This is a genomic window from Streptomyces sp. WM6372 (assembly GCF_001279655.1).
Lineage (GTDB): Bacteria > Actinomycetota > Actinomycetes > Streptomycetales > Streptomycetaceae > Streptomyces.
In genome coordinates, this window is sequence record NZ_LGDB01000178.1 from 113,722 (window position 1) to 161,212 (window position 47,491).

Annotated in this window: 45 protein-coding genes and 1 tRNA gene (1 of these 46 cut by a window edge); 26 read left to right on the top strand and 20 right to left on the bottom strand. The window is 72.4% G+C overall.

Translation table 11 applies throughout. The features are described 5' to 3' along the window. Together ADK52_RS15745 and ADK52_RS15750 are read right to left on the bottom strand one after the other, a co-directional pair. Nucleotides 1-775 carry the 5' portion of a DUF4253 domain-containing protein gene (locus ADK52_RS15745; RefSeq protein ID WP_324615917.1) on the bottom strand. It extends 140 nt beyond the left edge of the window, so 775 of the gene's 915 nt are visible here — the first part of the coding sequence; its start codon is at nt 773-775; the stop codon falls past the left edge of the window. 67 nt (nt 776-842) lie between these two features. Next, nucleotides 843-1,304: a MarR family winged helix-turn-helix transcriptional regulator gene (locus ADK52_RS15750; protein WP_053690420.1), complete on the bottom strand. Its 462-nt coding sequence runs from the start codon at nt 1,302-1,304 to the stop codon at nt 843-845. Nucleotides 1,305-1,385: 81 nt separating this feature from the next. On the opposite strand from ADK52_RS15750, the gene ADK52_RS15755 reads away from it, so the two are divergent. Then, complete coding sequence (locus ADK52_RS15755) at nt 1,386-2,258, top strand: SDR family oxidoreductase (protein ID WP_234343831.1); 873 nt, start codon at nt 1,386-1,388, stop codon at nt 2,256-2,258. Nucleotides 2,259-2,320: 62 nt separating this feature from the next. Here ADK52_RS15755 and ADK52_RS15760 read toward each other — a convergent pair whose 3' ends face one another. Both ADK52_RS15760 and ADK52_RS15765 read right to left on the bottom strand, forming a co-directional pair. Next, the gene (locus ADK52_RS15760) at nt 2,321-3,127 is read right to left on the bottom strand and encodes a phosphatase (RefSeq protein ID WP_053690422.1); all 807 of its coding nucleotides are present in this window, start codon (nt 3,125-3,127) and stop codon (nt 2,321-2,323) included. Nucleotides 3,128-3,194: 67 nt separating this feature from the next. Continuing rightward, a complete protein-coding gene (locus ADK52_RS15765) occupies nt 3,195-3,773 on the bottom strand; it encodes a TetR/AcrR family transcriptional regulator (RefSeq protein ID WP_053690423.1) in 579 nt (192 codons plus the stop codon). A 99-nt stretch (nt 3,774-3,872) separates the two neighbouring features. Between ADK52_RS15765 and ADK52_RS15770 the strand changes: the two genes are divergently transcribed. The 4 genes from ADK52_RS15770 to ADK52_RS15785 are packed head-to-tail and all read left to right on the top strand — an operon-like array spanning nt 3,873 to nt 9,709. Beyond that, nucleotides 3,873-5,489: a carboxyl transferase domain-containing protein gene (locus tag ADK52_RS15770; RefSeq protein WP_053690424.1), complete on the top strand. Its 1,617-nt coding sequence runs from the start codon at nt 3,873-3,875 to the stop codon at nt 5,487-5,489. A gap of 16 nt (nt 5,490-5,505) precedes the next feature. After that, on the top strand, nt 5,506-7,608 hold the full coding sequence (locus ADK52_RS15775; RefSeq protein ID WP_053690425.1) for an acetyl/propionyl/methylcrotonyl-CoA carboxylase subunit alpha: 2,103 nt from the start codon (nt 5,506-5,508) through the stop codon (nt 7,606-7,608). Nucleotides 7,609-7,619: 11 nt separating this feature from the next. Then, nucleotides 7,620-8,540: a hydroxymethylglutaryl-CoA lyase gene (locus tag ADK52_RS15780; RefSeq protein ID WP_053690474.1), complete on the top strand. Its 921-nt coding sequence runs from the start codon at nt 7,620-7,622 to the stop codon at nt 8,538-8,540. 8 nt (nt 8,541-8,548) lie between these two features. Beyond that, complete coding sequence (locus tag ADK52_RS15785) at nt 8,549-9,709, top strand: acyl-CoA dehydrogenase family protein (RefSeq protein ID WP_053690426.1); 1,161 nt, start codon at nt 8,549-8,551, stop codon at nt 9,707-9,709. A 60-nt stretch (nt 9,710-9,769) separates the two neighbouring features. Here the strand turns inward: ADK52_RS15785 and ADK52_RS15790 are convergent, their stop codons facing one another. Then, on the bottom strand, nt 9,770-11,842 hold the full coding sequence (locus tag ADK52_RS15790; RefSeq protein WP_078988353.1) for a dynamin family protein: 2,073 nt from the start codon (nt 11,840-11,842) through the stop codon (nt 9,770-9,772). Continuing rightward, entirely contained in the window at nt 11,842-13,593 is a 1,752-nt protein-coding gene (locus ADK52_RS15795; RefSeq protein ID WP_053690428.1) for a GTPase, read from the bottom strand. Before ADK52_RS15795 ends, ADK52_RS15790 begins: the two co-directional genes overlap by 1 nt. Before the next feature lie 244 nt (nt 13,594-13,837). On the opposite strand from ADK52_RS15795, the gene ADK52_RS15800 reads away from it, so the two are divergent. From ADK52_RS15800 to ADK52_RS15825, 6 genes are all read left to right on the top strand, one after another. Continuing rightward, complete coding sequence (locus ADK52_RS15800) at nt 13,838-14,878, top strand: ABC transporter substrate-binding protein (protein WP_053690429.1); 1,041 nt, start codon at nt 13,838-13,840, stop codon at nt 14,876-14,878. 71 nt (nt 14,879-14,949) lie between these two features. Next, a complete protein-coding gene (locus tag ADK52_RS15805) occupies nt 14,950-15,870 on the top strand; it encodes a siderophore-interacting protein (protein ID WP_053690430.1) in 921 nt (306 codons plus the stop codon). A 144-nt stretch (nt 15,871-16,014) separates the two neighbouring features. Beyond that, on the top strand, nt 16,015-17,496 hold the full coding sequence (locus ADK52_RS15810; protein WP_053690431.1) for a pyridoxal phosphate-dependent decarboxylase family protein: 1,482 nt from the start codon (nt 16,015-16,017) through the stop codon (nt 17,494-17,496). Then, the gene (locus ADK52_RS15815) at nt 17,480-18,781 is read left to right on the top strand and encodes a lysine N(6)-hydroxylase/L-ornithine N(5)-oxygenase family protein (RefSeq protein WP_053690432.1); all 1,302 of its coding nucleotides are present in this window, start codon (nt 17,480-17,482) and stop codon (nt 18,779-18,781) included. Before ADK52_RS15810 ends, ADK52_RS15815 begins: the two co-directional genes overlap by 17 nt. Next, on the top strand, nt 18,778-19,365 hold the full coding sequence (locus tag ADK52_RS15820; protein ID WP_053690433.1) for a GNAT family N-acetyltransferase: 588 nt from the start codon (nt 18,778-18,780) through the stop codon (nt 19,363-19,365). Before ADK52_RS15815 ends, ADK52_RS15820 begins: the two co-directional genes overlap by 4 nt. Beyond that, complete coding sequence (locus ADK52_RS15825) at nt 19,362-21,146, top strand: IucA/IucC family protein (protein ID WP_053690434.1); 1,785 nt, start codon at nt 19,362-19,364, stop codon at nt 21,144-21,146. The genes ADK52_RS15820 and ADK52_RS15825 overlap by 4 nt, the downstream gene beginning before the upstream one ends. Before the next feature lie 129 nt (nt 21,147-21,275). Here ADK52_RS15825 and ADK52_RS15830 read toward each other — a convergent pair whose 3' ends face one another. Then, nucleotides 21,276-22,859, bottom strand: coding sequence for a beta-N-acetylhexosaminidase (locus ADK52_RS15830; RefSeq protein WP_053690435.1), 1,584 nt, complete (start codon nt 22,857-22,859; stop codon nt 21,276-21,278). Between the two features lie 51 nt (nt 22,860-22,910). Here ADK52_RS15830 and ADK52_RS15835 point away from each other — a divergent pair, with 51 nt between their 5' ends. The 3 genes from ADK52_RS15835 (at nt 22,911) to glmS (ending at nt 26,107) form a co-directional block, all read left to right on the top strand. Next, nucleotides 22,911-23,816, top strand: a complete 906-nt coding sequence (locus ADK52_RS15835; RefSeq protein WP_053690436.1) for a DUF4429 domain-containing protein — start codon at nt 22,911-22,913, stop codon at nt 23,814-23,816. Nucleotides 23,817-23,936: 120 nt separating this feature from the next. Next, complete coding sequence (locus ADK52_RS15840; protein WP_030008735.1) at nt 23,937-24,212, top strand: hypothetical protein; 276 nt, start codon at nt 23,937-23,939, stop codon at nt 24,210-24,212. A gap of 77 nt (nt 24,213-24,289) precedes the next feature. Continuing rightward, nucleotides 24,290-26,107 carry a glutamine--fructose-6-phosphate transaminase (isomerizing) gene (gene glmS, locus ADK52_RS15845; RefSeq protein ID WP_053690437.1) on the top strand — a complete coding sequence of 606 codons (1,818 nt, stop codon included), beginning with the start codon at nt 24,290-24,292 and terminating at the stop codon, nt 26,105-26,107. A 96-nt stretch (nt 26,108-26,203) separates the two neighbouring features. Here glmS and ADK52_RS15850 read toward each other — a convergent pair whose 3' ends face one another. Both ADK52_RS15850 and ADK52_RS15855 read right to left on the bottom strand, forming a co-directional pair. Beyond that, the gene (locus ADK52_RS15850) at nt 26,204-26,773 is read right to left on the bottom strand and encodes a GPR1/FUN34/YaaH family transporter (protein WP_053690438.1); all 570 of its coding nucleotides are present in this window, start codon (nt 26,771-26,773) and stop codon (nt 26,204-26,206) included. 99 nt (nt 26,774-26,872) lie between these two features. Continuing rightward, a complete protein-coding gene (locus tag ADK52_RS15855; protein ID WP_053690439.1) occupies nt 26,873-27,403 on the bottom strand; it encodes a universal stress protein in 531 nt (176 codons plus the stop codon). Nucleotides 27,404-27,769: 366 nt separating this feature from the next. On the opposite strand from ADK52_RS15855, the gene ADK52_RS15860 reads away from it, so the two are divergent. From ADK52_RS15860 to ADK52_RS15880, 5 genes are all read left to right on the top strand, one after another. Next, on the top strand, nt 27,770-28,222 hold the full coding sequence (locus tag ADK52_RS15860) for a hypothetical protein (RefSeq protein WP_324615918.1): 453 nt from the start codon (nt 27,770-27,772) through the stop codon (nt 28,220-28,222). A 374-nt stretch (nt 28,223-28,596) separates the two neighbouring features. Beyond that, nucleotides 28,597-29,769 carry a helix-turn-helix domain-containing protein gene (locus ADK52_RS15865; RefSeq protein WP_053690440.1) on the top strand — a complete coding sequence of 391 codons (1,173 nt, stop codon included), beginning with the start codon at nt 28,597-28,599 and terminating at the stop codon, nt 29,767-29,769. A gap of 92 nt (nt 29,770-29,861) precedes the next feature. Then, on the top strand, nt 29,862-30,464 hold the full coding sequence (gene orn / locus ADK52_RS15870) for an oligoribonuclease (protein ID WP_053690441.1): 603 nt from the start codon (nt 29,862-29,864) through the stop codon (nt 30,462-30,464). Between the two features lie 106 nt (nt 30,465-30,570). Next, nucleotides 30,571-30,643 (top strand) — tRNA-His (locus ADK52_RS15875). A 131-nt stretch (nt 30,644-30,774) separates the two neighbouring features. Next, nucleotides 30,775-31,761, top strand: a complete 987-nt coding sequence (locus ADK52_RS15880; RefSeq protein ID WP_053690442.1) for a helix-turn-helix transcriptional regulator — start codon at nt 30,775-30,777, stop codon at nt 31,759-31,761. A 217-nt stretch (nt 31,762-31,978) separates the two neighbouring features. Here ADK52_RS15880 and ADK52_RS15885 read toward each other — a convergent pair whose 3' ends face one another. Continuing rightward, nucleotides 31,979-32,557, bottom strand: a complete 579-nt coding sequence (locus tag ADK52_RS15885; protein WP_053690443.1) for a hypothetical protein — start codon at nt 32,555-32,557, stop codon at nt 31,979-31,981. Nucleotides 32,558-32,602: 45 nt separating this feature from the next. Next, complete coding sequence (locus ADK52_RS15890; protein WP_053690444.1) at nt 32,603-33,427, bottom strand: NAD(P)H-binding protein; 825 nt, start codon at nt 33,425-33,427, stop codon at nt 32,603-32,605. Between the two features lie 149 nt (nt 33,428-33,576). On the opposite strand from ADK52_RS15890, the gene ADK52_RS15895 reads away from it, so the two are divergent. Further along, complete coding sequence (locus ADK52_RS15895; RefSeq protein WP_053690476.1) at nt 33,577-34,083, top strand: MarR family winged helix-turn-helix transcriptional regulator; 507 nt, start codon at nt 33,577-33,579, stop codon at nt 34,081-34,083. 81 nt (nt 34,084-34,164) lie between these two features. Here the strand turns inward: ADK52_RS15895 and ADK52_RS15900 are convergent, their stop codons facing one another. The 4 genes from ADK52_RS15900 to ADK52_RS15915 all read right to left on the bottom strand — a co-directional run bounded on the left by ADK52_RS15900 (nt 34,165) and on the right by ADK52_RS15915 (nt 37,394). Next, entirely contained in the window at nt 34,165-34,467 is a 303-nt protein-coding gene (locus ADK52_RS15900) for a DUF3303 family protein (RefSeq protein ID WP_053690445.1), read from the bottom strand. A 116-nt stretch (nt 34,468-34,583) separates the two neighbouring features. Further along, entirely contained in the window at nt 34,584-35,258 is a 675-nt protein-coding gene (locus ADK52_RS15905; RefSeq protein WP_053690446.1) for an NADPH-dependent F420 reductase, read from the bottom strand. A 61-nt stretch (nt 35,259-35,319) separates the two neighbouring features. Continuing rightward, nucleotides 35,320-36,708, bottom strand: coding sequence for a sensor histidine kinase (locus ADK52_RS15910; RefSeq protein ID WP_053690447.1), 1,389 nt, complete (start codon nt 36,706-36,708; stop codon nt 35,320-35,322). Further along, the gene (locus tag ADK52_RS15915; RefSeq protein ID WP_078988356.1) at nt 36,705-37,394 is read right to left on the bottom strand and encodes a response regulator transcription factor; all 690 of its coding nucleotides are present in this window, start codon (nt 37,392-37,394) and stop codon (nt 36,705-36,707) included. Before ADK52_RS15915 ends, ADK52_RS15910 begins: the two co-directional genes overlap by 4 nt. Before the next feature lie 79 nt (nt 37,395-37,473). Between ADK52_RS15915 and ADK52_RS15920 the strand changes: the two genes are divergently transcribed. Beyond that, complete coding sequence (locus tag ADK52_RS15920) at nt 37,474-38,019, top strand: hypothetical protein (protein WP_053690449.1); 546 nt, start codon at nt 37,474-37,476, stop codon at nt 38,017-38,019. A 15-nt stretch (nt 38,020-38,034) separates the two neighbouring features. Here the strand turns inward: ADK52_RS15920 and ADK52_RS15925 are convergent, their stop codons facing one another. The 3 genes from ADK52_RS15925 to ADK52_RS15935 all read right to left on the bottom strand — a co-directional run bounded on the left by ADK52_RS15925 (nt 38,035) and on the right by ADK52_RS15935 (nt 39,748). Then, entirely contained in the window at nt 38,035-38,241 is a 207-nt protein-coding gene (locus ADK52_RS15925; protein ID WP_053690450.1) for a cold-shock protein, read from the bottom strand. A gap of 143 nt (nt 38,242-38,384) precedes the next feature. Next, complete coding sequence (locus ADK52_RS15930; protein WP_053690477.1) at nt 38,385-39,194, bottom strand: spermidine synthase; 810 nt, start codon at nt 39,192-39,194, stop codon at nt 38,385-38,387. Between the two features lie 113 nt (nt 39,195-39,307). Further along, nucleotides 39,308-39,748, bottom strand: a complete 441-nt coding sequence (locus tag ADK52_RS15935; RefSeq protein WP_078988363.1) for a hypothetical protein — start codon at nt 39,746-39,748, stop codon at nt 39,308-39,310. Between the two features lie 276 nt (nt 39,749-40,024). Between ADK52_RS15935 and ADK52_RS15940 the strand changes: the two genes are divergently transcribed. Further along, nucleotides 40,025-41,320 (top strand): hypothetical protein, encoded by a 1,296-nt coding sequence (locus ADK52_RS15940; RefSeq protein ID WP_053690452.1) that lies wholly within the window; start codon nt 40,025-40,027, stop codon nt 41,318-41,320. Nucleotides 41,321-41,484: 164 nt separating this feature from the next. Here the strand turns inward: ADK52_RS15940 and ADK52_RS15945 are convergent, their stop codons facing one another. Continuing rightward, nucleotides 41,485-41,826: a VOC family protein gene (locus ADK52_RS15945; RefSeq protein ID WP_053690453.1), complete on the bottom strand. Its 342-nt coding sequence runs from the start codon at nt 41,824-41,826 to the stop codon at nt 41,485-41,487. 78 nt (nt 41,827-41,904) lie between these two features. Continuing rightward, nucleotides 41,905-42,501, bottom strand: coding sequence for a histidine phosphatase family protein (locus tag ADK52_RS15950; RefSeq protein WP_030866362.1), 597 nt, complete (start codon nt 42,499-42,501; stop codon nt 41,905-41,907). Between the two features lie 117 nt (nt 42,502-42,618). On the opposite strand from ADK52_RS15950, the gene ADK52_RS15955 reads away from it, so the two are divergent. The 4 genes from ADK52_RS15955 to ADK52_RS15970 are packed head-to-tail and all read left to right on the top strand — an operon-like array spanning nt 42,619 to nt 47,465. Next, nucleotides 42,619-43,488, top strand: a complete 870-nt coding sequence (locus ADK52_RS15955; protein ID WP_053690478.1) for a phosphatase PAP2 family protein — start codon at nt 42,619-42,621, stop codon at nt 43,486-43,488. Continuing rightward, entirely contained in the window at nt 43,427-44,572 is a 1,146-nt protein-coding gene (locus ADK52_RS15960) for a hypothetical protein (protein ID WP_234343834.1), read from the top strand. Before ADK52_RS15955 ends, ADK52_RS15960 begins: the two co-directional genes overlap by 62 nt. Beyond that, the gene (locus ADK52_RS15965) at nt 44,560-46,122 is read left to right on the top strand and encodes a hypothetical protein (RefSeq protein WP_053690455.1); all 1,563 of its coding nucleotides are present in this window, start codon (nt 44,560-44,562) and stop codon (nt 46,120-46,122) included. Before ADK52_RS15960 ends, ADK52_RS15965 begins: the two co-directional genes overlap by 13 nt. Beyond that, nucleotides 46,119-47,465, top strand: coding sequence for an AAA domain-containing protein (locus ADK52_RS15970; RefSeq protein WP_053690456.1), 1,347 nt, complete (start codon nt 46,119-46,121; stop codon nt 47,463-47,465). Before ADK52_RS15965 ends, ADK52_RS15970 begins: the two co-directional genes overlap by 4 nt. The last annotated feature ends 26 nt before the right edge of the window (nt 47,466-47,491 follow it).

A 47,491-nucleotide genomic window follows, 5' to 3' on the forward strand; every position in this document is an offset into this window, starting at 1 on the left:
TCGGAAGCGGGGCGGCCACGGACAGGTGGAGCTCGTCGAAGCCGAGGGCTATGACGCGGGCGCCGAACCGGTCCTCCCACGAGCGCAGCACGGTGCTGATGAGGGCCGTGTCGTTCTCGTGGTTCACCGGTCCCCGCCAGCCCATCGCCGTGGGTACGTCGGCTCCCCGGCCGGCGGGGACCAGCGCGAGGCGCGGGTTCGGCAGGACCCCGTCCCGGATCAGCCCGTCGGCGAGGGCGAGGGCCACCGCCTCCGGGTCCTCCTGCGGGGTGCGGTGCTCGGCCAGGCCGGGCCAGTCGCGGCCGAAGGGGGCTATGAGCCCGGCGCCGTCGGGGCCCTCGCCCTCCTCCGGGTCGGGGACGACCCCGGCCCAGAACTCGCGCAGGACCGGCTCGACGTGGTGGTCGTCGGGGTCGGACATCGAGGCGGGGCTCAGCTCGTCGCGGACCCACCAGCACTCCAGGCCCGTGCGCTCCTGGAACAGCACCGCCTGAAGGCCCGCGGCGGCCAGGGCGGGGCCGCGGCAGGCGGCGAGCGCACCGATGCCCACGGGCGCGTCGGAGACCCACAGCAGCGGCTCGGGCCGCGCTTTGGTCCGCAGCCGCGACCGCGACCGCCCGCCGGGCCGGTCGATCAGCGCGCCCGGAGGCAACTCCAGCCCCAGGGCTCGGCCTTGCGGGTCGTCGGCCAGTACGGACAGCGGGTTCTGTGTCTTGGAGGGGTTCGACAGGCTCGGCGGATTCGGCAGGCTCGGCGGACTCGGCGGATTCGTCACGCCTTCGACGGTAGTCCCCGGCACTGACAACGCCCCTTCGCCCAAAGGGCGGTGGGCCGGCGGCCGCCTACGCCTCGGGCTTGGCCTTGAGCTTGGCCCAGATCGCCTCCAGCGCGGCTATGTCCGCGTCGTCGAGGCGGTCGTCGAAGACCTCGGCGAGGGCCTCGCGCCGGGTGGCGTCGGCCTCCGCGAAGGCGCGGCGGCCCGCCTCGGTGAGGGCGATGCCCACGGACCGGGCGTCCGTCGGGGACGGAACCCGTTCGATCAGGCCGCGGGCCCGGAGCGAATCGGCGACGCGGGAGACCTGGCTGCGGCTGAGCAGGGTCCTGGTGCCCAGCTCGGAGGGGGCGACCGGCTCCTGCTGGACGTTCAGCCACAGCATGACCTCGAACCACGACAACGGCAGGTCGTGCCGGCGCGTGAGCGCCTGGTCGACCCGTGCGGTGAGGGTGGTTCCGGCCCAGACCAGGCCGTAGAAAGCGTGGTCGCGGGGGGTGAGACCGTCCAGGTTGAGATTCGCGTGCGCCATGGGGGAAGGATACCGGGTTGCGTGCACACGCACACATCGGTAATGTGTGTGTGCACGCACAAATCTAGGGAGACGCTTTCCATGAGCACAGCCATGAGCACCAAGACCACCGCCAAGACCGTCCTCATCACCGGCACCTCCTCCGGCATCGGCCTGGCCGCCGCGGTCGCCTCCGCCCGGGCGGGCTGGCACACCGTCGCCACCATGCGGGACACCACCCGCGCCGACGCCCTGAACAAGGCCGCCGCCGAAGCCGGCGTCGCCGACCTCGTCCAGGTCAAGCGGCTCGACGTGACCGACGCCGAGTCCGTGGCGGCGTGCGTGGCCGAGATCGTCGCCGAGCACGGCCACCTCGACGCCGTCGTGAACAACGCGGGCGCCGGCTTCGTGGGCACGATCGAGCAGCACGGCATGGAGCAGGTGCGGTCCGTGATGGAGGTCAACTTCTTCGGCGTCGTCGAGCTCACCCGCGCCGCACTCCCCCACCTGCGGGCCTCGGGCGGCCGGGTCATCACCGTGACGAGCGTCGGCGGCGTGGTCGGCCAGCCGTTCAACGAGTCCTACTGCGCGGCCAAGTTCGCCGTCGAGGGCTTCATGGAGTCCCTCGCGCCGGTCGCCGCGGCCGCGGGCGTCCAGGTCTCCGTCATCGAACCGGGCGCCGTCTCCAGCGAGTTCGTGAACAACGTCGGGCTCGACATCCCGGCGCTGCTCACCCAGGCGGGTCCGTACGCCCCGCACCTCCAGGGCTACATCAACCACGCCCTGCAGTCCTTCGGCAGCGACACCGCCCAGACCCCGGAGCAGGCGGCCGCTCCGGTCGTCGAGGCGCTGACCGCCGAGAAGATGCCGTTCCGGATCCAGACCTCCGACTGGGCGCGCACCTTCGTGGGCATGAAGCTCGCCGACCTCGACGGCTCCGCCGTCCAGACCGAGATGGGCTCCTGGCTGGCCTAGTCGGGTGGCCGGCAGGTCCGCCGGAACGCCGGCGGGGCCGCTGCGGGGCCCCGCCGGGCGGGCTAGAACAGGCCGGCCGCCGACAGCAGGTACGCCACCATCGGGTCGTAGAAACGCGGGTCGCGGACGTGGTCGTCGAGGGGGACCGCCACCTGGAGGGTGCCCTCCGCCTCGCCGATGAACAGCGCCGGGTCGTTGCAGTCCGCGTACCCCACCGCGTCCAGCCCGCGCTGCGCCGCGCACCCCGCCCAGCCGTGGTCGGCGACGACCAGGTCCGGCTGAGGGCGGTCCGCCGCCGCCAGGCCGTCCAGGATCGCGGCCATCGGCTCCGGGGAGTGGGTGTGCCACAGCGTGGCGCCCCGCTCCAGCACCGCGACGTCCGCGAACTGCCACACCGAGCCCTCGTCCGCCACCAGCCCGGACGGGATCACCACGATCTCGCAGCCCGCCGCGCGCAGCGCCGCCGCCGTCGCCCGGTGGACGTCCAGCAGCCCGCCCGGGTGCCCCGTGGCGAGCAGCACGCTCTGCCGGTCCAGGGCGGCCTTCCGCAGCCGCGCCGCCATCCGGTCCAGGCCGGAGACGGTCAGCTCCGGGTCGATCGTGTCCTGGCCGAAGCGGTACGCGGCGTCGTCGACGACCCCGACCCGCTCCGCCATCACGGCGAGCACGTCCTGCTCGTCCGTCCAGCGGTCGCCCAGCTCCAGGCCCAGCCAGTAGTGCCGGTCGCCGTTGGCGAGCTTGCGGTAGTGCGACAGGTTGTTCTCACGGGGCGTCGCGACCTGACCCGAGATCCGGGTGCGGACCAGGTGGTCGACGAGTTCGGCGCGGCTCGGTACGTGCGTCTCTATCGGCTTCGGCATGCGGCCCATTCTGCCGCCGCCGGGCCCCGGACGCCGGTGCCATTTCGACCAGCGGACGTGTCGCCTCACCCTCGCCTCACCCCGACAGCGCCCCGAACGCCCCGTGCGCCAGGCGCCGCAGCAGCGATTCCGTCGCCTCCCGGCCGGGCGCCGCCAGGTGCGGGGTGGAGTTGAGCAGGCCGAAGACGGCGTGCACGGACACCCGCACCTCGGCCTCGCCGACCTCCGGGTGCAGTTCCCGTACGACCTCCACCCACAGCTCGACGTACTGGCGCTGCAGCTGCCGTACGAGCTTGCGGTCGGCCTCGCGCAGCCGGTCCAGCTCCCGGTCGTGGAGCGTGATCAGCGCCCGGTCGTCGAGGGCGAAGTCGATGTGCCCGTCGATCAGGGAGGCCAGGACGCCGTCCGGATCGCCCGCGGCCTCGGCCACCCGGTGGCGGCCGCCCGTCAGCAGCCGCTCGCTGATCCCGACGAGCAGCTCGGCGAGCATCGCGTCCTTGCCCGCGAAATGGCGGTAGAGGCCGGGGCCGCTGATGCCCACGGCAGCCCCTATCTCGTCCACGCCGACGCCGTGGAATCCGCGCGCGGCGAAGAGGCGGGCGGCCTCGCTGAGGATCTGCTCGCGACGGGTCGGGGCGGCGGCTCTGGTGCTCATGGGAATCCATTCTAGACAGGGCCGTTAGCGCTCGTTAACCTAGGCGGTACATGCGTTAACGCTCATTAACAGCGTGCACCGAGCAAGGGAGCTCGACCGATGCAGCAGGCACCAGTGCTGACGAGCGCCGCGGACCCGGCGTCCGAGGCCTGGCGGACCAACGAGGCCGCCCACCGCGAGCTGACCGAGGGGCTGCGCGCCCGGCTCGACGCGGCCCGGCTCGGCGGCGGCGAGAAGGCCCGCGCCCGCCACACCGCCCGCGGGAAGCTGCTCCCCCGCGACCGCGTGGACACCCTCCTCGACCCCGGCTCGCCCTTCCTGGAGCTGGCCCCGCTGGCCGCCGAGGGCATGTACGGGGGCGCGGCGCCGGCCGCCGGGGTCATCGCGGGCATCGGCCGGGTCAGCGGCCGCGAGTGCGTGATCGTCGCGAACGACGCCACCGTCAAGGGCGGCACGTACTACCCGATGACCGTCAAGAAGCACCTCCGCGCGCAGGAAGTGGCCCTGGAGAATCGTCTCCCCTGCCTCTACCTGGTCGACTCGGGCGGCGCCTTCCTCCCCATGCAGGACGAGGTCTTCCCCGACCGGGAGCACTTCGGCCGCATCTTCTACAACCAGGCGCGCATGTCCGGCGCCGGCATCCCGCAGATCGCCGCCGTCCTCGGCTCCTGCACGGCGGGCGGCGCGTACGTCCCGGCGATGAGCGACGAGGCCGTGATCGTCCGCGGCCAGGGCACGATCTTCCTCGGCGGCCCGCCGCTGGTGAAGGCCGCCACCGGTGAGGTGGTCACGGCCGAGGAGCTCGGCGGCGGCGAGGTCCACTCCCGGATCTCCGGCGTCACCGACCACCTCGCGGAGGACGACGCGCACGCGCTGCGGATCGTACGGAACATCGTGGCGACCCTGCCCGAGCGCGGGGCCCTGCCCTGGTCGGTCGAGGCTCCGGAAGAGCCGAAGGTGGACCCGTACGGGCTGTACGGCGCGGTCCCGGTCGACTCGCGCACCCCGTACGACGCCCGCGAGATCATCGCCCGGATCGTGGACGGCTCCCGCTTCCAGGAGTTCAAGGCCGAGTTCGGCCAGACCCTGGTCACCGGCTTCGCCCGGATCCACGGCCACCCGGTCGGGATCGTCGCCAACAACGGCATCCTGTTCTCCGAATCCGCCCAGAAGGGCGCGCACTTCATCGAGCTGTGCGACCAGCGCGGGATCCCGCTCCTCTTCCTCCAGAACATCTCGGGCTTCATGGTCGGCCGCGACTACGAGGCCGGCGGCATCGCCAAGCACGGCGCCAAGATGGTCACGGCCGTGGCGTGCACGCGGGTCCCGAAGCTGACGGTGGTCGTCGGCGGCTCGTACGGAGCCGGCAACTACTCGATGTGCGGGCGGGCGTACTCCCCGCGCTTCCTGTGGATGTGGCCCAACGCCAAGATCTCCGTGATGGGCGGCGAACAGGCGGCCTCGGTGCTCGCGACGGTCAAGCGCGACCAGATCGAGGGCGCGGGCCAGGAGTGGCCGGCGGAGGACGAGGAGGCCTTCAAGGCCCCGGTCCGCGCGCAGTACGAGGAGCAGGGCAACGCCTACTACGCCACCGCGCGGCTGTGGGACGACGGGGTCATCGACCCCATGGAAACCCGGCAGGTGCTGGGACTGGCCCTGACGGCTTGCGCGAACGCTCCCCTGAGCGACTCCGCTTTCGGCATCTTCCGTATGTGACGTGAGGACCTCTTCGATGTTCAGCACTGTTCTGGTCGCGAACCGGGGCGAGATCGCGGTCCGTGTCATCCGCACCCTGCGGCAGCTCGGCGTCCGCTCCGTGGCCGTCTTCAGCGACGCCGACGCGGACGCCCGCCACGTACGGGAGGCCGACACGGCCGTCCGGATCGGCCCGGCGGCTGCCGCCGAGAGCTACCTGTCGGTGGAGCGGCTGCTCGACGCCGCCCGCCGCACGGGCGCCGAGGCGGTCCACCCCGGGTACGGGTTCCTCGCCGAGAACGCCGCCTTCGCGGCGGCGTGCGCGGAGGCGGGCTTGGCCTTCATCGGGCCGCCGGCCTCGGCGATCTCCCTGATGGGCGACAAGATCCGCGCCAAGGAGACGGTGAAGGCGGCGGGCGTGCCCGTGGTGCCGGGCTCCTCGGGCAGCGGTCTGTCGGACGCCGAACTCGTCGCGGCGGCCGAGGAGATCGGCATGCCGGTGCTGCTGAAGCCCTCGGCGGGCGGCGGCGGCAAGGGCATGCGGCTGGTCCGCGACGCCGGCCTGCTGGGCGAGGAGATCGCGGCGGCGCGCCGCGAGGCGCGGTCCTCGTTCGGCGACGACACGCTGCTCGTGGAGCGGTGGGTGGACCGGCCGCGGCACATCGAGATCCAGGTGCTGGCGGACGCGCACGGGAACGTGGTGCACCTGGGTGAGCGCGAGTGCTCGCTCCAGCGGCGCCACCAGAAGGTGATCGAGGAGGCCCCGTCGGTCCTGCTCACGCCGGAGCTGCGGGCCTCGATGGGCGCGGCGGCGGTGGAGGCGGCGCGGTCGTGCGGGTACGTCGGCGCGGGGACGGTGGAGTTCATCGTCCCCGGCGGGGACCCGTCCTCGTACTACTTCATGGAGATGAACACCCGGCTCCAGGTCGAGCACCCGGTGACGGAGCTGATCACCGGGCTGGACCTGGTGGAGCAGCAGTTGCGGGTGGCGGCGGGCGAGCGGCTGGGCTTCGACCAGTCGCAGGTCCGGCTGACGGGCCACGCGATCGAGGCCCGCGTCTGCGCGGAGGACCCGGCGCGCGGGTTCCTGCCGTCCGGCGGTACGGTCCTGGCCCTCTCGGAGCCGGACGGCGGGGCGGTGCGTACGGACTCCGGGCTGGTGGCGGGCGTCGACACGGGGTCGACGTACGACCCGATGCTGTCGAAGGTGATCGCGTACGGGCCCGACCGGGCGGCTGCCCTGCGGGTGCTGCGGGGCGCGCTCGCGGACACCGTGATCCTGGGCGTCCAGACCAACGCCGGCTTCCTGCGGAGGCTGCTGGCCCACCCGGACGTCGTGTCGGGGAACTTGGACACGGGCCTGGTCGAGCGGGATCTCGCGTCCCTCCTCCCGGATTCGGTCCCGTCCGAGGTGTACGCGGCGGCGGCCCTGCTGGCCGTCCCGCACCCCGCCCCTGCCGGGGGCTCGGGGAACCCGGGCTGGGCGGACCCGTTCTCGGCCGCCGACGGCTGGCGCCTCGGCGGAACCCCGGCCTGGACGGTGCACCACTTCCGCCTCCCGGGCCAGGACCCCCTCGCGGTCCGCACCCGGCAGCGGGGCACGGAGCAGGAGGTCCTCCTCGCCGACCAGGGCGCCGCGGCCGCCGACGGCGCCGCGCCGGATGCGGCCCCGCCGGCGTTCGAGGCGCGGGGTCTGGGGCAGAGCCCCGGGACGCCGGCCCGCGGCCGCGTCATCAGCCGCGACCATGACCGCGTCACCATCGAACTGGACGGCGTCACGCACCGGTTCAGCCACGCCGCCTCCCCGGACGGGGTCTGGCTCGGCCGGGACGGCGACTCCTGGCACGTCCAGGCGTACGACCCCGTCACGGCGAAGGGCGTGGCCGGCGCAGGGGCCGACACCCTCGCCGCCCCCATGCCCGGCACGGTCACCGTCGTCAAGGTCGCCGTCGGCGACAAGGTGGCCGCGGGGCAGAGCCTGCTCGTCGTCGAGGCGATGAAGATGGAGCACGTCATCTCCGCCCCCCACTCCGGCACGGTCACCGAGCTGGACGTCTCCCCCGGTACCACCGTCGCCATGGACCAGGTCCTGGCCGTCGTCACCCCGGACGAGGAAGCGAAAGAGGAGGAGAGCGCGTGAACGGGCTGCCCATGACGGTCCCGGCCCCGGAGCTGCCGGCCCGCGTCCGCATCCACGAGGTCGGCGCCCGTGACGGGCTGCAGAACGAGAAGTCGGCCGTACCCACCGCGGTCAAGGCCGAGTTCATCCACCGGCTGGCCGCCGCCGGCCTCACCACCATCGAGGCCACCAGCTTCGTGCACCCCAAGTGGGTGCCCCAGCTGGCCGACGCCGAGCAGCTGTTCCCGGAGCTGCACGACCTGGCCGGGGTGCACCTGCCCGTCCTCGTCCCCAACGAGCGCGGCCTCGACCGCGCGCTCGCCCTCGGGGCCACCCGTATCGCCGTCTTCGGCTCGGCCACCGAGACCTTCGCCTCCCGCAATCTCAACCGGACCGTCGCCGAGTCCCTCGCGATGTTCGAGCCGGTCGTGGCCCGCGCCAAGGAGGGCAAGGCGCACGTCCGCGGCTACCTCTCCATGTGTTTCGGCGACCCGTGGGAGGGGCCGGTCCCGGTCCACCAGGTGGTCCGCGTGGCCAAGGCCCTGCTCGACCTCGGCTGCGACGAGCTCAGCCTCGGCGACACCATCGGCGTCGCCACCCCGGGCCACGTCCAGACCCTCCTCAGCGAGCTCAACGAGGAGGGCGTGCCGACCGACCGGATCGGCGTGCACTTCCACGACACCTACGGCCAGGCCCTGTCCAACACCCTCGCCGCGCTCCAGCACGGGGTCACCACCGTCGACGCCTCCGCAGGCGGCCTCGGCGGATGCCCGTACGCGAAGAGCGCCACCGGCAACCTCGCCACCGAGGACCTGGTGTGGATGCTCGACGGCCTCGGCATCGAGACCGGCGTCGACCTGGCCGCCCTCACCGCCACGAGCGTGTGGATGGCCGAACAACTGGGCCGACCGAGCCCCTCCCGTACCGTCCGCGCCCTCTCCCACAAGGAGTAACGAGAACCATGGCCCTCGACCACCGGCTCACCCCCGAGCACGAGGAACTCCGCCGCACCGTCGAGGCGTTCGCCCACGACGTCGTCGCCCCCAAGATCGGCGACCTGTACGAGCGGCACGAGTTCCCTTACGAGATCGTCCGCGAGATGGGCCGCATGGGCCTGTTCGGCCTGCCCTTCCCGGAGGAGTACGGCGGCATGGGCGGCGACTACCTCGCCCTCGGCATCGCCCTGGAGGAGCTGGCCCGCGTCGACTCCTCGGTCGCGATCACGCTGGAGGCGGGCGTCTCGCTCGGCGCCATGCCCCTCCACCTCTTCGGCACCGAGGAGCAGAAGCGGCAGTGGCTGCCGAAGATGTGCTCCGGCGAGATCCTCGGCGCCTTCGGCCTCACCGAGCCGGACGGCGGCTCCGACGCCGGCGGCACCCGCACCACGGCCGTCAAGGACGGCGACGAGTGGGTGATCAACGGCTCGAAGTGCTTCATCACCAACTCCGGTACGGACATCACCGGCCTGGTCACCGTCACCGCCGTGACGGGCCGCAAGGCGGACGGCCGCCCGGAGATCTCCTCGATCATCGTCCCGTCCGGCACCCCGGGCTTCACGGTGGCCGCGCCGTACTCCAAGGTCGGCTGGAACTCCTCGGACACGCGTGAGCTGGCCTTCGACAACGTACGGGTGCCGCTGGCCAACCTGGTCGGCCAGGAAGGCCGCGGCTACGCCCAGTTCCTGCGCATCCTCGACGAGGGCCGCATCGCGATCTCCGCGCTCGCCACCGGCCTGGCCCAGGGCTGCGTGGACGAGTCGGTGAAGTACGCGAAGGAGCGCAAGGCCTTCGGCCGGCCCATCGGCGACAACCAGGCCATCCAGTTCAAGCTGGCGGACATGGAGATGCGCGCCCACATGGCCCGCATCGGCTGGCGTGACGCGGCCTCCCGCCTCGTGGCCGGGGAGCCGTTCAAGAAGGAGGCGGCGATCGCGAAGCTGTACTCCTCCACGGTCGCGGTGGACAACGCCCGGGACGCCACGCAGATCCACGGCGGCTACGGGTTCATGAACGAGTACCCCGTGGCCCGCATGTGGCGGGACTCCAAGATCCTGGAGATCGGCGAGGGCACCAGCGAGGTGCAGCGCATGCTCATCGCCCGCGAGCTGGGCTTCGCCGGCTAGTGAACCGTACGGGGACGACCGCCGGGCCGCGATCGGTCCGGCGGTCGTTCCCGTACGCGGCTACTTTTCGCGCTCCGCCTCGGAGACGAAGGGCTGGAGGAAGCTCGCGATGTGCTGCTCGACGTCGGTGATCCGCTGCTCGAAGGCGTAGAGCTGGTCCCGCATGCCGGCCTTGGCCTGCTCGTCCTGCCGGGACTCCTCGATGTTGCGCTGGACGATGCCGATGAGGTCCTGGAGCTGGACGTGGAGCGTTCCGCTGATCCCGCCCCACATCTCGCGCAGGTCCGCGGCGCGGCTGCCCGCGTACTGGCGGGCGGTCTGGGCCGCCGAGTCCTTCACGTGGACGGCGAACTCCTCCGCCGCTCGCGTCTGCAGTTTGCCGTCGGCGAAGAAGACCGCCCCCGAGGCCAGCAGCGGTCCGATCGCCGCGCCGATGGCCACCGCCACGCCGACCGGCGGAACGGCCAGACCCAGGCTGATCAGACCGGCCGCCGCGGCGGCCGTCGCCCCGCCGGCGACCACCGCGCCGCCGCCCGCGCCGAGCGCCATGAGCGAGCTGGGGCGGAACATCAGCGGCACGTCGTCGCTGTGGCGGCGCCCGTCGCGGCCCGCCTTGCCCTTGCCCGCCGCGATGGCCAGCGTGTAGATCAGGTAGTTCTGGTCCCGTTCGGACTGCGAGCCGGTGAGTTCCGCGCGCAGCTTGTCGAGGAGGTCGGCGTGCGCCCGGATCAGCGGTTCGAGCTGGCGCACCAGGTCCCCCTGCCTCTCCTCGATGACCTGGTCGAGCTCCTGGGCGCAGAAGACCTGCATGCGTTCCTGGAGCTGGACCGTGTACGCGTCCATCAGCTCGTGCTGGGCCGCGACGCGGCCGCCCTTGGTGAAGGAGCGCACGGCCCGGGTCAGGCGCCCCGGGCCGGTCGTGACGTGCCATTCGCCGATCTCGCGGCTGATCTCGGTCAGGAACGCGGCGAACCTCAGCTGCAGTTCGTTCTCGATGCCGAGGATCTTGGTGCCGACGATGTCGCGGATCGCGTCGGCGCTGGCGCGCAGCTGGTCCTGGGTGGACTGGCTGCGGTCGAGGAGTTCGCGCAGCTCCGCCGTCGACTTCATCAGGACCGCGCCCTCGTCGTGCAGGCGCACGCGCAGGTTGACCGCGTTGTGGCGCAGGAACTCGGCGAGCCGGACGAACTTCACCCGGGCCGCGTCGCGCATGCAGAAGACCTCCAGGGCGGACTCCAACTGCCCGATCCCCGAGGCCTTCAGGGCCTCCTCGTTGCCGTCGGTCCGCGCGCGCAGGGCCTGGAGGGCGCTGATGAAGAAGACGTTGGGGGTGGCGCCGCCGGATTCCCCGCTGAACTCGGCGACCGAGTTGCGGCAGCGGCTCATCACCTCCGCCCGCTCCTCCTCCTCGATGCGGTCGAACTGGTTCACCACGAAGAAGATGTCGCGGTGGCCCAGCTTCCTGACCCGGGAGAGATAGTTCTCGGTCTCGTGGAGGGTGAACGGCCGGCCCGCGTCCGTGACGAAGAGGACGGCGTCCACCTCCTCCAGGTAGCGCAGGGTCACCAGCTCGCGGTCGGAACTCTCGTTGATCCCTGCCGAGTCGACGATCTCGACGGACCTGCGCAGCAGCTCCAGCGGCTGCTCGACGACGGCCAGCGCGAAGGACGGGGTGCGGGGCGCGCCCTTCGCGTCGATCTGGAGGGCGACCTCCCGCTTGAACTCCTCCGTGGTGACGGCCGTCTCGCCGCTGCGCCGGTCCCCGTCCCGGTAGAGCCAGGCCCGCTCGGTCTCGCCCCAGCGCAGGACCGTGGTGAAGGCGGTGGCCGGATTGGCCTTGGTGGGCAGCAGTCGCTTGCCGAGCAGGGCGTTGATCAGGGTGCTCTTGCCGCTGCTGAACTCGCCGAGCACCATGATCCGGAAGGTCTCGCGCTCGAAGACCGCCCCGTTGATCCCGAGGTCCAGCGGCCCGCCCGGGGTGCCGGGCGGGGCGATGACGGCCGCGGCCTCGCCGGCCACCTGCTGGAGGCGCTGGTAGTACGAGCGCAGCGTTCCGATGTTCTCGCTCCAGCCGCTGAACTGCACGGCCGGTGATTCCTGGCCGGCCGCTAACCGCCGGTTCTCGTGCGCCATCAGGCCCCTTCCAGGGGAGAGAGGTGGGCGTGCACGGAGCGGCTCAGCGTCCGCGCCGTGCTCCGCAGTGAACGCCAGTGGTCGAGGGATTCCGGCTGGGCGGCGACGGCGGTGGTGTGCAGCCGCCACCACTGCTCGTCGCGTTCCCGCGCCTGGCCGAGCAGGCGGTCGTAGACCTGGCCGATACGCGCCTCGGTCCGTGCCACCTGCTCCGTGAAGGCCGCCTCGACGATCCGTTCCAGGTCGTCGATGGCGCGTTCGCGGCGCTCGGCCTGGCCGTGTTCGAGGGCTTCCGTCATCAGCGCCGTACCGGCCGCTCCCGCGATCTGGCCCACGGCCTCGGCGGACATGGGTGTCAGCACGCTCTCGATGGCGGTGCCGACGAACTCCGGCAGCCAGGAGGCGTCCCAGCCGGTGGCGCTGCGCGACTCGGCGGCGGCGGCCTCCTCGGCGACCGGGGGCAGGGCCGCGGCCGGTACGACCCGCCCGGCGCCGGGGGCGGCCAGTCCCTGGAACAGTTCCTCGCCGGGCCGGTTGCGCAGCAGGGCGGCGCGCAGCCGGCGGATGTCCTCTTCGAGGGCCCGGTCGACGGCTTCGGTGATCCACGCCTCGAAGTGCTGGAGGGCCTCGGCCGTGTACGGGATCGTGTGGAGGCGTATGAAGTGCTGCTCCTCCGGCGTCTCCAGCATCGTGGAGAAGCGCGCGGCCAGTTCGCGCGCCGTGGCGGCACGGCGCCTGCGCGCCTCGGCGGCGATCGTCTGGACGAGGGTGGCGCGCCACTCCCCGGCATCGGCGCTGAGCACGATCCAGTGGAACCGGGCGCTCTCGTGGGCGGTGTGCCAGATCTGGGCGGCCCGCGTCCGGACGGGGTCGGGCCGGTGCACGTCGGCCAGCGCCCGTCCGGCGGCTTCGTCCACGAGGGCGCAGGTGGCCGCGAGGAGGTGCAGCCTGCGGATGGTGCGCAGCGCGCGGCGCAGCCGGATCCCGGCCAGGTGGCCCAGTACGGCGCGGAGCGGGTCGATGCCGTCGGGCTCCCCGTCGGCGGGGGCCGGGACCGGTCCGGTCAGTACCAGCGCCTCGGGGGCCAGGACCGATACGAGGTGGTTGACACGGCGCAGGACGTCGGGCGCCTCGTCCTCGACCTCGGCGAGCTTGGTGACGACGACGGCGAGCGGCGGGCTGTGCGGGGCGGCGGCGAGCGCCTTGATCCGGGCCTGTTCGGTGGCGAGCATCGCGCGGCGGGCCTCCGTGACGACGACCACCACGTCGCAGTCGCCGACGATCCGGGCGAGGGCGGCGGTGTCGGGCTGCCGTACCCCGGACCAGCCCTCCCAGCCGGGGGTGTCGACGAGTTCCACCCCGGTACGGGCGGCCCAGGACCCGGACGGCACCTCGACGCGTACGGTACGCAGGCCCGCCGGTTCGGGGTCCCCGGGAGCCGGGGTGTCGCCCGGCCCGGCGGACCCGGCGGACCCGGCGGTGAACGGGCGTACCACCACGGGCGGCCCGTCCGTCGGGTGCACGGACACCGGCACGCACGCCGCGCCGACCAGCTCGTTGACGAGCCGGGACTTCCCGACGTTGCTGCCGCCGATGACGCAGATCCGGGCCCTCGGGGATTCCGCGCGGCGGGCCGTGCGGCGGATCAGGGAGGCGGCGGAGTCCGCCCCGGCCCGGTCCGCCAGCAGGGCCACCTGTTCGGCGAGTTCGGCCTGGCGCAGCTCGCGCTCGTGCTCCTCCGTACCGGCCACAGCGCCGCCACCCCACCCCGTCAGGTCCTCCCGGCAGGGCCATGATGCCAACGGATGGGGCCGGGCGCCTTCGGTTCGGCGGGAAGGGCCCCGCCGACGCGCGGGGGAAGGAGCGTCGGCAGGGGCGCAGGAGAAGGAGCCCGGGAAAACTTAGGGCCCCCTTACCAATTTCGGCCAAGGTTAGGCTAACCTTCCCTCCAAACGGCCCCGTGGCCGCCCGGCACGCACGAAAGCGGACATAGACATGCCCAAGTCCCGTACCTCCCACCTCTCCCGCCGCGGTCTCATCGCCGCCGGCGGCGCTCTCGGCCTCGTCGCGGCCCTCACCGCGTGCGGCGGATCCGACTCGGCGAAGGGCGGGGCGGGCGACAAGGACAAGGGCGCCGCCGCCTCGGGCCCCTGGAGCTTCAAGGACGACCTCGGCAAGGACGTCAGCCTCAAGGCGAAGCCGAAGAACATCGTCGCGTTCACCGGCACCGCCGCCGCGCTGTACGACTACGGCATCCAGGTCAAGGGCGTCTTCGGCCCGACCAAGACCGCCGACGGCAAGCCCGACGTGCAGGCCGGCTCGATGGACATCTCCAAGGTCGAGATCCTCGGCAACGTCTACGACGAGTTCAACGTCGAGAAGTACGCCTCCCTCCAGCCCGAGCTGCTCGTCACCAACACCTGGGACGGCACCTACTGGTACGTGCCCGAGGCCTCCAAGGACAAGATCCTGAAGCTGGCCCCGGCCGCCGCCATCGGCGTCGGCGGCGACGTCTCCATGGACAAGGCCCTGGAGCGCACCGCGGACCTCGCCAAGTCCCTCGGCGCCGACCTGAACTCCAAGACCGCCGCCGACGGCAAGGCCCGCTTCGACGCCGCGGCCGCCAAGGTGCGCGAGGCCACCAAGGCCAACCCGGGCATCAAGGTCCTCGTCGGCTCCGGCTCCGCCGACCTGTTCTACGCCTCCTCCCCCGACACCTCGGCCGACCTGAAGTACTTCAAGTCCCTGGGCGTCGAGTTCGTCACCCCGGACAAGCTGGGCGAGGGCAACTTCTTCGAGAGCCTCAGCTGGGAGAACGCCGGCAAGTACAAGGCCGACCTGATCCTGCTCGACAACCGCACCGGCACCCTGCAGCCGGAGGAGCTGAAGGCCAAGCCGACCTGGGCCGAGCTGCCCGCCGTCAAGGCCGGCCAGGTCGCCCCGCGCGTGACCGAGCCGATCTACTCGTACGACAAGTGCGCCAAGATCCTCGAAGACCTCGCGAAGTCCATCCAGAGCGCCAAGAAGGTCAGCTGACCCTCGGCAGGCCGACCGGCCTCCGGCGCCCCGACCAGGCGCCGCTTCCACTCCCAGGGGGGACCCTCCGCATGACCGCCACCGCGTCCGACGCGACCGCCTCCGAAGCCGTCCCGGCCGCCGCCCACTTCCGGTTCTTCGCACTCGAAGTGCTGCGCACCCGCCGGCTCGGGCACTCGTTCCTGCGGGTCACGTTCGGCGGGGAGTCCCTCGCTCAGTTCCGCTCGGGCGGCTACGACCAGAGCCTCTCGCTCTTCCTGCCGCCCGCGCACGAGGAGCACACGGTGCTCCCGTCCACCGACGAGGACACCTGGTTCGGCGCCTGGCGCGCGATGCCCGACGCCGACCGCCCGGTGATGCGCTCGTACACCGTGCGCGAGCAGCGCCGCACCCCCGAGGGCGCGGACGAGGTCGACATCGACTTCGTCCTGCACGGGGATGCGTCGCCCGCGTCCCGCTGGGCCGGACGGGCCGTCACCGGCCGCCGGATCATGGCGATCGGCCCGGCCGTCGCGGAGAACAAGTCCGTGCGGTTCCAGCCGCCGGCCGCCACCGACGCGCTGCTGATGTACGCGGACGAGACGGCGCTCCCGGCGGCCGCCGCGATCCTGGACCGGCTCCCCGCCGGAACCCGGGTCGCGGCCTGGTTCGAGGTCCCGCACGCCGACGACCGGCTCGACCTCCCCACCCCCGCCGACGCGGACATCACCTGGATCGTGCGGGAGAGCGGCGCGGGCAAGCAGCGCACCGAGCGCGTGCTGGAGGCGCTCCGGGCGGCGGAACTCCCGGTCGCGAAGGCTCCGTACGTCTGGCTCGCGGGCGAGGCCGGCACCGTTCGGACGGTCCGCAGGCACGTCGTGCAGGAACGTTCCATCGACCGGCGCGCGGTGCGTTTCACCGGCTACTGGCGCCTCGGTGCGAGCGAGGAGGAACTCCTCGCCGAGGCGTACTCGGGACAGGCGGCCAGCGAGGACTCCTCCTCCGAGCTGTAACGCCAACTCCCCACGTCACACCCCTGTTGAGAGATGGGCCCCGGCTTTCGGCCGGGGCCCATCTCTATTTGGTGCGCAACTTAGGTTAGGCTAACCTAAGAACATCTCCCCCACCCCCCTCTCCCCCTGCCCGGAGGAACGTTGATGCGCTCGCATCTGCTGAATGAGACGACCGCGGACCTTTACCGGCGTTCCGTCACGGAAGGCGTCGAGCGCGTCGCCGCCAAACTCGCGACCACGGAGCGGCCCCACACCGGCATGTCCGTCGACGCACTCGCCCCGGTCATCAACGGGATCGACCTGGACCGGCCGCTCGAAGACCCGGCCGCCGTCCTCGACGAGCTGGAAGAGGTCTACCTGCGCGACGCGGTGTACTTCCACCACCCGCGCTACCTGGGCCACCTCAACTGCCCGGTCGTCATCCCCGCCGTCCTCGGCGAGGCCGTCCTGTCGGCCGTCAACTCCTCCCTGGACACCTGGGACCAGTCCATCGGCGGCACGCTCATCGAGCGCCGCCTGATCGACTGGACCGCCGAGCGCATCGGCCTCGGCCCGGACGCGGACGGCATCTTCACCTCCGGCGGCAGCCAGTCCAACTTCCACTCCCTGCTGCTGGCCCGCGACGAGGCCTGCCGCACGGTCATGCAGCGCAGCGAGCGCGCGCCGGCGAAGTCCGAAGTCCTGCCGAAGCTGCGCATCTTCACCTCCGAGGCCAGCCACTTCAGCGTCAAGAAGTCGGCCGCCATGCTCGGGCTCGGCTACGAGGCCGTCATCGCCGTCCCGGTCGACCGCAACCGCCGCATGGACACCTCCGTGCTCGCCCTGGAGCTGGAGAGCTGCGTCCGCGAGGGCTTGGTCCCGATGGCCGTCGTCGCCACCGCCGGCACCACCGACTTCGGGTCCATCGACCCGCTCCCCGAGATCGCCCGCCTGACCGCCGAGCACTCCACCTGGATGCACGTGGACGCCGCGTACGGCTGCGGACTGCTGGTCTCCCCGACCCGCCGGCACCTGCTCGACGGCATCGAGCACGCGAACTCGGTCACCGTCGACTACCACAAGTCGTTCTTCCAGCCGGTCAGTTCCAGCGCGATGCTGGTGCGCGACCGCGACACCCTCAAGCACGCCACGTACCACGCCGACTACCTCAACCCCCGCCGCATGGCGGAGGAGCGGATCCCCAACCAGGTCGACAAGTCCATCCAGACCACGCGCCGCTTCGACGCGCTCAAGCTCTGGATGACCCTGCGCACCATGGGCGCCGACGGCCTCGGCTCGCTCTTCGACGAGGTCATCGACCTGGCCGCCGCGGGCTGGGACATCATCGACGCCGATCCCCGCTTCGAGGTCGTCGTCCGCCCGCAGATCTCCACCCTGGTCTTCCGCTACGTGCCCGAAGGCGAGGTCCGTGCCGACCTCCTCGACGAGGCCAACCTGCACGCCCGCAAGGCGCTGTTCGCCTCCGGCGAGGCCGTCGTCGCCGGCACCAAGGTGGACGGGGACCAGTACCTGAAGTTCACCCTCCTCAACCCGCAGACCACGACGGCCGACATCGCGGCCGTCCTCGACCTCCTCGCCGCACACGCCGAGCAGTTCCTGGGAGAATCCCTTGCCGTCCACCACTGAGCCCCACGACTTCATCGGCATCGGCCTCGGTCCCTTCAACCTGGGACTCGCCTGCCTGACCGCGCCGATCGCCGAGCTCGACGGTCTCTTCATCGAGTCGAAGCCGCACTTCGAGTGGCACGCCGGGATGTTCCTCGACGGCGCGCACCTGCAGACGCCGTTCATGTCGGACCTGGTCACCCTGGCCGACCCGACCTCGCCCTTCTCCTTCCTGAACTACCTGAAGGACAAGGACCGGCTGTACTCGTTCTACATCCGGGAGAACTTCTACCCGCTGCGGACCGAGTACAACGACTACTGCCGCTGGGCCGCCGACCGCCTCGACAACGTGCGGTACTCCACCTCCGTCACGGAGGTCACGTACGACGAGCGGGCCGAGGTGTACGAGGTCCACACCGACCGCGGAGAGACCCACCGCGCGCGCCGCCTGGTCCTGGGCACCGGCACCCCGCCGTTCGTCCCGCGGGCCTGCGCCGGCCTGGGCGGCGACTTCACGCACAACTCCGCTTACATGCAGAACAAGGCGGAGCTCCAGAAGAAGAAGTCGATCACGCTGATCGGCTCCGGCCAGAGCGCGGCCGAGATCTACCACGACCTCCTCTCCGAGATCGACGTGTACGGCTACCAGCTCAACTGGGTCACCCGCTCCCCGCGGTTCTTCCCGCTGGAGTACACGAAGCTGACGCTGGAGATGACCTCGCCGGAGTACGTGGACTACTTCCACGCGCTCCCCGAGGAGACCCGCTACCGGCTCGAAACCCAGCAGAAGAACCTCTTCAAGGGCATCGACGGCGAGCTCATCAACGCCATCTTCGACCTGCTCTACCAGAAGAAGGTCACCTCGCCGGGCCCGGTCCCGACCACCCTGCTGACCAACACCTCGCTGAACTCCGCGGCGTACGACACCACCACGGGCATCTACACCCTGGGGCTGCGCCAGGAGGAGCAGGAGCGCGACTTCTCCCTCGCCACCGAGGGCCTGATCCTCGCGACGGGGTACAGGTACACGCTGCCGGAGTTCCTGAACCCGGTGCGCGAGCGCCTCGCCTTCGACGGCCACGGCCGGCCCGACGCGGCCCGCAACTACAGCATCGACGTGACCGGCCGCGGGGTCTTCCTCCAGAACGGCACGGTGCACAACCACTCCATCACCTCGCCCGACCTGGGCATGGCCGCGTACCGCAACGCGTACATCGTCGGAGAGCTCCTCGGCCGCGAGTACTACAAGGTCGAGAAGTCCATCGCGTTCCAGCAGTTCGCGGCCCCGGAAGGCATCCACGCATGAGCACCACCACCGAAAACCTCTACACGCGCGACGACGCCGTCCTCGGCAGCTTCGCGATCCGCCCGCTGGACCCCTTCGCCGACGCGGAGCTGCTCCACGGCTGGGTCACCCACCCCAAGGCCTCGTTCTGGATGATGCAGGACGCCTCGCTGCCGGACGTCGAACGCGAGTACATGAAGATCGCCGCGGCCGAGCACCACGACGCCTTCATCGGCCTCCACGAGGGCCGCCCGGCCTTCCTGATGGAGAAGTACGACCCGAGCGAGCTGGAGCTGGTCGGCCTGTACGACGCGCGCCCCGGCGACGTGGGCATGCACTTCCTCGTCGCGCCGAGCGAGCGGCCGCTGCACGGGTTCACCCGCGCCGTGATCACCACGGTGATGGCCGCGCTGTTCGCCGACCCGAAGACCGAGCGCGTCGTGGTGGAGCCGGACGTGGAGAACACGGCGGTGCACGCCCTGAACGAGGCGGTCGGCTTCGTCCCCGACGGCCCGGTACGGAAGCCCGAGAAGACGGCCCTGCTGAGCTTCTGCACCCGCGCGCAGTTCGAGGCGGCCACCGGCCTGACGGGAGCGTCCATATGAGCCTCGCCGACGCGATCTCGCACCTCTCCCCCGAGCTGTGGTCCCGCGCGAACCGCGCGCTGGTCCGCAAGGCCCTGGCGGAGTTCTCGCACGAGCGCCTGCTGACCCCGAAGCCGCTGGGCGACTCGGCGTACGCGGTGTCCAGCGACGACGGCTCGGTCGAGTACCGCTTCACCGCGGCCCGCCACGCCCTGGACCACTGGGCGGTGGACGAGGCCTCGGTCACCCGCCTCAAGGACGGCGCCGAGCTCCCGCTGGACGCCCTCGACTTCCACATCGAGATGCGCGAAGCGCTGGGCCTGAGCGCGGAGGTCCTGCCCGTCTACCTGGAGGAGATCTCCTCCACGCTGGCGGGCTCGGGCTTCAAGTACACGAAGCCGCAGGTCCCGTCCGCCGTGCTCGCGAAGTCCTCCTTCCAGGACATCGAGACGGGCATGACCGAGGGCCACCCCTGCTTCGTGGCCAACAACGGCCGGCTCGGCTTCGGCGTGCACGAGTACCTCTCGTACGCCCCGGAGACCGCGAGCCCCGTCCACCTGGTGTGGGTGGCGGCCCGCAAGGACGTCTCGACCTTCACGGCGGGCGCGGGCCTGGACCACGACGCGTTCATGCGCGCCGAGCTGGGCGAAGCCGCCGTCACGGGGTTCGAGGCCAAGCTCTCGGCCCTGGGCCTGGACCCGGCGCAGTACCACTTCCTGCCGGTCCACCCCTGGCAGTGGTGGAACAAGACCACGGTCACCTTCGCCGCCGAGATCGCGAACCACCGCCTGGTGCTGCTCGGCGAGGGCGAGGACGCGTACCTGGCCCAGCAGTCGATCCGTACGTTCTTCAACACCACGACGCCGACGAAGCACTACGTGAAGACCGCCATCTCGGTCCTCAACATGGGCTTCATGCGCGGCCTCTCCGCGGCCTACATGGAGGCCACTCCGGCGATCAACGACTGGCTGCACCAGCTGATCGAGGGCGACGAGGTCCTGCGGTCGGTGGACTTCTCGATCATCCGCGAGCGCGCGGCGATCGGCTACCACCACCGCCAGTACGAGCGCGCCACCGACCGGTACTCCCCGTACCGCAAGATGCTGGCCGCCCTGTGGCGCGAGTCCCCGGTGGAATCGCTGAAGGACGGCGAGCGCCTGGCGACCATGGCCTCGCTGCTGCACGTCGACTCCGAGGGCAAGTCCTTCGTCGGCGCGCTGATCGAGGAGTCGGGCCTCACCCCGTCGCAGTGGCTGAAGCCGTACCTGCGGGCCTACCTCCTGCCGCTGCTGCACTGCTTCTACCAGTACGACCTCGCGTACATGCCGCACGGCGAGAACACCATCCTCGTCATCGAGAACGGTGTGGTGAAGCGGGCGATCTTCAAGGACATCGCCGAGGAGATCGTGGTCATGGACCCCGACGCGGTGCTCCCGCCGGCCGTCGAGCGCGTCAGGGCCGACATCCCGGAGGACATGAAGCTCCTGTCGATCTTCACGGACGTCTTCGACTGCTTCTTCCGCTTCCTGGGCTCGATCCTGGCCGCGGAGGGCATCTGCGAGGAGGACACCTTCTGGCGGGCGGTCGCGGACTGCGGCCACGACTACCAGGAGTCGATGCCGCAGCTCGCGGAGCGCTTCGAGCGGTACGACCTGTTCGCCGAGGAGTTCCAGCTGTCCTGCCTGAACCGGCTCCAGCTGCGCAACAACAAGCAGATGGTGGACCTCGCCGATCCGGCGGCCGCCCTCCAGCTGATCGGCACCCTCAAGAACCCCGTCGCGCCTTACGCATCGCGACGGTGATCAAGGGGGTGGGGCGCTGCCGCATACGGTCCCTCGGCAGCGCCCCCGCCCCTCCCGCCCGAGGACGTGTTCCGCGAAGCCCTGACCGGCCCTCTTCGCGGACACGCCTCGGGTATGCCGTCTCCCCGGCTACTGCCAGGGGACGTCCGGCGCCCGGTAGTACGTGATGCCCTGCGCGTCCAGCCTCGGGGCCTGGGCCGCCAGGCGTCGGCTGTAGTCCGCCCAGTTCCGCGGGCCCGGGCTCCAGCCCAGTTCCGCGAGGCCCAGCACCCGCGGGAAGGCCATGAACTCCAGGTCCGCGCGGTTCGCGATCGTCTCCGTCCAGAGTGGCGCCTCGACCCCGAGGACCGCGGACTCCGGGACTCCGGCCGCGGCCAGGTACGTCCCCGGGTTCCAGTCGTAGGCCCTGCGCACCGGGACGAGGCCCGCCCACGCCAGGCCCGGCTTCGTCGTCAGGTCGTACTTCATGTCCAGGTAGAGCCGGTCCGCCGGCGACAGGATCAGCGGGTGGCCCGCCTTCGCCGCCGCGGCCACCGCCGCCTTCTCCGCGGCCGCCGTCTTGTCGTGGCCCCAGTACTGGAGCACCGCCCCCGGCGCCGGACGGGCCGTGGCCAGCTGGTGCCAGGCCACCACCGTCTTGCCGTGGCGCCCGACGATCTGCTGGGCCCGGTCCATGAACGCCGCGTAGTCCGCCGCCGGCGTCGAGTGCGCCTCGTCCCCGCCGATGTGCAGGTAGCGGCCCGGCGTCAGCTCGGCCAGCTCGCCGAGCACGTCGTCGACGAACTCGTACGTCCGCTCCTCGCCGACGCACAGCGAGCTGAAGCCGACCTTGATCCCGGTGTAGCGCTCGCGCGCCTTCCCGTCGCAGTTCAGCTCCGCGTAGGAGGCCTGGGCCGCGTTCACGTGCCCCGGCATGTCGATCTCCGGGACCACGTCCACGTACCGCTCCCCCGCGTACGCCACCAGGTCCCGGTACTGGTCCTTCGTCCAGTACCCGCCCGGCCCGCCGCCGACCTCGCTGCCGCCGCCGTACTCCGCCAGCCGGGGCCAGGAGTCGACCGCGATCCGCCAGCCCTGGTCGTCGGTCAGGTGCAGGTGCAGCGTGTTGACCTTGTACTGGGCCAGCTGGTCCACGTACCGCTTGACCTGCTCCGCCGTGAAGTGGTGGCGGGCGATGTCCAGCATGGCCCCCCGGTACGCGAACCGGGGCGCGTCGGTGATCTCGCCGCCGGGCACCGTCCCCGGACCGGCCACCGGCAGCAGCTGCCGCAGCGTCTGCCCCGCGTGGAAGAGCCCCGCCGGGGTGCGCGCGGTCAGCGTGACCCCGCCCGGGCCGGACTCCAGCCGGTACCCCTCGGCGCCGGTCGCCTGCGCCTGATCGTCGAGCCGCAGCCGGATCCCGTCGCCGTCGGCCCCGTCGACCACCGGCAGCGGGAGCCCGCTGGGGCCCCTGAGCTGCTCCGCGAGGATTTCGCCGACCCGCCGGACCTCCTCGCCGCCGCCCGGGCCGGTACGGATGACCGTGCCCGCGCCGACGGCGTACCCGGGGCCTTCGGCGCGTGCGGAGGCGGGCGCCGGCAGGAGCTGTGCGTAGGGGGCGAGGGCGGCCGGGCGGCCGTCCCCGGGTCTGGCGTCGGCCTCGGGGGACGCGGCGCAGGAGACGGCCGCGCCGAGGACGAGGAGTGTGCCGAGCGTGCGTCGCAGGACTCTCATAGGGCAGGTATAGGCCAACTGGCGTGCCAGGGCCGGTGCGAGAATCGATGGATGGCGGAAATCATCCAGAAGGACGGCACATGGACCTTCGACGGGGACGCGGTGCGGATCGTGCCCGGCCGCGACAAGGGGGTGGGGCTGCTGCGCCAGACGCTGGGCGAGGTGGTCGTCCCGCTGCGCGCGCTCGCCGGCATCAGCCACGAACCGGGCCGCAGGACCGGCCGGTTGAGGCTGAGGCTGCGTGACGGCGCCGACCCGCTGCTCCAGGTGACGGGCGGGCGGCTGCCTGAGGCCTCCGATCCGTACCGGCTGACGGTGGACGCGGACCGGACCGGGGTGGCGGAGTACTTCGTGGACGAGGTCCGCAACGCGCTGCTGCTGGACCAGGTGGACCCCGGTCCGGCGGACGCGTACCTGCTGCCGGGGCCGGCCGTGCCGATCACGGTGGCCGCGGGGGACGGGACGGTGGCCTTCGACGGCGACCGGGTCGCGCTGGACTGGAACTGGACGACGGAGGAGGCCAAGAGCTCCGGCGGGCCGCGCGAGTTCCGGGTCGCGGACCTGCGGGTGGTGGAGTGGTCCCCTTCGAAGGGCCTGGACAACGGATGGATCCGGTTCACGCTGGCGGGCGCCCCGGCGGCTCCCGCGCCCAAGTACGACCCGTACACGGTGGAGCTGTTCGGCTTCAAGAAGGACCCGCTGATGGCGCTGGTCGCGGCGGCCGTGGCGGTACGGATGCCCCATCCCCGGGGCGCCGCGGCCCCGGCCGAGCCCGTCCCGGCCCTGTCCAAGGCGCCGGTGCCCGAGCTGGCGGCCTCGGCCCCCGAGCCGGCGGCCCCGGAGGACCACGACGCCCTGCTGCGCCGGCTGCGCGAGCTCGGCGATCTGCACCAGGGCGGCATCCTCACGGCCGAGGAGTTCGCCGCGGCCAAGCAGGCCGTTCTGCGCCGTTTCTGACCCTTACCTTCACTCTTTCGTGAACGGATTTACGCCTTCCGCTGGTCTGGACCAGATGGATCCTGCCCGATTCCGGGCAGGATCTTTGCGTTCCCGGCCGTGGCCAGTCAGTATCTACGGGTGCTCGACCGCCGCCCGTCTCATGACGATCTCGTCGACCACCTGGTGCGCAGCACCGCGCTGCAGCGCGGCGAGGCCGCCCGGGTGGTGCTCGACGTACTCGCGTACTTCGACGAGACGACCGAGGAATTCGTGCGCCGCCGCCACCGTGAGCTCCAGTCCGGCGGCGCGGTCAACGCGGAGATCTTCGAACGGATCGCGGCCGAGCTGCCGCACCGCGCCGTGGCGCCGCCGGAGCTCTCGCTCCGGCAGCTGCGCCGCATCGTCTACGGCTGAGCGACAGGGCCGGCCGACGGCCAGGCGCGGCGACAACAGCGGCAAGGGCAACCGAACTTCAGGAGGGGCAAGACTTTATGTGCGGAATCGTGGGATACATCGGCAAGCGTGACGTGGCACCGCTGCTGCTGGAAGGCCTGCAGCGACTGGAGTACCGCGGGTACGACTCCGCGGGCATCGTCGTCAACAACCCGAAGTCCCCCGCGCTCAAGGTGGTCAAGGCCAAGGGCCGCGTCCGCGAGCTGGAGTCCCGGGTGCCCAAGCGCTTCGCGGGCACCACCGGCATCGCCCACACCCGCTGGGCCACCCACGGCGCGCCGAGCGACATCAACTCGCACCCGCACCTCGACGCCGAGAACAAGGTCGCCGTCGTCCACAACGGCATCGTCGACAACGCCGCCGAGCTCCGCGCCAAGCTGGAGTCCGAGGGGGTCGTCTTCGTCTCGGAGACCGACACCGAGGTCATCGTCCACCTGATCGCGCGCTCCCAGGCCGACACCCTCGAGGAGAAGGTCCGCGAGGCCGTCAAGGCGATCGAGGGCACGTACGGCATCGCCGTCATGCACGCCGACTTCGCCGACCGCATCGTCGTGGCCCGCAACGGCTCCCCGGTGATCCTCGGCATCGGCGAGAAGGAGATGCTCGTCGCCTCCGACGTGGCCGCGCTCGTCGCCCACACCCGCCAGGTCGTCACCCTCAACGACGGCGAGATGGCCACCCTCAAGGCCGACGACTTCCGCACCTACACCACCGGCGGCGCCACCACCACGGCCACGCCGGAGACCGTGGAGTGGGAGGCCGCCTCGTACGACATGGGCGGCCACGACACGTACATGCACAAGGAGATCTCCGAGCAGCCCGACGCGGTCGACCGCGTGCTGCGCGGCCGGATCGACGACCGCTTCAACACCGTGCACCTGGGCGGCCTGAACCTGGACCCGCGCGAGGCGCGCGGCATCCGCCGGGTCAAGATCCTGGGCTGCGGCACCTCGTACCACGCGGGCCTGATCGGCGCCGGCCTCATCGAGAGCATGGCCCGCATCCCCGCGGACGCCGAGCCGGCCTCCGAGTTCCGCTACCGCAACCCGGTCGTGGACCCCGACACCCTCTACATCGCGGTCTCCCAGTCCGGTGAGACGTACGACGTGCTGGCCGCCGTGCAGGAGCTCAAGCGCAAGGGCGCCCGCGTCCTCGGTGTCGTCAACGTGGTGGGCTCCGCGATCGCCCGCGAGGCCGACGGCGGCGTGTACGTGCACGCCGGCCCCGAGGTCTGCGTCGTCTCCACCAAGTGCTTCACCAACACGGTCGTGGCCTTCGCGCTGCTCGCCGTGCACCTGGGCCGGATCCGGGACCTGTCGGTCACCGACGGCAAGCGGATCATCGAGGGCCTGCGCAAGCTGCCCGCGCAGATCCAGGAGATCCTCGAAGGCGAAGAGGACATCAAGAAGCTGGCGGCCGAGTACGCCGAGGCCAAGTCGATGATGTTCATCGGCCGGGTCCGCGGCTACCCGGTGGCCCTGGAGGCCTCCCTCAAGCTCAAGGAGATCTCCTACATCCACGCCGAGGCCTACCCGGCCTCCGAGCTCAAGCACGGCCCGCTCGCGCTCATCGAGCCGGCGATGCCGACGGTCGCGATCGTCCCGGACGACGACCTGCTGGAGAAGAACCGCGCGGCGCTGGAGGAGATCAAGGCCCGCAGCGGCCGGATCCTCGCGGTAGCCCACCGCGAGCAGGAGAAGGCCGACCACACGATCCTCGTGCCCAAGAACGAGGACGAGCTGGACCCGATCCTGATGGGCATCCCGCTCCAGCTGCTGGCGTACCACACGGCCCTGGCCCTGGGCCGGGACATCGACAAGCCGCGCAACCTGGCGAAGTCCGTCACGGTCGAGTAGTCACACCTGCCCACCAGGCGAGCGGAACGGCCCCCGGGGATTCCCCGGGGGCCGTTCCCTTGCGTCCGCTTCCGAACGTCCGCTTCCGTACCCGCCTCAGCTCGCGGCGACCGCGCCGCGGCCGGAGGACTTGCCCAGTGCGGTGGGCCAGTGGGCCAGCGCCGCGGTGGCGCCGTACCAGAACATCAGCCCGGAGAGCGCGGCCACCCAGCCGGCGACCTTGCCGAGCCCGCCGCTGTCGGCGAAGGAACCGACCGCGAGGAGCAGCAGGGAGAGGGTGAGCAGGGCGTACGCGCCCTGGCCGAACAGTCCGCTCGCGGCGCTCATGGTGAGGGTCAGCGCGAGCAGGGCGAAGAGGACCAGGAACAGTCCGGCCGCATGTGCCGAAACCTTTCCGTCCGCTCCCGACGCCCAGGTGAACCAGAAGGCGCCGAGGCCCGCGAACGCGGTGCCGTTGAAGCCGTTGCCGCCGCGGAATTCGAGGACTCCGAGGACGAACAGGGCGAGACCGCCGACGTAGGTCGCGAGTGACACGGAGTTGGCGACGGACACGCCGCTGACGATCGCGGTGTGGCCGATACCGAATGCGAGAAGGGTGAGACCCAGGGCTATGTTCCCGAGGGTCGAAGTCGAGGCCGTGCTTCCCGCAGAGACACCATTGTCCACGGCGGGCTCCCTTCGATCTGCAGTTGTTTGCTGCGTCCCAGCAGCATTTATCTACCCTTTACATGGGGGTTCACAACCGCACGACCGACATACAGCGGGTTACGGAATGACAACAACCGGTCGCTGTGCGCGCTTGGCCAGCCGACCCGCCACGGAGCCGAAGATCCGGCCCACGATGCCGTGCGTCGAGCCCACCACGATGGCGTCCGCCGAGTACTCCCGGCCGACTTCCTCCAGCTCGTGGCAGATGTCCCCGCCCCGCTCCACCAGGATCCACGGCACCTCGGCGAGGTAGTCCGCGCAGGCGAGCTCCAGCCCCAGCACCTCGGTGCGGTGGTCCGGCACGTCCACGAAGACGGGCGGCTCGCAGCCGGCCCACACGGTGGTGGGCAGCCGGTTGGCCACGTGCACGATGATCAGGCCGGATCCGGAGCGGCGGGCCATCCCGATCGCGTACGCCAAGGCGCGCTCACTGGACGTGGAGCCGTCGAACCCCACCACGACCCCGTGCCGGAAGGCCGGGTCGCAGGGATGACGTGTCTGTTCCGCCGCGCGCAGGTCGCTCGACGTGTGGTCGGCGAGCGGTTTGCGCTTGCGGTCCGCGGGTTCGGGGAGTTCGTGACCGGCCATGGATGTCTCGGCGAAGAGGTCCTCGGGGGAAGGGACAAGGCGGCGTGGCGGCTATGAGCGGATGCGACGATTGAAAAAACGACGACTCTGGGTGACGGAGCTCTGTCCGGGAAGCATCTTCCCAAGCCCTTACCCACCAGGGTACGGCGACACTCCTATCCTGCACAGGGCATGCCGCCCTTGGAGAGCGTCCCAGGGAGCATGCCGGAGCGAGGGCTCCTTGGCAATGGCCGCTGTCCCCTACAGCCAGTGACGAGTTGCCGCACCAGCCACGCGCGCGCCACCCGTGCGCGCAGTGACCGAGCCCGGCCGCGCGCCGTTGGACAGGCGTCCGACCGTCCAGGAAGAGCCCGCAGGGAGCACGCCGTGCCCGGCCATCCGGTCCACCCCGTCCAGCCCGCTCAGCCGACCCGCTCCGCCCGGTCCGCCCGGTCCGCCCGGTCCGCCCGGCACGCCGGCACGACGCCCTACTTCACGCCCGCTCGCCTTCACCCGTCCGTGCGCTCGGCGAGACGCCCCCATGACGACCCCGCGGGTGACGTGGTCCGTTGGGCCGCCTTCAGCTGCCTGCTCGTTCCCGTGGTGCTCGTCGTGTACGGAACCTCCTTCGGCGGGGCCGCCGTCGCGACCCTCGGGCTGGTCGCGGTCACGGCGGTGTGCCGGGCGATGCTGCGCTACTCGGAGAAGGCGGAGCGGGCCGCCCTGGTTCCGGCGGAGGACCGGCTGCCGCCAGGCCGGCGCCGCCGGCATTCGCGCGCCGGGAGCGGGTCCGGGAGCCGCGGCTGTCACACGTCCGGTGGAATCTCCCCCGAGGACTGACTGATTCGTACACCCACACCCGCACGTTTTCAGCCAACTTCCCGGAACAGTGCCGGTCTTGCCGGAATGCCCCCTCAACCCCCCTACCACCAGCGACGACAGCGGCGAGGGGGCTCCGAGACCCTACGGGTACTGGCCATGGCCGGAGGGCGCGCTTCCCACTCCGGTAGCGGAGTGGAAGGCTTCCTGATCGAATGCTTTTCGCCAAGTTGCCAAGTCGACATAGCGCTGCGTGCTGAACTTGTCACGCCGACACCACGGGACGCAGTAGATTCGATCATGTATTTACGGCGGGGGATCCACGTGCAAGGCCGAGGGGAAACGTGCAGGTGCGACCAGACCAAGGAGTCGCGACACCCAAGGGGGGCTTAGCCATGAGCCAGGATTCCACCGCCGTCGTCGCGGACGCCGGCAGGAAGCTCGCGGGGCGTCGCCGCAGGGAGATCGTCGCGGTGCTGCTGTTCAGCGGCGGCCCGATCTTCGAGAGCTCCATTCCACTTTCCGTGTTCGGCATCGACCGGCAGGACGCGGGAGTTCCACGCTATCGACTGCTCGTCTGCGCCGGGGAGGACGGTCCGCTGCGGACCACCGGCGGACTCGAGCTCACCGCGCCGTACGGGCTGGAGGCGATCGCCCGGGCAGGCACGGTCGTCGTTCCGGCCTGGCGCTCGATCACTTCACCGCCGCCTCCGGAGGCGCTCGACGCACTGCGTCTGGCGCACGAGGAGGGCGCCCGGATCGTCGGACTGTGCACGGGGGCCTTCGTGCTCGCCGCCGCCGGTCTGCTGGACGGCCGGCCCGCCACGACGCACTGGATGTACGCGCCGACGCTGGCCAAGCGGTACCCGTCCGTCCATGTCGATCCGCGCGAGCTGTTCGTCGACGACGGTGACGTGCTCACGTCCGCGGGCACCGCGGCCGGAATCGATCTGTGCCTGCACATCGTGCGCACGGACCACGGCAGCGAGGCGGCCGGGGCACTGGCCCGCCGGCTCGTCGTCCCGCCGCGCCGCACGGGTGGCCAGGAGCGCTATCTCGACCGGTCGCTGCCGGAGGAGATCGGCGCAGACCCGCTGGCCGAGGTCGTCGCCTGGGCCCTGGAGCACCTCCACGAGCAGTTCGACGTGGAGACGCTCGCGGCCCGCGCGTACATGAGCCGGCGCACGTTCGACCGCCGGTTCCGCTCGCTGACCGGCAGCGCGCCGCTCCAGTGGCTGATCACCCAGCGGGTGCTCCAGGCCCAGCGGCTGCTGGAGACCTCCGACTACTCGGTCGACGAGGTCGCCGGGCGCTGCGGGTTCCGCTCGCCGGTCGCCCTGCGCGGGCACTTCCGGCGGCAGCTGGGGTCCTCCCCGGCCGCCTACCGCTCGGCCTACCGGGCGCGCCGGCCGCAGGCCGAGGTGTCCCAGGTCACGGAGATGTCGGGGGGCCCGGTGCCGCACCAGCGCACCCCGCAGCCCCAGCGGGCGGCGGCGGCCCTGGCCGCGGCCGGCCCGACGGTGACCGAGCTGTACGCCCCGAACCGGGTCCTGCGCGAGCACGCGTAGCTCCCGCCACGGGCACTGCCTGACGGAGGTCCCCCGCATCGGTCACCACCGAAGCGGGGGACCTTCCGCGTAATCCGCATAAGCTGGGCCGCATGAACGATCGCATGGTGTGGATCGACTGCGAGATGACCGGGCTCTCGTTGACGGACGACGCACTTATCGAGGTGGCCGCACTGGTCACCGACTCGGAGCTCAACGTGCTCGGCGAAGGCGTGGACCTCGTGATCCGCCCGCCGGACGCGGCCCTGGAGACCATGCCCGACGTGGTGCGCGAGATGCACACCGCCTCCGGATTGCTCGACGAGCTGGCCGGCGGGATCACCCTCGCGGACGCCGAGGCACAGGTCCTGGCATACGTACGGGAGCACGTGAAGGAGCCCCGCAAGGCGCCGCTCTGCGGAAACTCGGTCGGTACCGACCGCGGATTCCTGCTGCGCGACATGCCCGCGCTGGAGAGCCACCTGCACTACCGGATCGTGGACGTGTCCTCGGTCAAGGAGCTGGCGCGCCGCTGGTACCCGCGGGCGTATTTCAACAGTCCGCCGAAGAACGGCAACCATCGGGCACTCGCGGACATCAAGGACTCCATCGCCGAGCTGCGCTACTACCGGGAGGCGGTCTTCGTCCCGCAGCCCGGGCCCGACTCGGACACCGCCCGGGCGATCGCCGCCAAGCACACCCTGTCCGCCGAATAGGACCCGGCGGGAGCCTCCGGAGACGGGGCGGGGGAAAGGGGGGCGCGAGCACCCTTCCGGACCCTGTACCCTTTTCTTCGGCCGGTCGGTTTTCCGACCGGACATGGTGGGTGTAGCTCAGCTGGTAGAGCACCTGGTTGTGGTCCAGGTGGCCGCGGGTTCAAGTCCCGTCACTCACCCTGCGAGAGGGCCCCGATCCGCGGAAGCGGACCGGGGCCCTCTGCGTTTTCCTCACATCTGAGCGCCCCTTTAAGATCGTTTGAAGACGGCCTGACCTGGCCGTCTGCACGAAACAGCTGGGGGGCTGCGCATGCTGGAAGCGTTGGGACTCGATGGGGACGTGGAGTCCGTGTACCGGGGCATGCTGGCGGATCCGTCGGGAGGGCTGGTCGAACTGGGCACCCGCCTCGCCCTCCCGGAGGCCCGCGTACGGGACGCGCTGGACCGGCTCGTCGACCTGAACCTCCTGACCTCCTCGCGCGAGAGCTCGGGCGGGCTGCGCGCCGTCAGCCCCGAGGTGGGTCTGGAACTGATCCTGCGCCGCCAGGAGGAGGACCTGGCGCGGCGCCAGCAGCAGCTCGCCGCGAGCAAGGCGGCGGCCGCGCAGGCCATCGCCGAGTACGCCGACCTGCGGCCGAACACGGAGACCGACGGCACCGAGCGGCTCGTGGGGATCGACGCCATCCAGAGCCGACTTGAGGTCCTCACCCAGGACCTCTCCGAGGAATGCCTCGCGATCATCCCGGGCGGGGCCCAGTCGCAGGCCAGCCTCGACGCATCACGCCCGCTGGACGAACGGGCCATGGCCCAGGGCGTCGAACTCCGGGCCGTCTACCAGGACAGCGCCCGCAACGACCCGGCCACGCTGGGCTACGCCCAGTGGACCACCGAGCGCGGCGGCCAGGTGCGCACGAGCCCGATGCTGCCGCCGCGGCTGCTGGTCTTCGACCGGACGACCGCCATCGTCCCGATCGACCCGGCCAACTCCCGGCTCGGCGCGCTGTGCACGACGGCGCCCGGCATCGTCGCCTCGCTGATCACGCTGTTCGAGCAGACCTGGGAGACCGCGGTACCGCTCGGCGCCGACCTCAAGCAGCCGGCGCAGGACGGCATCACCGCCGGCGAGCGGGAGCTGCTGAAACTGCTGGCTTCCGGGCTGACGGACGAGGCCGCCGGCAAGCGCCTGGGCGTCTCGCTGCGCACCGTACGCCGCCAGATGGCCGGCCTGATGGAACGCCTGCACGCCACGAGCCGGTTCGAAGCCGGCCTCAAGGCAGCCCAGCGCGGCTGGCTGTAACCGCACGCGTCGCCCACGCCACCTCCGGCTAGTGCTGTGGCCGGAAAGGTTTGCCGGTTCGCGACGTCCGGTGCGGTGCATCGCGAGGCGGAGGTCCGCGGCTCGTACTGGACGTACTCGCGCGGTCCGACAACGCTGGGGACACCACCCAGCGGTAGCTGGGGGACGAGGTGCCGTACTGGGCATCGTGAGGCGGTGAACCTTTCCGGTCACAGCCCTAGCGGCGGCGTTGGCCCGCGTAGAGGAGGGTTGCGGCGGTCAGGGCGTAGAGGCCGGCGGTGATGCCCAGGCCGACGGGATCGACGGCGCGGTTGTCCGTGGCCTCGACCCACGGGTCCAGGCCGCCCAGCCGGTCCTTGAAGAGGACGACGCGCCGTCCCGTCGCGAACTGGCCGTGGCAGTTCTGGATGTCCCCCAGCTCCGCGCGGCTCCCCTCGTCGTCGAGGACCCGGCAGAAGTGCCGTACGTCGCCCTTGACGTTGACCCGCTCCCCCGCCTCCACGACCACCGCGCCCGTGCTCTCGCCGAGCTGCTTGAGGTACGTCTCGTTGAGGTTGGACCCGGCGAACAGCCCCAGCGCGAACACGGCGAAGCCCACCAGGGTCGCGGCGCCCGCCCTCTTCCAGGCCGAGCCCGCCACGATCGGACCCGCTGCCGCGGCGGCGAGAACGATCAGGACTCCGACCCACAACATGCCGTAGGGGTACTGGCTGACGAAGCCGCCCACCGTGGCCGCCGTGGGAATCAACGCGGCCCAGAACAGTGTGTTCGCCGTCCGCCGCGGCCGCACGGCCACGGCCCCTTCCTGACTCCCCGCTATACCGCTCTGCATCCCGACACCCTAGGGGGTGCGGAAATCCTCCGCGTGGTCACGGGCCCAGACTTCGAACGTGCGGGCCGGGTGGCCGGTGAGGTGCTCGACGGCGTCGGTGATCTCGACCGGGAGCCCGTCACTGGCAGCCCAGTAGTCGAGGAGCGCGTCGGCGTACGGGCCGGATATGTACCCGTCGACCTCGGCCTTCCACTGCTCGGCGGTGACGGACTCGAACGGTATCGGGGTTCCCAGGACCCCGCCGAGTATCGCGAGTTGGGTCGCGAACGTCAGCGGCTGCGGCCCCGTCAGGTGGTACGCGCGGCCGGCGAGGGCCGGGTCGGTGAGGACGGCGAACGCGGCCTCGGCGAGGTCGGTCTCATGGACCGGGTCGCAGTACGCGCCCGGGTACGGCAGGTGCACCGGGCGGCCGGACTTCAGCGACCAGGCCCAGCCCAGGGCATTGCTCGCGAAGGAGCCGGGGCGCAGCAGGGTGGTGCGCAGCGGGGAGGCCAGCAGGGCCTCTTCGACGGCGAGATGAGAGGCGGCCAGCGGGCTGTCGGCGGCGCCGGGGGCGAGCACCGAGGAGGAGGACAGGAGCACGACGTGCTCGACTCCGGCGGTGACCGCCTCCTTGACGAAGGCGTCGATGGCGGAGGCCTCGGCGTAGAGGAAGACGGACCGGACTCCGGCCAGGGCGCCCGGGAAGGTCGCGGGATCGCTGAGATCGCAGCGGACGGTGTCTGGTGTGTCCGGCTCGCGGGAGGCGAGGCGGTGGGGAATGCCGCGGGCGGCGAGGAGGGAGACGAGGCCGCGGGCGACGGAGCCGCGGGTACCGGTGACGAGGATCGACATGGCGGGTTCCTGCTTCCTGTGCGTCTTCGTGGTCGTGTTCGTGTTCGTAAGCACGGGTACGGCGCCCACGCTAGGATTGATACGTGGCACAGATTCTGCACGATAAATATTCTGCGTCACACAGATAAATTTCAGGCATGGAGAAGCCGATGTCAACCGATTCCCCTCGTTCGAGTGACGGCGCCCGCGATGAGTGGAGCCGCGCCGAGCTGCTCGCACGCATCGTCACAGAGAGCCAGCGGCACTACGCCGACTACTCGCTCTTCGCCCAGGCGATGGCCGACCACGTCGGCCTGCACCCCACCGACATGCAGTGCGTCGGGCTCCTCGACATGGAACCGGGCCCCGTCAGCACCGGGGACATCGCCCGCCTCACCGGCCTGACCTCCGGCTCCGCCACCCGCCTCGTCGACCGGCTGGTCAAGGCCGGGATCGTCGAACGCCTCGCCGACCCGCACGACCGGCGCCGCTCCCTCGTCGCCCTCGCCCCCGAGGCCCGCCAGCGGATCGGCGAGGCCTGGGACACCCCCGGCCGGGCCTTCGGCGCCGTCCTGGAGAGCTACTCCGACTCCGAACTCGCCGTCATCGCCGACTACCTGCACCGCGCCGCCGAGGTCGGCAGGGCCCAGGCCCGGCGCCTGAACTCCGGCGGCTGAGCTCCGGCGCCGGCCCCACGAAGCGCCGTCGGCGGCCGCACACGTGGCGGCCGCCGAGCGGTTAAGGGCGCGTACGCGTGCTCAGCGCCGCGCGCTCTCCAACTGCGACAACCCCTTCGCCAGGTCGTCCGCGTTCATCACCGGGCTGATCTCGATCTCGGCGTTCAGCTCGGCGAACAAGCCTTCGAGCAGCGGCGGCATATCCGCGCTGTCCTGCATGTCGAAGACCATCCAGCAGGTCCGCACGCCCTCGGAGGGACCGAAGTACGCGGCCTCCGGCTTGATCTTGTCCATGAGCTTCTTCATGGCCTGGGGCATGGCGCCGGTCTTGATGGCCTCATTGCCGGCCGGTGTGTCGATATGGGCCCGGAGCATGACTCTCATGCCTGACTCCTTCCGTCAGGCCCACACTCGGCGGGTCCACCCGGACCGGCAACATCTCCTCGCCCATCCGGGCCGGGCTCCGGTGCCGCCCCGCCCCCGCCCGCCCCGGGAAGAGCTCAGTCGCCCGCCGTCCCGCCCTGGATGTGGAAGTTGAAGTCCGTGTGCCCGAGGGCGCCCATCATGCGGAGCCAGATGGGCAGGAGCATCTCCGTCCCCCGGGCCGTCTCGATGCCGCCGAGGTCGAGGACGCTCCCCTCCGGCCAGCCGAAGGAGTACAGCAGTTCGCGTACGGACTTCTTGGCGTCGGCGTCCTCTCCCGACAGGAACACGGTGTGCTCGCCCGGCACCCGCGCCGGCTCGACCATGACCCGGCAGTTCATCGTGTTCAGCGTCTTGACCACCCGCAGCCCCGGGAACGTCCGCTGGAGCAGTTCGCCCAGGCTGTCGTCGTTCACCGGATCGAGGGTGGGCGGGAACCCCCGCGAGAAGTCCAGCGGGTTGGCGATGTCGATCAGCACCTTCCCCTCCAGGTGCGCGGCGTCCGCCTCCGTCAGGGCGGCGACGCTGACCTGCCCGCCGGTGGCGTTGACCAGGACGTCCCCCTGCCGGGCGGCATCGGGGAACGGGGCGAGGCCGGCCTGCGGGTGGGCCTCCTGCCATTCGGCGTACTCGGTACGGGCGAGGGTGGCCCCGGGGTCCCGGGTGCCGATGACCACCTCGTGCCCGAGCGAGAGGAGGCGGGCGGCCACCGTACGGCCGACGATGCCGGTGCCGAGGACTGCGTAGCGCATGACCGGTTCCATTCCGTTGGGGAAGGGACGAAGGACGACCAACAACCCCGTACGGTACGCGTCAGCCGCGCCGCTTGCGCCGGCTCACCCGGCGCGACCGTACGCCGCCCGACCCGCCCCGCGCCCGGTCGTCCAGGGCGATCCACACCCTGACCTCGGTCCCTCCGAGCATCGACCGCCCGATCCGCACGTCGCCGCCCGTCGATTCCGCGACCCGGCGCACGATGTCCAGCCCGAGCCCCGTCGAACCGTCCCGCCCGCCGTCGTTGCCGCGCCGCAGCGCCGCGTCCGGATCGGCGATCCCGGGGCCCGCGTCCGAGACGAGCACGATCACCGCGTCCCCCGCGTCGTGGACGTCCACCGCGAACGGGGTGCCCTCCGGGGTGTGCCGGAACACGTTGCCGAGCAGGGCGTCGAGCGCGGCCGCGAGCTCCGGCCGGGCGACCGGGAGCCGTACGGTACGGTCCACGCCCGCGAGCCGCACCTCGCGGCCCTCGTCCTCCGCCAGCGCCGACCAGAAGGCCATCCGGTCGCGGATCACCTCCGAGGCGTCGCAGCCCGCCCCCGCCCCGCCGCCCGCCGCGGCCGCCGGCGCGCGCTGTTCACGAGCGGTACGGATGATCGTGTCGACCTCCCGTTCCAGCTGCTCCACCGCCGCCCGCGTCTGCTCCGCCGCCGGCCCGTCCCCGAGCGAGGCCGCGTTGAGCCGCAGCACCGTCAGCGGCGTCCGCAGCCGGTGCGAGAGGTCGGCGGCCAGCTCCCGCTCGTTGGCGAGGAGTTCCACCACCTGGTCCGCCATCGAGTTGAACGCGACCGCCGCCGAGCGGAGTTCCTTCGGCCCGTCCTCCGGCACCCGCGCCCCCAGCCGGCCCTCGCCCAGCTGGTGCGCGGCGTCCGCGAGCCGCTCGGCCGGCCGCACCAGCCGGGCGCCGAGCCGGTCGGCGACCGCCACCGAGCCCACGATCAGCGCCAGTCCGACGCCCGCGAGGACCACCCAGGCCGTCGCGACGCCGTTGCTGACCTCGCTCTCCGGTACGAAGACCTCCACGACGGCGATGTCCCCCGAGCCCAGGGCGGTCGGCTGGAGCAGCGCCGAACCGCCCCCGGACAGCCGGGCCGTCATGGCCCGCCCCATCCGCCGGGTCTCCTCCACGGCGTGCGCCCCGGCCCGCGTGGTGCCGATCTCCACCGGCTCGCTGCCGCCGATCGCGGGCACGTGGACCGCCATCCGCCGGGCCGCGCCCATCTGCGTGGACTCGACGGCCTTGCGCAGCTGCCCCGGGTCGGTGGTGATGGACAGGGTCGGCCCGATCGTGGCGGCCTGCCGCTCGGCGTTGGAGAAGGCCCGGTCCCTGGCCATCTCCTGGACGACGAGCCCGAGCGGTACGGCGAAGGCCACGACCACCATGGCCGTGACCGCGAGGCACACCTTGACCAGCGCCCATCTCACTGCGGCGGCTCCAGCTTGACGCCGACCCCCCGCAGGGTGTGCAGGTACCGCGGCCGCGCGGCCGTTTCGCCCAGTTTGCGGCGCAGCCAGGACAGGTGCACGTCGATCGTCTGGTCGTCCCCGTACGACTGCTGCCAGACCTCGGCGAGCAGCTCGCGCCGGGCCACCACCACCCCGGGCCGCCCGGCGAGGAAGGCCAGCAGGTCGAACTCCCGCCGCGTGAGGTCGAGTACGGCCCCGTCCAGCTCGGCCTGGCGCCGCAGCGGATCGATGGACAGCCCGCCCACCCGCAGCACGCGCGAGGGCGGCTCGGCGCCGGCGGCCGCGCGGGCGCGGCGCAGCACGGCGGACATCCGGGCGGAGAGGTGTTCCACGGAGAAGGGCTTGGTCAGGTAGTCGTCGGCGCCGTCGTTGAGGAGCCGGACGATCTCGGCCTCGTCGTCGCGCGCGGTGGCGATGATCACCGGTACGTCGGTGATGCCGCGCAGCATCTTCAGCGCCTCCGACCCGTCGAGGTCGGGCAGCCCGAGGTCGAGGATGACCACGTCGAACCGGTGGTGGGCGACCTCGCGCAGCGCCTCCAGGGCCGTACCGACGCTCCGCACGGTGTGCGAGGCCTCGGTCAGGTGCCGGATCAGGGCGGAACGTACGAACTGGTCGTCCTCGACCACGAGCACACTTGCCATGGCCCGCACCGTAGTCCATTCGGGGGACCCGCCGGGGTGTCGGGCCGCCTCCCGGACGGGTGGTGCAGTATGTGCCCTGATGCACCGAGGACTTGTTCACGCACTCGCCTGGACGCTGGCGACCGGGGCGGCGGTGACGCTGTCCTGGTGGGGCGTGCACACGGTCATGTCCGGAACGGCCTACGATCCGCCGCTGGCGGTGCCGCTCACCACGCAGCCGCTGTCCTCCTCGACGCACCGCGCGGCGGCGCCCTCGACGCCGCCGCCCTCGGACGCGCCGTCCCCGTCCGCCGCCTCCCCCTCGGCTTCGCCCTCCACCGGCGCCTCCCCCGCGCAGCCCCCGCAGAAGGCGGCCCCGCCGAGCCCGCGCCAGGACGAGCAGCGGGGCGACGGCGGGGACCAGGGCAACGTGAAGGCCTATCCGGTCACGGGTGGCCGGGTGGTCTTCGACCTCGGTACGTCCTCGGCCGAGCTGGTCTCGGCGACGCCGGACGCCGGCTGGCAGATGCAGGTGTGGAAGCAGCCGTACTGGATCCGGGTCACCTTCACGAAGGCGGGCCGGGAGATGTCGGTCTTCTGCACCTGGAACGACCACCCGCCGATGGTGGAGACGTACGAGGGCTAGAGTGCGGCCTGCGGATCAGGCCATGACGGTGATGTTCGTCGCCTGCGGACCCTTCGCACCCCTGCTGACGTCGTACTGGACCCGCTGGTTCTCCTGGAGCTCCTTGAAGCCGGTCCCCTGGATCTCGCTGTAGTGGGCGAAGACGTCCGCGCTGCCGTCCTCGGGCGCGATGAACCCGAAACCCTTCTCGGCGTTGAACCACTTGACGGTGCCGTTGGCCATGTCCGTGTCTCCCTGCTGCCTGCTGATGTCCGCTCGCCCCGGCGGGGCGCTCGACTCGCAGACATACCCGCCCGCGGGGTGTTCGGAGCGCAAGGTCATCCGTACGAGGGCGTGTCGCGACGGGTCGCGTTCCCCTCGGTCCCTCAGCGGAAGACCGAGGGCGGGGGCTCCGGCGAGGCCACCGCCGAGGCGTCCGCGACGGGGGACGCGCCGCCCGCGAAATCGGCGAGGGCCCGCCCCTGCTCCACCCGGCCGGGATGCGGGTCGCTCGCGACCCGGCGGGTGAACTCGGCGACCGGCAGCTCCCGGTCGGCGGCCACCAGCACCGCGTTGCCGAACCGTTTCCCCCGCCACACCACCGGGTCTGCGGCCAGCGCCAGGTGCTCGAAGCGCGACGCGGCCGTCGCGATCTGCCCCTTGAGGTGCGCGAGCGGCGGACCGTCCGCGAGGTTGGCCACGTACCAGCCGCCCGGAGCGAGGGCCCGCCGTACGTCGTCCAGGAACTCGGCGCTCGTCAGGTGCGCCGGGGTGCGCGCGCCGCTGAACACGTCCGCGATCACCAGGTCGGCCCAGCCGTCCGGAACCTTGGCCAGGCCCGCCCGCGCGTCCACCGCCCGGACCCGGACCCGCGCCTGCGGGTCCAGCGGCAGGTGTTCCCGTACGAAGGCCACCAGGGCGGCGTCGATCTCCACGACCTGCTGGGTCGAGCGGGGCCGGGCGGCGGCCGTGTAGCGCGCAAGGGTGAAGGCGCCGCCGCCCAGGTGGACCACGTTCAGGGGCTGCCGGGCGGGCGCCACGAGGTCGATGAGGTGGCCGATCCGGCGCTGGTACGCGAAGTCGAGGTACCCCGGATCTCCCAGGTCCACATGCGACTGCGGGGCTCCGTCGATGAGCAGCGTCCAGGCCCGGGCGCGCTCCCGGTCCGGAGCCAGCTCCGCCGTGCCGCCGTCCACCTGCCCGACGACCGCCTCGGAGCCCGCGCTCCCGCTCGCGCTCGCGCGCCCGCGCTGCTTGCCGCTGCCGCTGCCCTTGCTGCCCTTGCCTGCCACCACCCCATTGTCGCCGGTCAGCGGCAGTTGTCCGCCGCCTCGATCAGGCGGGCGGCCTCGCCGAGCGCGGCGCGCAGCACCTCCGGGTCGGTGACCGGACCGACGGCCTCCGGGGGGAGCAGCCAGCCGGTGTCCCCGGCGGTGGGCGAGACGTCGCCGAAGCGCATCCCGCGTCCGTTGGTCTGGGTGCAGGCGCTGCCCGGCATGTCCCAGGCGTCGGCGGTGCCGGGCGGGACGAGGAAGCCGAGGGTGTCGCCGGAGCCGTCGTGCAGCACCGGGCCGACCCCGCCGGGCAGGCCGGCGGCGCGGCGGATGATGTCCACGGCCTCCAGGCCCTGCCGGGTGGGCACGGTCACCAGGTCCGGCGCCTCTACCGGAGCGACCGCCACGGCAGTCGCGGCCGGGACGGGGGTCGCGCCCGAAGACGCGGGCGCGGTGTTCATTCCAGTGCTCTCCATGCCGCCCTCCACCAAGGGAACCCCTCCTCGATCCGCGTACGAGCGGGGCGGGAGTCAGCTCACACCCCGCACGGGGCTCAACGCGCGAAAACGTCAACGGGTGCGGTGGCAAGACGCTGCAAAGGATGGCACTTCATGGCGGATCGCGGGTGAGATATCCCTTTTGTAGCCAAACACCGCATCAACCGCCCGCCTCTGGCGGTACGTTCATGCGCGCCGGACCCGGCTCCATCCCGCGGAACCGGCGGTGCGTCCCTTGCCAGAGAGGCCACGTCCATGGCGGCGTTCCCCCACTCACCCAATCAGACGTTCCGGCGGCTGCGCGGCCGGCACTCCCCGGCCGAGTTCGCGGCCATGGTGCGCCGGGCCGCGAAGGAGATCGGAGAAACGGTTTCCTGCGACGCCCGCTACATCGGCCGGGTCGAGTCCGGCGAGATCCGCTGCCCCAATTACGCCTACGAGCGGGTCTTCCTGCACATGTTCCCCGGCCGGACCCTGGCCGATCTGGGCTTCTCCCCGCGCGAGGCGGTCCGCGGCCGGTCCGCGCAGCGCTCCGCCCCTTTCACCCACAAGGAGAGCGACGTGCTGCGTCGCGCGTTCATGGCGGGCGGTTCCGCGACCGTGGCGGCCGCCACGATCGGCTTCACGCTGCTCGGGGACACCCGCCGGCCGCCCACCCGGGCCGGTGAGTCCGAGGCCGCCGCGGTCGAGGAGGCCGTGCGCCAGATCCGGCTGCTGGACGACCGGCACGGGGCCGACGCCCTGTACCGCAAGGCCGCCGAACCCCTGCGCACCGCCTACGCGCTGCTGGACGCGGGGGCCTCCCGGCAGTCCACCGAGGACCGGCTGCACGCGGGCGCCGGCGAACTGGCCATCTCCGTGGGCTGGCTGGCGCACGACTCCGGCCGCTTCGACGACGCCCGCTCGCACTACGCGGAGGCCCTCGCCACGGCCCGGGTCTCGGGGGACGCGGGCCTGGAGGCGCACGCCTTCAGCAACATGGCCTTCCTGGCCCGGGACTGCGGCCGGCCCCGGGAGTCCGTACGGGCGGCCCAGGCGGGCCGCCGCGCCGCCCGCTCCCTCGGTTCCCCGCGGCTGCTGTCGCTGCTCGCGCTGCGCGAGGCGGGCGGCTGGGCGGGACTGGCCGACCGCAAGGCCTGCGAAGAGGCGCTGACCCGGGCGCACACGGAGTTCTCCCGCGGCACGGCGGCAGCGGACCCGGAGTGGATGTCCTTCTTCGGCGAGGCCGAACTGGAGTCGCTGGAGTCGCGGTGCTGGGCGGCCCTCGGGGAGTATGCCCGCGCGGCCCGGCACGCCCGCCGCGCGGCGGACCTCCAGGATCCGCACTTCGCCCGGAACGTGGCCCTCTACACGGCCGAGCTGGCCGACGACCTGGCCCGCGCGGGCGCCCCGGACGAGGCGGCCTGGGCGGGCGGACGGGTCCTGGACCTGCTCACCGAGGTCCAGTCCACCCGGATCCAGTCGATGCTCTCGGGCACGGCCCGCGCCCTGGTCCCGCACCAGCGCAGCCCCCGGGTCGCGGCCTTCCTGACCCGCCACGCGACGGTCTGACCGCGCGACCGCCCCGGCTACCCCGGCTACCCCGGCTACCCCGGTTGCCCCGGCTACCGACTGCCCCGACCGTCCGACCACCCCGGCCGGGCGGTCACCTCCGCCGCGCGGCCACCCGATCGGCCGGCCACCCGATCGGCCGCCCGGCCGCCCGGCCGACGCGCTCAGCCGCCGACGTACTCGTAGACCCCGCCGTCCGGGTGCCGGAGCACGGCCCGCCGCCCGTTCGGCGTTTCGGCGGCCGCGGCGACGAGCTCGGCACCGGCCGCCCCGGCCTGCGCGACGGCCGCGTCCAGGTCCGCCACGCCCAGGGTCGCCGACACCCCCGCGAACCGCTCGGCGACCGCGTCCGGTCCGGTGAAGAGGAGGAAGGGGCCGACGGCCGCCAGATCCAGACCGGCGAAAGCGAACCGGTTCGCCGGCTCTCCGGTCAGTTTCTCGTAGAACGCCCGGGCCGCGTCGAGGTCGGGGACGCGCCGCCGGATCACCACGGAATCGATCGTCATGGCCCCATCCCCGCATCCGCTCCGATCGCCCAACCGGCCTCCTCCGCAAGGGAGTTCACGACCGAGGAGCGTCCTCGGTCAGAGGTCCAGGTGGCCCGTGTCGTTCCAGCGCTCCAGGGCGGGGGCCCCGTACGCCCACCCCAGGACCGAGAGGGAGGTGGGCTCCAGCCGGATGCGGGCGCCGAAGGAGGCCTCCAGGCCGAGCCAGCGGGCGGCCAGGGTGCGCAGGATGTGCCCGTGGGCGAAGACCAGCACGTCGCGCTCCGCCGAGCGGGCCCAGGCGACGACCTCGTCGGCGCGGGCCGCGACGTCGGCCACGGACTCGCCGCCCGGGACCCCGTCGCGCCAGATCAGCCAGCCCGGGCGGACCGCCTGGATCTCCGCCGGGGTCATGCCCTCGTAGTCCCCGTAGTCCCACTCCATCAGCGCGTCCCACGGGTCCGCCTGGGCGCCGAAGCCCGCAAGGTCGCAGCTCTCGCTCGCGCGGACCAGCGGGCTGGTGCGGACCTCCACACCGGGCAGGCCGTTCCAGGGGGCGCGGGCCAGCCGCTCGCCGAGCAGCTTCGCGCCGCGCCTGCCCTCCTCCAGCATGGGCACGTCCGTGCGTCCGGTGTGCTTGCCGAGCTGGGACCACGCCGTCTGGCCGTGCCGGGCCAGGAGGATGCGGGGGGCCATGGGGAACTCTCCCGGTAAGTAGTGGTTCGTACGACTTCGGGCGATTGCGTCGTCCATCCATCATCCATCACATGAACACCAGGCAACCCACTCCGTCGCACAAGCGTCCTACCGCGTATGACTGATCGGCAGAAGCCCACCCGGTGGTGGGCCGAACTGCTGCTCCTGGGGCTCGTCTACGGCGCGTACACCGGTGGCAGACTCCTCGCCAGGGGCGACGTGCACCTCGCCGTCGGCCACGGACTCTCGATCCTGCGGACCGAGGAACTGCTGGGGCTCGACTTCGAACGGCCGCTCAACCGGCTGTTCTCGCAGCAGGGGCTGCTCGGGATACCCGCCGACTTCGTCTACGCCTCCCTGCACTACCTCGTCACCCCGGCCGTGCTGGTCTGGCTGTACCTGCGCCGGCCGCGGCACTACCGCAGCGCCCGTACGTGGCTCGTCGTCTCCACCCTCCTCGGGCTCGTCGGCTTCACCCTGATGCCCACCTGCCCGCCCCGGCTGCTGGACGCCGCGCAGGGGTTCACCGACACGATGGCCCAGTACAGCGCGTACGGCTGGTGGGGCGCCGAGGCCAGCGCGCCGCGCGGGCTCGGGGGCCTGACCAACCAGTACGCGGCCATGCCGAGCCTGCACGTCGGCTGGGCCCTGTGGTGCGGGGTCCTGCTGTGGCGGCACGGGCGCCACCCGCTGCTGCGCGGGCTCGGCATCGCCTATCCCGCCGTCACCGTGCTCGTGGTCATGGGCACCGCCAACCACTACTTCCTGGACGCGGTCGCCGGCGCCGCCGTGATGGCCGCCGGGTACGCGATCGCGCGCCGGCTGTCCGCGCGAGCGAACCGGCCGGGAGCGCAGGCGGGAGCCCGAGCAGCCGGTTTCCGCGGTACCGCCCCGATTGTCAGTGGCGGATGGGACACTTCCGCCCGTGAGCTCCTACCCGCCCAGCGGCCCGCCTCCGACGAAGACACTGCGGCAGCGGCTCGCTGACCTGCGCGGCCCCGCCGTGCCGCCCCGCCCGCTCGACGCCCGCGCGTTGGCGGCGCTCGCCGCCAACCCCGGATGCGGCAGACGAGCCCTGCTCGACGGCGCGGGCGTGGACAAGACCGCCCTCGCCGCGGCCCTCGGCTCGCCCGCCCCCTTCGGCCAGTCGCAGTTCGCGATCGTCCGCGGGAACTCCTTCGAGGCCCGGGTCAAGGGCGACGGCGGCGCCGAGCTCCTGCGGCTCGTGCACGAGCACCTCGGCGCCGGCGCCGAGCCCCCCGGCCCGGGTGCCCGCGTCCCCGACCTGACCGCCGCCGGGCCCGAGGGCCGCGCCGCCCGCACCGCGCTCGCGCTGCGCGAGGCGACCGCCGCCGGGGTCGCCTCCGGTGCGTGGACCCTGCTGGACCACCCGATGCTGGCCCTGGAGGTGGCGGGCTCCCCCGCCTATCTGGAGCCGGACGCCGTCGTGGTGCATCCCGACGGCCGCTGGACCGTCGTGGAGATCAAGTCGTTCCCGATGATCGACGGAGCGGCCGACGCCGCGAAGGTGGGCGCCGCCGCCCGGCAGGCCGCCGTGTACGTCCTGGCCCTGGAGAAGACCGCCGGGAAGCTGGCCTCCGCGGTGGTCGGGCACACCGCGCTGCTCGTCTGCCCCAAGGACTTCTCCAACCTGCCCGCCGCCGCGCCCGTCGACATCCGCCGCGAGCGGGCCGTGACCCGCCGCCAGCTGGAGCGGCTGACCCGGGTCGAGGAGCTGGCCGCCGCCCTGCCCGAGGGGATCAGCTTCGACCCGGCGCGCCCCGCCGAGGAGCTGACCGAGGCGGTCGCGGCCGTCACCGCCGCGTACGCCCCCGAATGCCTGGCCGCCTGCGAGCTGGCCTTCCACTGCCGGGAGCGGGCCCGCGCCGCCGACGCGGTGACCGCGCTGGGCCGTTCCGTACGGGGGGAGCTCGGCGCCCTCACCACCGTCGAGGAGGCCCTCGCAGCCGCCGCCGGCTCCGGCCGCCCCGACGACCCGACGGCGGCCTCCCTGCACCACGCGGCCCGGCTGCGCGCCGAGGCACTGGAGGCGGCCGCATGTCCCTGCTGAACACCCTCGCACGCCTGGAGGCCGTCCGGGCGGGCCGGGCCCGGCCGCTGGCGACCGTACGGCACCGGCATCTCAGCGGGCGCCCGCTGGTCCTCGTACCCCTGACGACGGCGGGCGAGGCGGGGGCCCCGCTCGGCGCGCTGGTCGGCACGGACCCCGAGGAGCCGCGGCTGCTCGTGGTGCCGCAGCCGCGCGACCGGGACCTGCGCTGGGCCTTCCTGGCGGACCTGGCCGACGTGGTCCTGCCGTACGTGGACGGGTACGCGGACGACGTCGAGTACGTGGAGCGGACCGAGACCGACCCGGACACGGGCGCGAAGAGCAAGGTCGCCGCCGAGCTCTGCCTGGACGCGCCGCAGCTGATCGTGCCGAGCCGGGCCGGTATCGAGTACGTACGGCTGCTGGGGCGGTCGATGCGGTTCCGGCGGACGGCCGAGGAGGACCCGGAGAACCCGTATCCGGCGCCCACCCGGGTGCCGCTGCTGGGCCGCTGGTTCACGCACCTCGGCGAGCGCTCCCGGGTCCCGGGGGCCTCGATGCTGCTGTCGGCGACGGAGCTGCTCGGGCGGCACTGGGCCACCGGCCAGAGCAATCTGGAGGACCAGCACCTGGGCGCCCTGCTGTCGTGGATAGCCCCGCCGGAGGGGGAATCGGGCGCCGAGGCCGCCCTGCGGGCCGAACTGGGCCGCGACCGGGACGGGCAGCTGCTGGTGCCGCCCGCCGGACCCGCCACCGACCCGGCCTTCGACAACAAGCTGCTGGCCCCGGCGATGGCCCGCTACGACACGGCGCGCGCCGGGGACGACCCGAAGGCGGTGGACCGGGCCGAGGCGGCCGTCCGGGAGCTCGTCGCGGAGCAGATGCGGCCCACCTGGCGGGCGGTGTGGCGGTCGCTGGAGCTGCTGCGCGCGCTGCCGGCCGGGGAGCGGGCCGAGGAGCGCTGGACCCGCGACCGCTGGTCGTACACCGGCCACCGGGACCGGATCCGGGCGGGCGAACCCCCGCAGCCGCGCCGCGACGACGCGGTGACGGCGGCGCAGAAGCTGGCGACGAGGGAGACCGAGCAGGTGCGGCTCGACGCCCAGGAGGCGCTGGACGATCCGCTGGTGATGGCGGGCCGGCGGCTGTCGGGCGAGGCCTTCGCGGGCGAGGTCACCGAGGTCGTGATGGAGTGGACGGAGTCGAAGCGGCCGAGTCCGCGCCCGCTGGTGACGATGGCCACGGAGGACCGTCCGCAGCTCGCGGAGGGCGGCGGCAAGGTGTTCCGCTCGCTGGAGGGCCGCCCGCAGGCGGCGCAGTTCGTCCGCTTCGAGGAGGACGGGCGGCTCGTGCTGCGGCTGCTGGACAAGATGGGCCGCGGCCGGGAGCCGGAGCCCGGCTCCGTGCCGGAGAAGGGCGACCGGGTCTGCTGGACGCTGTTCGAGCACGACGCGCGCGGCGGCCCGAAGCTGCCGGACCCGGAGCGGACCCCGTGGACCCACGGCGGCCCGCCGGGATCCGCGACCGCCGCTCCGCTGCCCGACGCCGTGACCGATGAGGACATCCTGTGAGCACCGCATCCAACCGGGGATTCGATCCGGGTACGGCCGCCGCCGAAGCGACCGCCGCCATCCTGCGCGACACCCTGCACGGGAGCGAGCGCGGCGTGGTCGTCGACTCCCCGCCCGGGGCCGGCAAGTCCACGCTGGTGGTGAGGGCCGCCCGGGAGCTGGCCGCGGCCGGGCGCCGGCTGATGGTGGTCGCGCAGACCAACGCGCAGGTCGACGACCTGGTGCTGCGGCTCGCCGACAAGGACCCGGAGCTGAAGGTCGGCCGGCTGCACAGCAGCGACGGCGACGCGTACGATCCGGCACTGCGCGAGCTCCCCTCGGTCACCCTCTCGGCGAAGCCGGGGGACCTGGCCGAGCTGCCGATCACCATCTCGACGGCCGCGAAGTGGGCGTACGTGAAGGACGCGGAGCCCTGGGAGCACGCCATCGTCGACGAGGCGTACCAGATGCGCTCGGACGCGCTGCTGGCCGTGGCCGGGCTGTTCGACCGGGCGCTGTTCGTGGGCGACCCGGGGCAGCTGGACCCGTTCAGCGTGGTCGGCGCCGAGCAGTGGGCCGGGCTGTCGTACGACCCTTCGGCGAGCGCCGTCAGCACCCTCCTCGCGCACAACCCGCACCTTCCGCAGCACCGGCTGCCGGTGTCCTGGCGGCTCCCGGCTTCGGCCGCGCCGCTGGTCTCGCGGGCGTTCTACCCGTACACGCAGTTCCGCAGCGGTACGGGCCCGGGCGAGCGGCGGCTGTCGTACGGGGTCCCGGGCGACGGCTCGGGCCCGGACCGGGTGCTGGACGAGGCGGCCGAGTCGGGCTGGGGCCTGCTGGAGCTGCCCGCGCGGCACACCCCGCGCACCGACCCGGAGGCCGTGCGGGCGGTGGCCCTGGTGGTCCGCCGGGCGCTGGACCGGGGGGCGGTGACGGCGGACGAGCAGTCCGAGGTCCCGGCCCCGCTGACCGCCGACCGGATCGCGGTCGGCACGGCGCACCGGGACCAGGCGGCGGCGGTCCGCGCCGCCCTCGCGGACCTGGGCGTCACCGGGGTCACGGTGGACACCGCGAACCGCCTCCAGGGGCGGGAGTACGACCTCACGGTGGTGCTGCACCCGCTGTCGGGCCGCCCGGACGCGACGGCGTTCCACCTGGAGACGGGCCGCCTGTGCGTGCTGGCCTCGCGGCACCGGCACGCCTGCGTGGTGGTGGCCCGGGCGGGGATAGCGGAACTGCTGGACGACCACCCCTCCACGGAGCCGGTCCAGTTGGGCGTGACGGTGAAGTTCCCGGACGGCTGGGAGGCCAACCACTCGGTGCTGGCCCACCTCGCGGAACACCGGGTCCCCTGGAAGCCCTGAGGCCGCCCGGCCGGCGGCGGCATGAC

What these genes read in the sequence shown, in the direction of transcription:
- ADK52_RS15750 (WP_053690420.1), bottom strand. Translation starts at nt 1,304, where the DNA reads ATGGCGCACGCGAATCTCAACCTGGACGGTCTCACCCCCCGCGACCAC.
- ADK52_RS15755 (WP_234343831.1), top strand. Translation starts at nt 1,386, where the DNA reads ATGAGCACAGCCATGAGCACCAAGACCACCGCCAAGACCGTCCTCATC.
- ADK52_RS15760 (WP_053690422.1), bottom strand. Translation starts at nt 3,127, where the DNA reads ATGGGCCGCATGCCGAAGCCGATAGAGACGCACGTACCGAGCCGCGCC.
- ADK52_RS15765 (WP_053690423.1), bottom strand. Translation starts at nt 3,773, where the DNA reads ATGAGCACCAGAGCCGCCGCCCCGACCCGTCGCGAGCAGATCCTCAGC.
- ADK52_RS15770 (WP_053690424.1), top strand. Translation starts at nt 3,873, where the DNA reads ATGCAGCAGGCACCAGTGCTGACGAGCGCCGCGGACCCGGCGTCCGAG.
- ADK52_RS15775 (WP_053690425.1), top strand. Translation starts at nt 5,506, where the DNA reads ATGTTCAGCACTGTTCTGGTCGCGAACCGGGGCGAGATCGCGGTCCGT.
- ADK52_RS15780 (WP_053690474.1), top strand. Translation starts at nt 7,620, where the DNA reads ATGACGGTCCCGGCCCCGGAGCTGCCGGCCCGCGTCCGCATCCACGAG.
- ADK52_RS15785 (WP_053690426.1), top strand. Translation starts at nt 8,549, where the DNA reads ATGGCCCTCGACCACCGGCTCACCCCCGAGCACGAGGAACTCCGCCGC.
- ADK52_RS15790 (WP_078988353.1), bottom strand. Translation starts at nt 11,842, where the DNA reads ATGGCGCACGAGAACCGGCGGTTAGCGGCCGGCCAGGAATCACCGGCC.
- ADK52_RS15800 (WP_053690429.1), top strand. Translation starts at nt 13,838, where the DNA reads ATGCCCAAGTCCCGTACCTCCCACCTCTCCCGCCGCGGTCTCATCGCC.
- ADK52_RS15805 (WP_053690430.1), top strand. Translation starts at nt 14,950, where the DNA reads ATGACCGCCACCGCGTCCGACGCGACCGCCTCCGAAGCCGTCCCGGCC.
- ADK52_RS15810 (WP_053690431.1), top strand. Translation starts at nt 16,015, where the DNA reads ATGCGCTCGCATCTGCTGAATGAGACGACCGCGGACCTTTACCGGCGT.
- ADK52_RS15820 (WP_053690433.1), top strand. Translation starts at nt 18,778, where the DNA reads ATGAGCACCACCACCGAAAACCTCTACACGCGCGACGACGCCGTCCTC.
- ADK52_RS15825 (WP_053690434.1), top strand. Translation starts at nt 19,362, where the DNA reads ATGAGCCTCGCCGACGCGATCTCGCACCTCTCCCCCGAGCTGTGGTCC.
- ADK52_RS15830 (WP_053690435.1), bottom strand. Translation starts at nt 22,859, where the DNA reads ATGAGAGTCCTGCGACGCACGCTCGGCACACTCCTCGTCCTCGGCGCG.
- ADK52_RS15835 (WP_053690436.1), top strand. Translation starts at nt 22,911, where the DNA reads ATGGCGGAAATCATCCAGAAGGACGGCACATGGACCTTCGACGGGGAC.
- glmS (WP_053690437.1), top strand. Translation starts at nt 24,290, where the DNA reads ATGTGCGGAATCGTGGGATACATCGGCAAGCGTGACGTGGCACCGCTG.
- ADK52_RS15855 (WP_053690439.1), bottom strand. Translation starts at nt 27,403, where the DNA reads ATGGCCGGTCACGAACTCCCCGAACCCGCGGACCGCAAGCGCAAACCG.
- ADK52_RS15865 (WP_053690440.1), top strand. Translation starts at nt 28,597, where the DNA reads ATGAGCCAGGATTCCACCGCCGTCGTCGCGGACGCCGGCAGGAAGCTC.
- orn (WP_053690441.1), top strand. Translation starts at nt 29,862, where the DNA reads ATGAACGATCGCATGGTGTGGATCGACTGCGAGATGACCGGGCTCTCG.
- ADK52_RS15880 (WP_053690442.1), top strand. Translation starts at nt 30,775, where the DNA reads ATGCTGGAAGCGTTGGGACTCGATGGGGACGTGGAGTCCGTGTACCGG.
- ADK52_RS15890 (WP_053690444.1), bottom strand. Translation starts at nt 33,427, where the DNA reads ATGTCGATCCTCGTCACCGGTACCCGCGGCTCCGTCGCCCGCGGCCTC.
- ADK52_RS15895 (WP_053690476.1), top strand. Translation starts at nt 33,577, where the DNA reads ATGTCAACCGATTCCCCTCGTTCGAGTGACGGCGCCCGCGATGAGTGG.
- ADK52_RS15900 (WP_053690445.1), bottom strand. Translation starts at nt 34,467, where the DNA reads ATGAGAGTCATGCTCCGGGCCCATATCGACACACCGGCCGGCAATGAG.
- ADK52_RS15905 (WP_053690446.1), bottom strand. Translation starts at nt 35,258, where the DNA reads ATGCGCTACGCAGTCCTCGGCACCGGCATCGTCGGCCGTACGGTGGCC.
- ADK52_RS15915 (WP_078988356.1), bottom strand. Translation starts at nt 37,394, where the DNA reads ATGGCAAGTGTGCTCGTGGTCGAGGACGACCAGTTCGTACGTTCCGCC.
- ADK52_RS15920 (WP_053690449.1), top strand. Translation starts at nt 37,474, where the DNA reads ATGCACCGAGGACTTGTTCACGCACTCGCCTGGACGCTGGCGACCGGG.
- ADK52_RS15925 (WP_053690450.1), bottom strand. Translation starts at nt 38,241, where the DNA reads ATGGCCAACGGCACCGTCAAGTGGTTCAACGCCGAGAAGGGTTTCGGG.
- ADK52_RS15935 (WP_078988363.1), bottom strand. Translation starts at nt 39,748, where the DNA reads ATGGAGAGCACTGGAATGAACACCGCGCCCGCGTCTTCGGGCGCGACC.
- ADK52_RS15940 (WP_053690452.1), top strand. Translation starts at nt 40,025, where the DNA reads ATGGCGGCGTTCCCCCACTCACCCAATCAGACGTTCCGGCGGCTGCGC.
- ADK52_RS15945 (WP_053690453.1), bottom strand. Translation starts at nt 41,826, where the DNA reads ATGACGATCGATTCCGTGGTGATCCGGCGGCGCGTCCCCGACCTCGAC.
- ADK52_RS15950 (WP_030866362.1), bottom strand. Translation starts at nt 42,501, where the DNA reads ATGGCCCCCCGCATCCTCCTGGCCCGGCACGGCCAGACGGCGTGGTCC.
- ADK52_RS15955 (WP_053690478.1), top strand. Translation starts at nt 42,619, where the DNA reads ATGACTGATCGGCAGAAGCCCACCCGGTGGTGGGCCGAACTGCTGCTC.
- ADK52_RS15965 (WP_053690455.1), top strand. Translation starts at nt 44,560, where the DNA reads ATGTCCCTGCTGAACACCCTCGCACGCCTGGAGGCCGTCCGGGCGGGC.